General features: G+C 54.3%; 43 protein-coding genes (1 of these 43 only partly in view). 24 read left to right on the forward strand and 19 right to left on the reverse strand.

Translation table 11 applies throughout. The features are described 5' to 3' along the window. Positions 1–584: 584 nt before the first annotated feature. From ACTHPM_RS19980 to ACTHPM_RS20000, 5 genes are read right to left on the reverse strand one after another with little or no spacing between them, the layout of a single operon-like run. Positions 585–1,229: a beta-mannanase gene (locus tag ACTHPM_RS19980; protein WP_440397021.1), complete on the reverse strand. Its 645-nt coding sequence runs from the start codon at positions 1,227–1,229 to the stop codon at positions 585–587. A 19-nt stretch (positions 1,230–1,248) separates the two neighbouring features. After that, complete coding sequence (locus tag ACTHPM_RS19985; RefSeq protein WP_440397020.1) at positions 1,249–2,529, reverse strand: VWA domain-containing protein; 1,281 nt, start codon at positions 2,527–2,529, stop codon at positions 1,249–1,251. A gap of 39 nt (positions 2,530–2,568) precedes the next feature. Continuing rightward, positions 2,569–5,004: a transcription initiation factor TFIID gene (locus ACTHPM_RS19990; RefSeq protein ID WP_440397019.1), complete on the reverse strand. Its 2,436-nt coding sequence runs from the start codon at positions 5,002–5,004 to the stop codon at positions 2,569–2,571. 2 nt (positions 5,005–5,006) lie between these two features. Then, positions 5,007–8,396, reverse strand: coding sequence for a tubulin-like doman-containing protein (locus tag ACTHPM_RS19995; protein ID WP_440397018.1), 3,390 nt, complete (start codon positions 8,394–8,396; stop codon positions 5,007–5,009). Between the two features lie 51 nt (positions 8,397–8,447). Further along, positions 8,448–10,226 carry a vWA domain-containing protein gene (locus tag ACTHPM_RS20000; protein WP_440397017.1) on the reverse strand — a complete coding sequence of 593 codons (1,779 nt, stop codon included), beginning with the start codon at positions 10,224–10,226 and terminating at the stop codon, positions 8,448–8,450. A gap of 293 nt (positions 10,227–10,519) precedes the next feature. Here ACTHPM_RS20000 and ACTHPM_RS20005 point away from each other — a divergent pair, with 293 nt between their 5' ends. From ACTHPM_RS20005 to ACTHPM_RS20045, 9 genes are all read left to right on the forward strand, one after another. After that, complete coding sequence (locus tag ACTHPM_RS20005; protein ID WP_440397016.1) at positions 10,520–10,705, forward strand: hypothetical protein; 186 nt, start codon at positions 10,520–10,522, stop codon at positions 10,703–10,705. Beyond that, positions 10,698–11,633 carry a hypothetical protein gene (locus tag ACTHPM_RS20010; protein WP_440397015.1) on the forward strand — a complete coding sequence of 312 codons (936 nt, stop codon included), beginning with the start codon at positions 10,698–10,700 and terminating at the stop codon, positions 11,631–11,633. The genes ACTHPM_RS20005 and ACTHPM_RS20010 overlap by 8 nt, the downstream gene beginning before the upstream one ends. Before the next feature lie 38 nt (positions 11,634–11,671). Further along, entirely contained in the window at positions 11,672–13,432 is a 1,761-nt protein-coding gene (locus tag ACTHPM_RS20015; RefSeq protein WP_440397014.1) for a hypothetical protein, read from the forward strand. Between the two features lie 373 nt (positions 13,433–13,805). Beyond that, positions 13,806–14,507 carry a response regulator transcription factor gene (locus ACTHPM_RS20020; protein WP_440397013.1) on the forward strand — a complete coding sequence of 234 codons (702 nt, stop codon included), beginning with the start codon at positions 13,806–13,808 and terminating at the stop codon, positions 14,505–14,507. After that, positions 14,504–15,493, forward strand: coding sequence for a sensor histidine kinase (locus ACTHPM_RS20025; RefSeq protein ID WP_440397012.1), 990 nt, complete (start codon positions 14,504–14,506; stop codon positions 15,491–15,493). Before ACTHPM_RS20020 ends, ACTHPM_RS20025 begins: the two co-directional genes overlap by 4 nt. A gap of 91 nt (positions 15,494–15,584) precedes the next feature. Then, on the forward strand, positions 15,585–16,355 hold the full coding sequence (locus ACTHPM_RS20030) for an ABC transporter ATP-binding protein (RefSeq protein ID WP_440397011.1): 771 nt from the start codon (positions 15,585–15,587) through the stop codon (positions 16,353–16,355). Next, positions 16,330–18,279, forward strand: a complete 1,950-nt coding sequence (locus tag ACTHPM_RS20035) for an FtsX-like permease family protein (protein ID WP_440397010.1) — start codon at positions 16,330–16,332, stop codon at positions 18,277–18,279. The genes ACTHPM_RS20030 and ACTHPM_RS20035 overlap by 26 nt, the downstream gene beginning before the upstream one ends. Positions 18,280–18,317: 38 nt before the next feature. Beyond that, a complete protein-coding gene (locus ACTHPM_RS20040) occupies positions 18,318–18,938 on the forward strand; it encodes a DedA family protein (RefSeq protein WP_440397009.1) in 621 nt (206 codons plus the stop codon). A gap of 29 nt (positions 18,939–18,967) precedes the next feature. Then, positions 18,968–19,795, forward strand: coding sequence for an undecaprenyl-diphosphate phosphatase (locus ACTHPM_RS20045; RefSeq protein WP_440397292.1), 828 nt, complete (start codon positions 18,968–18,970; stop codon positions 19,793–19,795). Between the two features lie 86 nt (positions 19,796–19,881). Here ACTHPM_RS20045 and ACTHPM_RS20050 read toward each other — a convergent pair whose 3' ends face one another. Next, positions 19,882–22,272 carry an Ig-like domain-containing protein gene (locus tag ACTHPM_RS20050; RefSeq protein WP_440397008.1) on the reverse strand — a complete coding sequence of 797 codons (2,391 nt, stop codon included), beginning with the start codon at positions 22,270–22,272 and terminating at the stop codon, positions 19,882–19,884. A gap of 235 nt (positions 22,273–22,507) precedes the next feature. Here ACTHPM_RS20050 and ACTHPM_RS20055 point away from each other — a divergent pair, with 235 nt between their 5' ends. Further along, positions 22,508–23,569: a serine hydrolase domain-containing protein gene (locus ACTHPM_RS20055; protein WP_440397007.1), complete on the forward strand. Its 1,062-nt coding sequence runs from the start codon at positions 22,508–22,510 to the stop codon at positions 23,567–23,569. Positions 23,570–23,676: 107 nt separating this feature from the next. Here the strand turns inward: ACTHPM_RS20055 and ACTHPM_RS20060 are convergent, their stop codons facing one another. The 3 genes from ACTHPM_RS20060 to ACTHPM_RS20070 form a co-directional block, all read right to left on the reverse strand. Beyond that, positions 23,677–24,390, reverse strand: coding sequence for a DsbA family oxidoreductase (locus tag ACTHPM_RS20060; protein ID WP_440397006.1), 714 nt, complete (start codon positions 24,388–24,390; stop codon positions 23,677–23,679). Between the two features lie 222 nt (positions 24,391–24,612). Next, positions 24,613–25,509 (reverse strand): SDR family oxidoreductase, encoded by an 897-nt coding sequence (locus ACTHPM_RS20065; protein ID WP_440397005.1) that lies wholly within the window; start codon positions 25,507–25,509, stop codon positions 24,613–24,615. 187 nt (positions 25,510–25,696) lie between these two features. After that, positions 25,697–27,109, reverse strand: a complete 1,413-nt coding sequence (locus tag ACTHPM_RS20070; RefSeq protein WP_440397004.1) for an MATE family efflux transporter — start codon at positions 27,107–27,109, stop codon at positions 25,697–25,699. A 440-nt stretch (positions 27,110–27,549) separates the two neighbouring features. Between ACTHPM_RS20070 and ACTHPM_RS20075 the strand changes: the two genes are divergently transcribed. From ACTHPM_RS20075 to ACTHPM_RS20100, 6 genes are all read left to right on the forward strand, one after another. Continuing rightward, the gene (locus ACTHPM_RS20075; RefSeq protein WP_440397291.1) at positions 27,550–28,407 is read left to right on the forward strand and encodes a carbohydrate ABC transporter permease; all 858 of its coding nucleotides are present in this window, start codon (positions 27,550–27,552) and stop codon (positions 28,405–28,407) included. Beyond that, positions 28,404–29,288 (forward strand): carbohydrate ABC transporter permease, encoded by an 885-nt coding sequence (locus tag ACTHPM_RS20080; protein ID WP_440397003.1) that lies wholly within the window; start codon positions 28,404–28,406, stop codon positions 29,286–29,288. Before ACTHPM_RS20075 ends, ACTHPM_RS20080 begins: the two co-directional genes overlap by 4 nt. A 53-nt stretch (positions 29,289–29,341) precedes the next feature. Continuing rightward, positions 29,342–30,733 carry an ABC transporter substrate-binding protein gene (locus tag ACTHPM_RS20085; RefSeq protein WP_440397002.1) on the forward strand — a complete coding sequence of 464 codons (1,392 nt, stop codon included), beginning with the start codon at positions 29,342–29,344 and terminating at the stop codon, positions 30,731–30,733. A gap of 133 nt (positions 30,734–30,866) precedes the next feature. Beyond that, positions 30,867–31,871 (forward strand): LacI family DNA-binding transcriptional regulator, encoded by a 1,005-nt coding sequence (locus ACTHPM_RS20090; protein ID WP_440397001.1) that lies wholly within the window; start codon positions 30,867–30,869, stop codon positions 31,869–31,871. A gap of 54 nt (positions 31,872–31,925) precedes the next feature. Further along, entirely contained in the window at positions 31,926–32,918 is a 993-nt protein-coding gene (locus ACTHPM_RS20095) for an N-acetylglucosamine kinase (protein WP_440397000.1), read from the forward strand. A gap of 41 nt (positions 32,919–32,959) precedes the next feature. After that, entirely contained in the window at positions 32,960–34,285 is a 1,326-nt protein-coding gene (locus ACTHPM_RS20100; RefSeq protein ID WP_440396999.1) for a 6-phospho-beta-glucosidase, read from the forward strand. 154 nt (positions 34,286–34,439) lie between these two features. Here ACTHPM_RS20100 and ACTHPM_RS20105 read toward each other — a convergent pair whose 3' ends face one another. The 4 genes from ACTHPM_RS20105 to ACTHPM_RS20120 all read right to left on the reverse strand — a co-directional run bounded on the left by ACTHPM_RS20105 (position 34,440) and on the right by ACTHPM_RS20120 (position 40,409). After that, positions 34,440–35,645: a multidrug effflux MFS transporter gene (locus ACTHPM_RS20105; protein WP_440397290.1), complete on the reverse strand. Its 1,206-nt coding sequence runs from the start codon at positions 35,643–35,645 to the stop codon at positions 34,440–34,442. Positions 35,646–35,751: 106 nt separating this feature from the next. Beyond that, positions 35,752–36,222, reverse strand: a complete 471-nt coding sequence (locus tag ACTHPM_RS20110) for a pyridoxamine 5'-phosphate oxidase family protein (protein ID WP_440396998.1) — start codon at positions 36,220–36,222, stop codon at positions 35,752–35,754. A gap of 266 nt (positions 36,223–36,488) precedes the next feature. Then, on the reverse strand, positions 36,489–36,902 hold the full coding sequence (locus ACTHPM_RS20115) for a YugN family protein (protein ID WP_440396997.1): 414 nt from the start codon (positions 36,900–36,902) through the stop codon (positions 36,489–36,491). Between the two features lie 129 nt (positions 36,903–37,031). Then, a complete protein-coding gene (locus tag ACTHPM_RS20120; protein ID WP_440396996.1) occupies positions 37,032–40,409 on the reverse strand; it encodes a copper amine oxidase N-terminal domain-containing protein in 3,378 nt (1,125 codons plus the stop codon). Positions 40,410–40,620: 211 nt separating this feature from the next. Between ACTHPM_RS20120 and ACTHPM_RS20125 the strand changes: the two genes are divergently transcribed. Beyond that, complete coding sequence (locus tag ACTHPM_RS20125; RefSeq protein ID WP_440396995.1) at positions 40,621–41,604, forward strand: quinone oxidoreductase family protein; 984 nt, start codon at positions 40,621–40,623, stop codon at positions 41,602–41,604. Positions 41,605–41,798: 194 nt separating this feature from the next. Here ACTHPM_RS20125 and ACTHPM_RS20130 read toward each other — a convergent pair whose 3' ends face one another. The 4 genes from ACTHPM_RS20130 to ACTHPM_RS20145 form a co-directional block, all read right to left on the reverse strand. Next, positions 41,799–42,023, reverse strand: coding sequence for a hypothetical protein (locus ACTHPM_RS20130; RefSeq protein WP_440396994.1), 225 nt, complete (start codon positions 42,021–42,023; stop codon positions 41,799–41,801). Positions 42,024–42,226: 203 nt separating this feature from the next. Then, positions 42,227–43,081 carry a glycosyltransferase family 2 protein gene (locus ACTHPM_RS20135; protein WP_440396993.1) on the reverse strand — a complete coding sequence of 285 codons (855 nt, stop codon included), beginning with the start codon at positions 43,079–43,081 and terminating at the stop codon, positions 42,227–42,229. A 42-nt stretch (positions 43,082–43,123) separates the two neighbouring features. After that, a complete protein-coding gene (locus ACTHPM_RS20140; protein WP_440396992.1) occupies positions 43,124–43,822 on the reverse strand; it encodes a class I SAM-dependent methyltransferase in 699 nt (232 codons plus the stop codon). Between the two features lie 193 nt (positions 43,823–44,015). Further along, the gene (locus ACTHPM_RS20145) at positions 44,016–47,009 is read right to left on the reverse strand and encodes an exosporium glycoprotein BclB-related protein (RefSeq protein ID WP_440396991.1); all 2,994 of its coding nucleotides are present in this window, start codon (positions 47,007–47,009) and stop codon (positions 44,016–44,018) included. Positions 47,010–47,286: 277 nt separating this feature from the next. On the opposite strand from ACTHPM_RS20145, the gene ACTHPM_RS20150 reads away from it, so the two are divergent. Further along, positions 47,287–48,396, forward strand: a complete 1,110-nt coding sequence (locus ACTHPM_RS20150; RefSeq protein WP_440396990.1) for a glycosyltransferase — start codon at positions 47,287–47,289, stop codon at positions 48,394–48,396. 128 nt (positions 48,397–48,524) lie between these two features. Here the strand turns inward: ACTHPM_RS20150 and ACTHPM_RS20155 are convergent, their stop codons facing one another. Then, the gene (locus ACTHPM_RS20155) at positions 48,525–49,979 is read right to left on the reverse strand and encodes a catalase (protein WP_440396989.1); all 1,455 of its coding nucleotides are present in this window, start codon (positions 49,977–49,979) and stop codon (positions 48,525–48,527) included. Between the two features lie 218 nt (positions 49,980–50,197). Between ACTHPM_RS20155 and ACTHPM_RS20160 the strand changes: the two genes are divergently transcribed. The 4 genes from ACTHPM_RS20160 (at position 50,198) to ACTHPM_RS20175 (ending at position 54,696) form a co-directional block, all read left to right on the forward strand. After that, the gene (locus tag ACTHPM_RS20160) at positions 50,198–50,902 is read left to right on the forward strand and encodes a response regulator transcription factor (RefSeq protein ID WP_440396988.1); all 705 of its coding nucleotides are present in this window, start codon (positions 50,198–50,200) and stop codon (positions 50,900–50,902) included. Further along, complete coding sequence (locus ACTHPM_RS20165; protein ID WP_440396987.1) at positions 50,899–51,882, forward strand: sensor histidine kinase; 984 nt, start codon at positions 50,899–50,901, stop codon at positions 51,880–51,882. Before ACTHPM_RS20160 ends, ACTHPM_RS20165 begins: the two co-directional genes overlap by 4 nt. A 125-nt stretch (positions 51,883–52,007) precedes the next feature. Next, a complete protein-coding gene (locus ACTHPM_RS20170) occupies positions 52,008–52,778 on the forward strand; it encodes an ABC transporter ATP-binding protein (RefSeq protein WP_440396986.1) in 771 nt (256 codons plus the stop codon). Then, on the forward strand, positions 52,753–54,696 hold the full coding sequence (locus tag ACTHPM_RS20175; protein WP_440396985.1) for an ABC transporter permease: 1,944 nt from the start codon (positions 52,753–52,755) through the stop codon (positions 54,694–54,696). The genes ACTHPM_RS20170 and ACTHPM_RS20175 overlap by 26 nt, the downstream gene beginning before the upstream one ends. Positions 54,697–54,759: 63 nt before the next feature. On the opposite strand, the gene ACTHPM_RS20180 is transcribed toward ACTHPM_RS20175, so the two are convergent. Further along, positions 54,760–55,815, reverse strand: a complete 1,056-nt coding sequence (locus tag ACTHPM_RS20180; protein ID WP_440396984.1) for a CotH kinase family protein — start codon at positions 55,813–55,815, stop codon at positions 54,760–54,762. 298 nt (positions 55,816–56,113) lie between these two features. Between ACTHPM_RS20180 and ACTHPM_RS20185 the strand changes: the two genes are divergently transcribed. Together ACTHPM_RS20185 and ACTHPM_RS20190 are read left to right on the forward strand one after the other, a co-directional pair. Continuing rightward, positions 56,114–56,881, forward strand: a complete 768-nt coding sequence (locus ACTHPM_RS20185; RefSeq protein WP_440396983.1) for a DUF6897 domain-containing protein — start codon at positions 56,114–56,116, stop codon at positions 56,879–56,881. Between the two features lie 270 nt (positions 56,882–57,151). Next, on the forward strand, positions 57,152–57,671 hold the 5' portion of the coding sequence (locus ACTHPM_RS20190) for a DUF2642 domain-containing protein (RefSeq protein WP_440396982.1). The gene runs 149 nt beyond the window's last position; the window shows 520 of its 669 coding nt (coding positions 1–520); its start codon is at positions 57,152–57,154; its stop codon lies beyond the right edge, outside the window.

Genomic DNA, 57,671 nt, shown 5'->3' on the forward strand with positions numbered 1-57,671 from the left:
TGCATTTGGTTGTGGTATCTTTGAAACGAGTCTCAGAACCGACTCGTTATAAAATAAATAATTGAACTTTCATGGATGTATTTCTTAAAAGAATAGAACTTCAGGTATGGATTTGCTATGGACCCATTTTGACCTCATAAACAAACTCTATCATTCATCTTCATAACTATCTATTTATACTTCTGAAAAAGATAAATCTCTCGCTAAATTTCGAAATCTATCCAAGCGAACGCTGCCAGATTGGCATTAAGTAACCAGAGGCTTCCCGATTCCGCCCACAAGCATGGCGTATTCAATCTATTTCATCCCATTAACTAACGCTGATTCAATTTTAGAATCAGCCATCTCTAAATACAAATACCCTTAGGAATAGCGGGACTTCCTTTGAAGTCGCGCTATTACCAAATGGGCTCCAGCGGAGGAGGCGGAATCATTCTGGAGAAACGGAGTGTTCGCCTTTGTCACTGGATTCCTACCTATGAGTTAAGATAATTGGAATCCAGGGGCAACAGCGATCGGAAGAATGATCCGCATCCGGAGCGCTGCACCGAAATCGAATAACGCGATTTCAACAGAAGCCAGCGTTACTCCGGCACCAATTCATATACCTGCCCATACCGCTTCCCATCGGTAAAAAACAAGCGCACATAATCGTTTTTTCCCACCTCGATGACGGGGAGCACGTTGCGTCCGGCCTCGAAGTCCATCACGAAAGGATACATCGTGCCGTCTTCTTTGTTCGCCGGATAGCTTCCTTCCTTCTTCACGTAGCATAGCGCCTCTTTGGGAATCGGAATCTCCGTCGTTACCTTGATCTGCACCGACTTGTATTTCTGGAACAAACCGCTCTTCTGCCGGATGGAGAACCACACCTTGGCTTTGCCGGTGCTGAACTCCTTCCGGTTCTGCCCGTCATGCTGGCGGATCAGCGCCGGGCCGTCCTCCGTCTCGGTGGAGGCATATATCGTATACACAACTTTGCCGACGCCATCGATCCGGTCGTGAAAGCCGCTCGCGGCTTTGTACTCATTCCGGGTGTAGAGCCGCAGCCGGCTCATGTCCGGCCTTTGCGTCATCGGCATCGGCTCTTCGCCTGCCATGCTGCGCTCGATGTAGACCGCCGCAATATCCTCCGGCCAGCGCCAGCGGAGCGTACAGCGGTCTCCATCCAGCTGATGGGTTACGCCGCGAATGAGCATGGAGCTGATATCCGCATCGATGAATCTCATCCTTCATTCGCCTCCCGTATCAAAATCCTCTGCTGCTGTTGTTTTTCGGACGCCCCGCCATGCCGGCCTGCGAGCGCCCAGCCGAACCGGGACGCTGCAGTCCGCCGTCAAGCTTGCCGTTCTCCTTCACCGGAATGACCGCAGTGAAGAGGGCCAGCACGCCTGCAAGCACAAGGCAGGACAAGAAGCGAATCACCGGATCGCTTACGCTGCCGCCGGATAATCCGAACTCCAGCACGCAGCCCGCGAGCAGGCCGGACACCGCGCCCCCGACCCCAAAGCTGCGGGCCAGGTAGCGGTTATCGAAGATAAGTCCTAGCGCGAGGCCGATAGCCGCGCCGATGACGACCAGCGAAGCCACGCGCAGAATCAGATACACCATGCTGTTTTGCTGCGGTCCTGTCCGCTCGGTGACGAGGGTGCGCTCGCCTGCATCCTTATAAATTTTCTGAAACACCAGCGACAAATCGCCGGCATTCTGCACATCGTAGTATTGTCCGCCCGTTTCCTGGGCGATGGACTTCAGCAGGCTTGAACCGTCCGCCTGTACCAGGCTCAGTCCGATTGTGTTCACCTGCACGTTCTTTTGCTTGTACAGCGCCAGCGCCGAATTGAGGTCCACGTCGCTGACACCGTCGGAGAGCAGCACAACCATGGTACCGCGTCCCGCATCGCCTTCGTCCTGGATGTGCTGCATCGCATCCGACAACGCCAGGCTGATATTGGTGCCACCATCTGTGGCTTCGAGCGCATCGATCTCGCCGATCACTTGATCCTTGGCCGCCTGGTTCTTCACCCTCATAAATGGCTGCAGCAAATTCGTCTGATCGTTGAACACCATCACGGCCACCCGGTTGTCGCTATCCATCCGGTTGATCATATCCTTCGCGGCAGCGTACCGCCCGTCATCCGGGTCGGTCTGCTGCATGCTGCCCGAGTTATCGATGACGAGCGCGATATCCTTCACCGGCTTGGCTCCGCCCGCGTTGATTTCATATACGAACTCGAGACCCAGGCCGACCACGAACAGCATGACCAGCGTCGCCGGTACGAGCAGCTTCCATGACGTGCCCGTGTAGCGCTGTCTCCAGGATGGGCCGCTCAGCCGCGGCGACACGATCTCCGCGACCAGGCATCCAAGCCCGATAAACAAGGCCAGCAGGCCAAAGTACAAGCCGATCACGATGATCCAAGGCCAATCGCCGCCCCACTTATCCAGAATGATCTCCCCGACGGCAAAGCCGACGGCGCCCCCGATCAGACTGAAGAGCAGCAGGAGCAGATTTAATTTTCGCTGCATATGACATGCTTCCTTTCCTAAATGGGATCGAAGCTACTACTACCGGAGCTCCGGCAGCCGGTCGGCCTCAATGCCGTGGAATTCGTAGCCGTTCTGGACGTACGTTTCGTAGTAGACCCTTCCGTTACGGTAGTACATCAGGTCTTCCAGATGGAACCCGCCCATGATGTTCAGCTTCTCGACGCCGCTGCTGCGCTTCTCATGCACGACGCCCAGCTTGTAAATGCGCGAGGTTTCATCCGCCGACGCTGCATACCGGATAAATTCGCTTTCCGCATCGCCGAAGAAATAACGCTCCTCGTAGCGGTGCTCCTGCGTGTATTCCAGCAGCCGCACATTGATGACCGCGTTCTCTTCGAGCGTCCGGTACAGCTTCTTGAACAGCTCCTCTTTCGACAAGACCTGCCTGTTGCCGTATTCTGTCGTGACATTGGCACGATTGAGCAGCTCCTCTTCAAAGGTCTGGTCGAAGGCCTCCGATTCCAGAAGCTCCTTCCGGCATACCTCGATGAGGCGAGCAATAATCTTCCCGCGCCCTTCGTCCAGCAGCTCCGTGATGCTTCCCATATACCGTTCTTCAAAAAGGGCCTGCGGGCCGCGCCGGGATTCCAGATCGCTCATCAGCTCGGCCGTGACCACGCCGTAATACTCCATGATGTTCTGTCCGATATAATCGTCAGCTGTGCGAATGCTTGCCCTTGCCGCATCCAGCAGCACGCCTTGAAGATCTGTAAGCTCCAGCGCCTTGCGCTTGTACTCCGAATGAATCCGCCCAAGCTCCGCCTCGTAGCGGCGGTACAGCTTCAGCTCGGTTTCAAGGCGGAGAAGCTCCAGCTTCCGCTGGTAGACCGTATCGAAGAAGAACCGGATAAAGCTGCGGACGTTATGCTTTTCCATCAGCGGCCGCTTCGGAAAGGGCTGCTCTTCGACCCGGGATTCATAATCGCCTTCCAGCTGCGCCCGTTCGGAATCCAGATGCCCGGCCAGGTCGCGGATGCGCCCCTGCACCGCTTCGAGCACGCTGCCCGCGCCGCTTCGCTCATCGGTCCATTCGGCAATGCCGAAAATACCGATTCCGGATGAATCGCGAAGACGGTGACGAATGAGCGTACGCAGCTCCTCGCCTGCCTGCAGGCGTCCCAGGTTCTGCATCGCTTCCTGTGCATAATTGCTCTGGAAGTACGCTTCGCAGCCGCCGCCGAACAAGGCTTCCTCCGCTTCGCGCAGCGTCATGCGCTTTAAGCTTCCATAGCTTACCGGATGTGTCATCATGCCCGTCATCTCGGCGATTTTACCGCTGTCCGGAACCAGTCTCGCCGCCTTCTCCGATACGGAGGCAGGATCCAGGCCAAAGAAGGACATCTTCTCCTTGAGTCCCCATTCCGGCAAATGCTGCATGCGCTGCAGCAGGCCGCTGTAAAAGTGATACAGCACCGCGAGCGCAATCGACTCGTTCGGGCGCTTGACGCGCGAGAATCCGGCCGATACATAGCCCTGGCGTCCGGATTCGGCCATGATGTTATTTTTGAAGGACGTGTTGTTGTAGCCCCCGGTGTTCATGTCATAATGGCTTTCCTTTTGCTTCCGGTTCTTGAGCAGGCTGAGATGGCAGATGATCTCGTAGTTGTCGCGCATACCGCCGGAAGCGGAAATCCCCCGCTCGTTCTTATCGGAAAGCACATACGCCAGATCAAACAACGGAGCAGACGAATGCGTCACCGGGATGGACAAGCCGTCCTCCGTGACGTGAAGCTTTGCGGAGAAGCTGTAATCCGGGCTTTGCATCAGCTCCAGTTCTCTTAGGAAAGCGACGCCCGCTGAACTCCCGTATCCGAAAGCCTCCATCTGGTCCCGCTCGCTGATCAGCACATACAGATCCATCTGCACCGATTTAAAAGACTGGGCGAAGATCGACTGCGCCAAGAGCGAAATTTCGGGTATGAACACATTAAGCGGGTCGTCGACCCGCGTAATGACAGAGAGGTGAATACGGTCGAATGACGAATACAGCCGCCCGTAGTCTGCTATGTTGTAGCTCAGCTGGCGCAGCGCCCGGTTAAGCCCGTAAAGCTGGTCATCATCCCGGTAAAAGGATTGGTACAGCTCTTTGCGCAGCGTTTTGGCGTCATGGCCGGACGGCGTCGACGTCATCACAAAGCGGTTGAGGCGCAGCTCTCCAGCCAGCGTTTCCTGCCCGGAGATCGCACCCATTCGCGGTGATCCCGCAGAGACACCGGATCCGGCGGCATTCCCGTTCGCCGCTCCGGTTCCGACATGAAAATACATGACGCCTGCACTGTTATCCCACTTTTTATGGTTGATTCTCATCACAGGTTCGATCGCACCCGCCGTTTTATCCCCGATGAAGAGAAACACGGCCGGGTAATGAATGCTGCTCTGGTCATCTCCCTTACCCGACAGCTTATCCTGATCGGCGGCATAATCCGCGGCGAACCGTTCCAATAATTGATCCATCGCTATTTCAACCTTCTGCGAATGTCGTTTAATTTGGAAGAAACCTGCTTATAGAACTGATGGCGTTCTTCCCCGTCAGCCAGCTCCACCTTCTCGTATTCCAGACGGTCCCGCGCATCCAGGAAACTCTCGGCCAGCTCTTCCAGCTTGGCAAGCAGCGGCGAAATATCCTCAGAGGCGGTCAGCTCGTTATCGCGGCGGGAAGCTTTGCGCAGCAGCGTGCTCCGGCTTCGCTCATCCAGTCCGCGGAAATGCTTGTAAACCTCATACTCTACGTAGTTGACGCTCTTCATCAAATTGGCGAACGGCTCCCAGGATTCCTCTTCCAGATCACGGTCGTACACGTACAGCGCGCCCTTCTTCGTGATCGTGCCCGTATACATCGCTTCGATGAAATGATCCAGCCATTTCTCTTCGTCCTGGTTCTGGCTGATCACCTGTTCCAGCTCCTGCAGTTTGGCCGCAATCGCTTGGTATTTCGCCAGCTCGGCGCGGACGCGCGTAATTTGCTCCGGCGAACGGATCAGGTTTTCCTTGGCCAGCTCCTCATTGATGCTGCCGAAAATATCCTTCGTGCTCTCCTGGTCCAAACCGCCGTCTAACAGACGCTTCAGCTCGGTAACGGCGCGCTTCACCTCGCCAAGATTCGGTTTGGCTGCGGTAAGCTGCATATCGTAAGCACGCAGCACATCGTTCAGATCAAACGGCTTCGTATGAATGACCGCGTAGCGGTTGCTCGTATTCTGGTCGAGATCCTTTTGCACGATGACCTTGTAGCCAAGCGCCTGCTCGAATTCCGTACGCACACGGGCATTATAGCTCTGAACCCGCGGATTCACGTAAGTTTCGCCCCATGATTTTTCCGGAATCGGTGATGGCAGATACGTCCAGTTGGCGCGGTCGGTCTGCACCAAGTGGCGCCCGATGCCTTCCTTGTCCAGAATTGTGCGTTCATAGCTTTCTTCGAACACCTTCAGCGGCGTATACACGAAGAGCGGCACCCCATTTTTCGTGTTGAGCCAGAAAATCCGGTTCTTCACTTCGCTTTCCTTCACCGTAAAATGCGATTTGCCGACGGAATTATTCTGGTAATTGCGAATCCCCTTGAGGATGCTCGGCGCCTGCACGGGCACGGACACAAAACCCCAGGACGGGAAGTACAGATTGCCTGCGCTGTTGCTCAAATGGAATACCGGCACGGCTTCTTCGTCCAGCTTGCTGGCGATGCTCCGCTCCACGAATTTCTCGATCGATTCCTCCTGGCCGAACTTCATCACCAGGAAATCCTCCATCGACTTCGTAATCAGGTCGCCGAACTTTTCGGTGAGGAAGTCGGATATCGAGCTCACAATGTCGATCTCCTGCTCCTTGATCCACTGGTTGGAGTGCTGTAGCAGCTCCTGGGCAAAGTCGCGGATGAGATCCTCCACGTCCTTTTGCTCCATCATCTTATTGATGACCTTGGAGATGTCAGGTACGCTCACGATGTTCCAGTAATACGTCTTATTGCCTTTATGATCCTGCTGCTCTTCGCCGCTCAGGAGGATGTCCCCGTTTTTGGCAAAAATGGCGTTGAGCGCGTTCAGAATTTCGGTATATACATTATAAATGCGGTTGTTTTCCTGGTTGAGCAGGTCGTACAGATCCTCATAGAACTCGATCATCTGCTCCGTGCGTTCCACGTCCGCCATCAGCCAGTATTCATTGATCTTGGCCTCGATGTAGACATTCTTTTTCTTGTCCTTCGATACAAAAGCGCTCTTCGCGTCGCCCAGGCGATCATTCGCCTGCTCCCTCGCGGACTCGATGTCGCGCGGAATGCGCGTCAGATTCTCACGCAGCGCTTCGATGTAGGACAGCAGCATTTTCAGAAGGCAGAAGCCCTTCTCCGTATACAAGAGACGCGATACGTAGAACGGCCCTTGCTCCGGATGCAGGAAGATGCGGCGGACCTGATCGCTGAACTGCTCGACGATTTCGCCCGGCAGCTGCTTCTTCGCCTTGATGTATTCCTCGCGGGCACGGGCCAGGAAGTTCTGCTCCAGCTCCGTATCCATGTTGATGACCTGGTTCTTGACCACGTTGGTGTAGCTGAGGCGTTCGCTGTTCTGGTAACCCGGCAGCGGCTCAGGCACGCGGGATTCAAACGTCTTCATCATCGTGTCGAGGTCAATGCCCAGCTTGCGGGCGAACTTCTCCACGTCCTCCTGGCTCGGCGCCTTCTCGAACATCGTTTCCATTTTGCCGAACAGGCGATATGCCAGGTAAGTCGTCATTTCTTCGATCGGCAATACCGCGGAGGAGGCACCGATAATGTTGTAATCATAGTTGGCCGGATAGGCCTTGTTCATCTGCGCGATATTCGTGCGGATGTTGCTGATATAGTCATGAATGGCGAATTCCTCGCCCGACTGCTTTTCCTCGCTGGCCATGAAGTTCGTAATGTTCTCCGCAGTGACGTTCATGCAGTAGTCATACGCGTTTTCCAGCAGCTTACCCTCCGTATTCGTAGCCGAAATCAGATGGCAAAGGTTAAACGGAGGCAGCGGCGAATTGACCGTCAATATGTTGCCGTACTGCTGCTTGAAGCGCTCGCCGCGGGCATCGACGTTCATCCAGTAGTCGAGCTCCTTGAGGGCAGCGTAGCCGTTTTTCTTAATGTATTCGCGCGTATGCTCGCTCAGACTCTTGTTGGACAGATTCACGTCCGGGGTGAACAAGTAGCCGAGCGTGTTGACGCGGTCGATGCCCGCGGACCCGTGGTCGCGTTCGATAATGCCGCGCACGATGTACGCAATGTCCAGGAAGCAGCCGCTGCCCGTGCCGCCGGAAAGGCCGGTCAACAGGAACACCATCAGCTTTTTGTTGGTGCCCACGGACAGGGTCTTGATCTTCTTATCGATCGCCTGCACGACCTGATTGATCTTCGTGAACAGCAGCAATCGTCCCGCCTGGCGCACGCCGGCAGCGCCGTTCATGCCATCGGTAATGCTAAGCTCGGGCGACAGCCAGTCCGTGATGTACGGCTCCAAAATGCTGCGGTTCTGCAGCAGGCCGCCGATTTCGGCGTTGGAGAGAAGGACGAACTCGTTGATGGAGTCCAGCCCGACGCCCTTGTAGCGTTTGTTCTTATCCTGCTCGTTCGTTTCGAAAGCCAAAAATTCCACGTTGGACGGCTTCTCCATCTTCTTCTTGGAGAGCGGGTCCTCCGGCAGCTTGAAGCGGCGGTTGATCTGGTATTTCAGGCGCAAAAGCGCATCGATCCCCGTACCTCCAAGGCCAATAATCAAAATCGGATTGTCGATCGTGTCGACCCGGATTTTCTCGCTGACGATCCCTCCGCCAAGCGATACGTCGAGCTGTTGTATATGTTCTCTTACTACCGGTTTCATCGTTTCCCCTCCTGAGTGCTTCCCTAGGTAAAATACAATGTGCGTGACCCTTTACACCAAATACTCAATCAATATCGTCTTATCCACCTGCGGCAGCGACACGCTGAGACGGTCACCGCTCTTCAGCTCGGCTCCGCGGGCAGCGTCCACGGCCCGGCCCGATTTTTCGATCGTGCAGGCCGATCCGTTCTTCAGCATCAGGCGGTCGTTTTTGCCTGGCGTAAATATGACTTTATCCGTTTCTTTAAGCTCCGGCGCCAGTTGAAGCAGCTGATGCAGGTTGAACTTGCCTTTGAAGGCCGTCAGCTTTTTGTACTGCGGGTATGTCTTCTCCCCGGTATTCTCATCGCGGATTTCGACGACCATTTGGCCGACGAAGCCCTTGTTCGCCTTCCGGACCGCCCCCAGAATAAAGTAGGCAGCCGCGGCCAATGCGGCCAGGGCAACAACACCAATCACTACGGGCCATATTGGAAAAGGTTTCTTATCTTCCTTCCCGGCTTCCGGCGTCTGAGCGCTGCCTGCCCCTGCCCCCTTTGCACTGATGGTTACCGGCTTCGTTTCCCGGTAAAAGCTTTTCTCCTCGGCACGGGCCTTCAGCTCGTACTGGTGCTTCGCTTCCACGGTATAGGAGCCTTCGAAATGGTCCCCTTTATTGGTAAGCTTCACTTCTTTGGTGTCGCCTGAATCGAGATCCTTGACGATCAACGTCGCGTTCATGTTATTGTAAAGCCCGCTGCTCTGCAGCTTCTGGCCGTTGCTGACGAGATAGGCGTTGATGTCGACGGTATCACCCTTCTTGACGGTCGTCGACTTGAGCGGAGCCATGTCCAGCTCGAGGTCGTAGTTAAAAATCAGGTTGATATCGATTTTATCCTTCGGAACGCCCTTAACCTGCAGCTTCCAGTCACCTTGCTCCGGCTTCAGCAGCTTGATCAGCGAGTAGGTTTTCGACTTGGAGCGCAGCACGTTCGCTGACGGAATCGGCTGGCTTTGGCCTGAAGGGTCGATTAATTTTACGTCCACAGGCTTGCCCGACATCAACGAGATGTTGGCCTCCAGCACGTTCGCGTTCGGTACGTTAACGGTCACTTCCTGATAGCTGCCGTTTGCCGTAATGGCCGTCACCGGCACGATTTTCAGCTTCTGATGGCTGGCGAAGATTTCGCTCAGAATTTGCGGCAGATCATCGGCCGAGCTCGTCGAAAAGGACTTGCCGGCGGTCTGGTCCGACAATTGCGCCAGCGCGTTCTTATTCAGCTTGCCGTCATAATTCAGGCCGATTGTGTAAATCGGAATGCCGGCGGCTTTGGCCTCCTGAACCGACTGGCTGAGCTCCTGATCAGACTCGGACTGCGTACGGCCCGACTTCGGATCCAGCGCGTTGTTGCCGTCCGCAAGCACGACGATCATGGGCTCATGCCCTTGTTCGGCGCCCTGCTTCAGCACCTTCACCGCTTCCTTTACGCCGACGGATATGTCCGTATACGCGCCTCGGTCAAGCTGGTCAATAAACTGCTTCAGGTCAGTTTTGTCCGCATCGGACTGGATTTCCAGCAGCGCCTTCTCACGCTGGATTTTGTCCGTGTAAGAAACGATGCCAACCTTGTCTCCTTGCGTCGACAGCATGTCGATGAACATTTTCATCGCTTCGCCGCTGATTTGATTCGGATCGCTGGCTTTCATGGAGTTGCTTGCGTCCATGACCAGCACGGCATCGATATGGGAGGACTGCTGCGCCGCCGCAGCCGAAGCTCCCAGGCCGCCAAAAGGCCAAACGAGAAGGACGACGAGCAAAAGACAGAGTGCTATTTTATTTTTATGAAGCATAAGCTTTCGAAACTCCCTCTCTATTGAATTGAACTGATTTTTCATTAGCTTTCATAACAGTCTAGGAAAAAAGTCTTAAGAAAATCTTAAGAAACGATAAAATCCATCTATAAAAATTAAACTAAATAAAGGGAAACCGCCATTCTCCATATTTCAGATGTCCGCAACACGCTTGCAGGCCGACTAAAAACTCCCAATACTTTTATATTATGATATAATTAAAGCCAGCAAAGTTCAATGTTGACGGCCCTTCCTGACCTCATAGGAAATAAGGCCCAAATTCAGTTTCATTCATGAACAACCTCAGGAAAGGAATTACGGATATGATTGCATACGGATGCCTCGGCATTTTGTTTCTATTTATAGTCATCAACATTGCCCTCTACTTTCATCGGCAAAAGAATGCCCCGACGTCCTATGACCTCGACGATACCCTCCTGACCATTTCCAACCCGCGGGGGGATCACGCCCATGAATAAGAAAAAGCCGGTGCGTCTGCGCCCCTATTATAAGACAAGATATGCCTATGAAAAGTTAAGAGTTTGCAAACATTGCCGCTCTTTTACCGTTCTATGGGAGGATAAATGCGCAAACTGTGGCAAACATGCGCTCATCCCCGTCATGGATCAGGCTCGCATCAACGCCAAACGCTCCATGCAGAACGAGCGCCTCACCGCTCTGCTGATAACCTTGGCAGCCGTTCTGTTCAGCCAAACCTTTCTGCAAATTGTGCTCTGCCTGTTGGGCGGGATCGCACTGACCGTCCTGCTCTGGTGGATTCAGCGCAAGATGCTGGACACCCAGACGAGAAGGCATCTCGACAAGCTGCTCCGAAACAGCGAGCGCCGCATCATCGAAGGCATTTACCTGAATCTCACCACGGCATCCGCTGCGATCAAGGACGATGAACAGCTCGGATACGAAATTTTGCGGGAAATCGCCACGATCGTGCATAATGACCGCATCCGCCTGCAGCAGATCATGCTGCTTCAGACGTTCGTGCTGCGCAAGGACATGGAGCTTGAGCTCGAGCCGTTAATGCTCGAAGACTTCGAGCCTGCCCTGGCGGAATATATCGGTGAACTGGCCAAAATCAAACGCGAGCTGATCAAAGGCAGCGCTATCCGATACGTGCTAAGGTATGAGCGGGAAATTCTCCGCATGAAGGACGGCGCCGGCATCATGGCATCGGTGGCCGGGGCCGCCGTACGGATGAAGAAATACGTGGATGCCTATCCCGAATTCCTTCTCCGCTATGCGAGGCAGATGCCAAGGGAACGTTACCTGCGGTTATACCAGCTGGTGCGGCGCCATCCGAACCAGACCTGGAACGGGCTGCGCGATGAAGTCTCAGCCATATACAACGAAAAGTTTCGTTGGGATCCCGAGTTTCAGAAATGGGATTAAGCCATGTGTCCAAATTCTATTAAAGAGGCCATAAATATATGACGATAAAACGTACGCTAACCCTGCGTAATCTTCTGATTTTATTGTGTATCGCCATTCTGGTCCTGATCGTTCTCAAGGGAGTCGACATCAACCGCAAGATGGCCTGGGTCGACGAGGCCGGACGTTACTACGATCAAAAGGATCTCCTCCGAGCGGAGGAATGGTACCAAAAGGCGGCGGGCAATACGTCCATTCATTATAAGGAGAAACAGATTGCGGAACGCCTGCGCGAGCTCGCGCCGATCACCATGATGAAGCAGACGCTGGGCCAGTTGGACCAGCGCGCGGAGCGCACGGGCTCCGGGCAGGACTTTACCGGCTTCCTTCAGGTATATGGCGAGCTGCAGAGCACGAAGAACCAATACATGGGCACGGGGGACCGGTTCGCCGTTTACTACCCGGAAATCTCGGCAAGCTTCGGGCTATCCGACGATATCACGCGCTACTTTCAGCAGTTCAAGGCCCAGTTCTACAATCAGCTGGAGGACCGGTTAGCCCAGGCACAAACCGACGAAGCCGCGCCCAAGTGGAATCTGCTGGCTATTCCGGACGCATTTTACGGCGGTACAGACGAGAAAACCAAACAATTGAACGCGAAGTTCAAGGACTTCGACGAGAAGCTGCTGGCCAAGCTGGCCGGAGGGGGCAAGTTCACCGATATGCTCAGCTTGTCAGAATCGCTCCTGGGTCAGTACGATGGCCGCAAGCTGAAGGCTCCATGGGTGAAGAACAAGACGGAAGAACTGGCAGATATCATTCTGAAAAAGGATGTGGACGGGGACCAGCCCGCCAACTATGCTCTTCATGCCAAAGCCTATGCAGCATACGCGAAGAGCGCAGGAGTCAAATCCGCCCTGCTGAGCGGGATCGACCGTCAGATCCGCAAATGGATCGCCTCGGCGCAGCGAAAAGTAAAAAACAACGACTATGAAGGAGCCATCGCCATCTATGAGGCGCTCGCCGCTTACCAGGACACCACTGAAGAAGTGAAAAAGGCCAAGCTGGCCTGGACGGTGCATGATCCGCTGAGACTTTTGCAGCAAACCGACCTCACAAAAAATTACAGCCACGTCAGCGGCGGCGGCAACCGTTTCGGCGGCAGCGCTTATGCCATCGGCTCGGATGAAGGCAACGCGGTTTATTTTGCAAGAATGAACGAGGATGAATCGGTGCAGCTGCTGAGCACGCATGATTTCCCGGCGAACGTGAACATCCGGCAGATTTCCATCGAGAAATCGCTCAGCACGAGCACGGCACCAGTCATTCTCGTGGAAGGGGAATCAGCCGAAAGACAAGCGCTTTATGCAGCTTATGAGGTCCATGAGAGCGATATGACCCAGCTGTTCCTATTCGAAGCGGACGGCTATGAAGTTCAGGCCGACAAATCTCTGTTCGTTGCGAATCCAAGTGGCGCAGAGGGCGACAGCACCCAAAAAGCCATATATATGCGCCAGGGCGACAGCTACCAGTTCACGGGATATCAAAAGGACTATATCGACATTGACGTCACCGACCTGCTCGGACACTCGAACGAAAAGGTCCGCTTTACCTGCTATGTCATTTATGGCGGCGAAGGCGATGCTCTGGCACAAATGGGCGACTCTTACGTCAAGCTGCACGGAAGCTATACGTTCTACGACGGCATGAGCGTGACCGTGACCGGCCTGTTCAGCCAGTTTGAGGACGTGTATCCGAACGGGGATCAATTGGGCGAGCTGGTCAGCTTGCCGGTGTTCGATGTGGAGAATATGGAGTGAGCCCCCTTTCGAGCATGAAAGCCCGCTTCGGTGACGGATCGTTCTTACGATCGCTGCCCGCCCCCAAATTTCTTGATTCTATCCTTTCATAAAGGTATAAATTCGGAGACAAAGGCGTTAACTTCCGAAGCAATTTTCCTCCGGAAAGTTTTAGGCGACCACTACGCTTTTTCAGATCGATTTCGCCCACCGCTACTGTGCTATGTTAAATCAATACTCCCCGAAAAAGAGGTGCCCCTCAGTCATCTATAATGACTTTTGGGGCACCTTTTTTATGGAATTCCAGCCTTGAATTCGGCCCGGAAAGCCGTACATGATACAATACCAAATAATTGAGAAGATACCTTACCTTTTCCAAAGGAGATTTTACGCCATGTTTAAAATTTTCATTGTCGAAGATGACAAGAAGCTTGTCAGCCTGCTGGAGGAGCATTTGCATAAATTCGAATATGACACGCGTTCTGTGACGGATTTCGCATCGGTTCTGAGCGACTTCAGGAGCTACGATCCTCACCTGGTGCTGCTCGACATCAATTTGCCGAAATACGACGGATACTATTGGTGTCGGCAAATTCGCGGCCTGTCGACATGCCCGATTATTTTCATATCGGCCCGGGAGGGCAAGATGGACCAGGTCATGGCGCTGGAAAACGGGGCGGACGATTATTTGACCAAGCCGTTCGATTATGAAATCGCCGTGGCCAAAATCAGCAGCCAGCTTCGGCGGGCGTACGGTTCGTATGCCGCATCCCAGCAGACGCGGTCCGTCACCGTCTCAGGGCTTACGCTGGACGTGGACCGGCTCTCTCTGACCTTGAACGGGCAAAAGGTGGAGCTCAGCCCTACCGAAGCCAAAATATTGGAGGAACTGCTGACCCGCCCGGAGCAGGTCGTCAGCCGCGACCGGCTGCTGGACCGGATCTGGGACGACCAGTCGTTCGTGGATGACAACACTCTGAACGTCTACGTCACCCGCGTCCGCAAAAAACTGTCGGGGCTCGGCGTGCAGGATGCTGTCCAGACCGTCAGGGGCCAAGGTTACCGGCTGCTTCCAAACTGGGAGGGTGAAGCATGAAGCTGTATCTGAGAGACCAGGCCCCGCTTATCGCCCTTTATATTCTGCAATTATTTCTCATCACGCTGGTGTACCGGCTCGACGGGTACCGGAACGCCGAGGTCAGCCTATATGCGGCGCTGCTCAGCAGCTTCCTGCTCGCCGGGTACCTCTTGATCCGATACTGGCGCAACCGGACCTTCTATGTGCGGCTGTCCGCGCCGTCCCCGACGACGGAAGAGCTGCTGAACAACAAGCAACAGACCCCCTTGTCCCTGAGCCTGCACCGTCTGATCAAGGGGCAGTACCGCCGCTATCAAACCGAGCTGCAGCAGTATAAGCACAAACTCGATTCCCATATTGAATTCATCAACCAGTGGGTGCATCAGATGAAGACGCCTGTGTCAGTCATCCATCTGATCATCCAGCATCAGGACAAGCAAGAGTTCACCGCGATCGGTGATGAGCTCGACCGGCTCCGGAAGGGGCTGGACATGGTGCTGTACACCGCCCGGCTCGACACGTTCGAAAAAGACTTTTATGTCGAAGAGCTGGATCTGGAGCGGGTGGTGCGTTCGGTGACGTCCTCCCAGCGCCGGCTGTTTATACGGAGTCGCATTTTTCCTGTCATCGAGTTCGAACGGCCCCTTCGGATCGCTTCAGACGAGAAGTGGCTGTCCTTTGTCATGACCCAGCTGGTCACGAACGCAGTCCGGTATTCCGCAGGAGAGGAGCACCGGCAAATCCGGTTCCGCGGATACCCGAGCGGCAGCGAGGCGGTCCTGGACATCCAGGACGAGGGCATCGGCATTCCGCAGGGTGATCTGCCGCGCGTGTTCGACCCGTATTTTACCGGCGAGAACGGCCGGTTGTACCAGGAATCGACCGGGATGGGGCTGTACCTGGTCCAGCAGATTTGCAGTCGCATGGGACACGGCGTCGAGATCGAATCGGAAGAGGGACGGGGAACGACCGTCCGGATCAGGTTCAAGCTTACAAATGTGTAAGCTAGTGTAATGTTGCGCGATGGCAAGCTGAAGCAGACACTGCCTATAATAAACCTATGACAGGAAATCAAAGCGGAGGAGCCTGAAGCACGTGACGATTCTGGAAGTGAAGCATTTGTCGAAAATCTATGAAGGACGCGTACCGCTGCAGGCGCTCGACCATATCCAGTTGGCGGTGTCCGCCGGGGAATTCGTGGGCGTGATGGGCCCCTCGGGAAGTGGCAAGACCACGCTGCTTAACGTGATCGCGACCATCGACGAGCCGACGGCCGGTGAAGTCTGGATTAACGGGACCAACCCGCATCAGTTGAGCCGCAAACAGACCGCGCTGTTCCGCAGACGCGAGCTGGGCTTCGTGTTCCAGCACTTCAATTTGCTCGATATGTTGACCGTCGGGGAGAACATTGTGCTGTCCCTTTCGCTGGACGGGATGCCCGTACGGGAGATGGAGCGCAGGCTGGAGGAAGTGGCGGAGAAGCTCGGCATTCGCGGGATTCTGGACAAGCGCACCTACGAGATTTCGGGGGGACAGATGCAGCGGACGGCCATCGCACGGGCGCTGATCCACCGGCCTTCGCTGATTCTGGCGGATGAGCCGACGGGCAATCTCGACTCCAAGGCGTCCAAGGACGTCATGGAGACGCTGGATCAGATGAACCGGCAGGAGCAAGCGACGGTGCTGATGGTGACCCATGATCCGGTCGCGGCGAGCTTCTGCCACCGGGTCATTTTTATCAAGGATGGCAAATTCTATAACGAAATCTATCAGGGCAGCAGCCGGCAGGCGTTTTTCCAGAAAATCATCGACATGCTGTCGCTGCTGGGGGGAGACAACCGTGTCCTTTCTACAGTTCGTTTATAGAAACGTCGCCCGCAGCAAACGGACCTATGCGGCTTATTTTCTCAGCAGCGCCTTCTCGGTCATGATCTTCTTCATCTGCGCCCTGTTCCTGTTCAGCCCCTATATCCGCGGGCAGCTGATTTACCCGATCGTGATGCAGACGATGATCACCGCCGAATGCATCATGTATCTGTTCTCCTTTTTCTTTGTGCTGTATTCGGTAGGCTCCTTTCTGACCTCACGCAAGCGCGAGATCGGGATTCTACTGATGCACGGCATGACCAAGGGACAGCTGAACCGGATGGTCCTGATGGAGAACATGCTGATCGGCCTCGGGGCCATCCTGACCGGTATGGCCGCCGGCCTCATCACAGGCAAGCTCTTTCTGATGATCGGCTCCCGTTCCTTCGGAATGGCGCCGATTCCGTTTTACCTGCCCTGGCAGGCGTTGGCGCTGACGGCGGGCGCATTCGTGCTGCTGTTTCTGCTGATTTCGGTCTGCACCTCCGTCATGCTCTGGAACCGGACGCTCATCGAGCTGTTTCAGTCCGGGCAAAGGCCGAAGACGCCGCCGCGGACGTCGGGCATCCAGTCGCTGCTGGCGGCCGTGCTGCTGCTTGCATCCTATGCGCTGGCCGCGACGACCACGGTGAATACGATCTACATCCGCATGCTTCCGGTCGTCATTATGACCATCGCCGGCACGTATTTCCTGTACACCCAGCTTGGCGTATGGGTCGTCCGGCTGCTGCAGAAGCGGAGGCTCTTTTTCTGGAAAAAGACGAATATCGTGACGGTATCCAATCTGGCGTACCGGCTCAAAGACAACGCGAACATGCTGTTCATGGTGACGATCATTTCGACGGTTTCGTTCTGTGCTGTCGGGGTGTTTACTTCCATTAATACGCTCTCCGGCCAGTTCCGGGAGGACTACCCGGCGGCGGTCAGCTATCTGTCCAAGGGCGGAAATCCTCTGGAAGCGCAGCACGTGCGGCAGCTTGAGGACGAACTTCGTGCGAAGGGGCAAAGTCCGGCAATCGTCAGCTTTCCGGTCAAAAACATCCAGGTCGGCCTGCCAGCCGGCGAAGGGGACAGCGCGCTGCTTCCGGTCATCTCTTATTCCAGCTACAAGCAGGCGGTGGAAGCCGCCGGGGACAGCGACCTGGAGAAGCCGCTGGAAGGCATTGACTCCTTGGTGATGATCAGTTCCGAGCGCGACCGTACCTACACCCGGATCCGGGAGATGGAGGTCTATACGCTGGCGGAAGAGAGGCTGCAAATCCGGGAGATCGGGTACACGTCGCGGGTACCCGTGCCTGAGCATGTCCTGCGGGAAATGAAATGGAAGCGGGAGGGCGACTTCAGCGGCCTCGTGGTCAGCGACCGCCTGTTTGACCGTCTGACGTCTCCCGTGACAGTGGACCGGTATACCGGATTCTACGTGGACGATTTCGAGCGTACGCTGGGCCTCGGAGAGCGGCTCGCGCCGCGCGGCGAAGTCCGGTATGACGCCGGACAGCCGTACGCGATGACGGTGAGCGGCACGCTGTATGTGACGCAAATGACGTCTTACCGGGCGATGCTGTTTGCAGCGCTGCTGGTGGGGACGGTGTTTTTTATCGCGGCGGGCAGCTTCCTGTATTTCCGCCTCTATGCGGACCTGGACTACGACCGGCGCCAATACGACACGATGGCCAAGATGGGACTGACGGACCGGGAGTTGAACCGGATCGTGACAGGACAGCTTGCGATGCTCTTTTTCGTGCCGATATTACTAGCTGCTCTGCACAGTATTTTCGCTTTTATGGCGCTGCAAAGCTTCTATTATCTTTCCATCGCTTGGGAAATGGGGGCGGTGCTGGCGTGCTTCGTTACGGCCCAGGTGGCGTACTTTTTCTTTATCCGTTACAACTATTTGCGGAACGTAAGAAAGACCCTGATCTAACGCAGGGCTTCACTATAAACCGTATGGGAGGGAATTCCATGGAGCAGTGGATTACCAGCGTCGTGGAACAGTTCGGTTATGTCGGTATTGCGCTCATTATTGCCCTTGAAAATATATTTCCCCCGATTCCGTCGGAGCTGATCCTTACGTTCGGGGGCTTTATGACAACGAAATCGCATCTGACCATTCCGGGCGTCATCGTGGCGGCTACAGTCGGCTCCGTGATCGGAGCCGTCATTCTGTACGGCATCGGCCTGCTGCTGGATGTGAACCGCCTGGAGCGGATCGTGGCCAAATGGGGACGCATCCTGCGGGTCAAATCCTCCGATATCGCCAAGTCTGAGAAGTGGTTCAGCCGTTACGGCTACTTTACGGTGTTCTTCTGCCGGATGATTCCGCTCGTGCGGTCCCTGATCTCGATTCCGGCCGGGATGGCCCGGATGAAGTTCGGTCTGTTTCTGCTCTTTACCACCGTCGGGACGCTGATCTGGAACACGGTGCTCGTGTACTTGGGGGCTGCCCTGGGAGATTCCTGGGAGAGCATTCTGCACTATATGGACGTGTATTCGCATACCGCCTACGCCGTGATCGGCCTGGTTATTGTATGTGTGCTGTTCCTGTACCTCCGCCGCGCGCGGGGAATGCGGGTTGAAAGGTAAGCTGAAGGAGTTGTGAAACGTTGGATTGGATGGAAATGATTAAAGCGGTGATCCTCGGGATCGTCGAAGGATTGACGGAGTTCGCCCCGGTATCATCGACCGGGCATATGATTATCGTGGACGATATGTGGCTGAAGACTGGGGAGTTTCTGGCTTCTCCCGTAGCCAATACCTTTAAAGTCGTCATTCAGCTGGGCTCGATCCTGGCGGTGGTCGTCGTGTTCTGGAGCCGGTTTCTCGACCTGCTAGGCTTGCGGAGAAGGAAGCCGGAAGCCTCGGGTGGCCGGGCGCAGGGACGCCTGAAGCTGACCCAGGTCATCGTCGGCCTGATTCCGGCCGGCGTGCTCGGCCTGCTGTTTGATGATTATATTGACGAGCATCTGTTTTCAACGCGGACGGTGCTGATCGGGCTGGTCATCGGGGCGCTCCTGATGATCGCAGCCGACGTATGGCGGCCGAAGCGTCCGAAAGCCGAAACGGTGGACCAGATTACATACGGGCAGGCCTTTGGCGTCGGCCTGGTCCAGTGCCTGTCCCTGTGGCCGGGATTCTCCCGCTCCGGCTCCACCATCTCCGGCGGGGTTCTGATGGGCATGAGCTACCGGGCTGCTTCCGACTTTACGTTTATTATGGCCGTGCCGATCATGCTCGGTGCCAGCGGATTGTCGCTGCTGAAGAACTGGGAGTATTTTACGATGGATATGATGCCGTTTTTCTTGGCAGGCTTTATCAGCTCGTTTATCGTGGCGCTGATCGCCATCCGTTTCTTCCTGAAGCTCATCAACCGCATCAAGCTGATACCGTTCGCCGTGTACCGGATTGTGCTGGCCGCTATTATTTTTCTTATGATCTGGTAACCGTTCTGTTTCAAAAGGGTGCCCCCCGGTCATCTATGATGACTGGGGGGCACCCTCTTCTTATTCCTTCATGCTGTTCAAATGCTTTATTTCACCGTCACCATCACTCGGGTCGACTTGCCCCCGAACGTAACGGTGATCGTCGCTTTGCCTTTGCCTGTCGCCTTCACCACGCCGTCCTTCACGGTGGCGGTCAGAATGCGGGAAGACTTCCACAGCGCCGGCTTGGATACGTTCGACTCGCTTCCGTCATTGTACGTGGCGGTGGCTACGAGGTTGATCGTTTGCCCAACGCTCATGTTCAGGCTGACTTCATTGGTTTGCAGGTATTTCAGAATGTCGACTTCCACGGGAATGCGTACGGTTTTGTTGCCGTATTTTGCCGCCACCGTTGTTTTGCCGCTGGCTACGGCCGTAACCTTGCCTTTGTTCACGGATGCAACCTTGTAATTGGAGGTGCTCCATTCCGCTTTGTCGCTGACGTCCTTGGTCGAACCGTCGCTAAACGTTACGGTCACCGTCACTTCCGCAGTTTTTTCCTTGGCTTTGCCGGCCGTCTTCAGGGATACGAAATCCACGTCTGTCTCGATCTTCGAAATGACATCCACTTCAACCGCAACAGTTACTTTCTTGCCGCCGTACTCGGCAGTAATGTTCGCCTTGCCGCTCTTCATGCCGGTCACGACGCCCTCGCCGTTGACGCTTACTACCGAAGCATTACTGGACTTCCAGGTAGCTCTTTGGTTCAGTCCTTCCGCGGCTTCAGGATCGTTCACCGCAGACAAGTCGATGGTCTTCTTGTCGCCGGTCGACATGATGATGAGGCTTTGCGGGGAAGTCAGTTCGCTGACCAGACCCACCTCTACCGTCATCGTATAGGATTTGCCGTCATACTTACCTGTAATCGTTGCCGTGCCCGAGCTCACGCCCGTGATCACGCCTTTTTCGTCAACCTTGGCAATGTCCTCTTTGTTCGAGCTCCATTCGGCTTTATCGGTTACCTTTTCCGATGCCTTGTCCGTGCCGTAATCCAGAATGATTCCCGCTTCGTACACGCCGCCCACTTTCAGGGACAGCTTCTTGGTGGAAAGCTCGGTTTTGAGGGGCATGTCCACCGCAACATGGGTTGTTACGGTTACGCCGCCATACGTGGCGCTGATATCAGCTTCGCCTTTTTTATAGGCTGTCAGCATGCCGTTCGCGACATACACGATATCTTCCTTGCTTGATTTCCATTCCGCCTTGCTTTGTACCTGCTCGGATTGACCGTTTGCGTAGGTTGCGGTCAGCTCAAGCTGCTTTGTTTTGGTGCCGGTCAGGCTGAGAGCTACCTTCTCCAGCATATCGAGGTTGCGCGGAATATCCACGTCCACATTAATCGTGACGCTCTTGTCGCCGTACTTGGCCGTAATGACCGCTGCGCCCGGCGCGTTCGCCGTGATCACGCCCTGCTTCACGAATGCAACCTTCTCGTTGCTGGAAGTCCAAACGGCTTCTTTGGTGATGTCCACCGGGTCTTTGTCCGGATACACCGCCTCCAGCTTCACGGGGTCCTTCAACGTATCGTTGCTGTGCATAAAAATATTTTGCTGGCTTGCCTGCAGTCGAATCGTCTTGTCCACGTCTACCTGAATAGTGGCCGTCTTGGTACCGTATTCCGCGGTAATCGTCGCCGATCCCGGGCCATAAGCGGTAATCTCGCCTTTGATGACATCGGCGACATTCGGATCGCTTGTGGACCATTTCGCTTGGGTTGCTACGTCCTTCTTGACCTCCCCGTCAGGGTAGGTTGCCTTCAGGGTGATTTGCACGGTTTTCTTTTCGCTTGCCAGCATGGACACCTGCGTCTCGCTCGGGTCCAGACGCTTCACCAGCTCCACGCTGACCGGAATGGATACCGTCTGTTTGCCGTAGGTCGCCGTAATGGTGGCCGTGCCGGAGCTGATCGGCTTCACCTGGCCATTCACGACTGAGACGACGCTGCTGTTGTCCACGGTCCAGTCCGCCTTGCTCGAAGCATCCGTGTCTGTCGTGTTATCCGCGTAGGTCGCGGTCAGATGGATGGTCGGACTGTCGCCGAGCTTTAGATCAAGCTTCTTCTCCGGGTCTGTCACCGTGAGCGCCTTGACCTTTTTGGTCACGTTTACCTGAACGGACTCGGTTTCACTTCCATAAACGACGGAAATGGTTGAATTCCCCTCGCTCACCGCAGTGATCGTACCGTTATAAACGGTCGCTACCGCATTGTTTTTGCTGCTCCAGCTCGCTTTTATGGTCAAATTTTCGGTTGAGTTGTCTTTGTACACGCCCGTCGCCGTCACAGATGCCGTATCGCCAATCTCCAGGGTGACCTGGGATTTCGAAAGAACCAGTTTGGTCAGCTCGGACGTCGTAGCCGCCCAAGTGACGCCGGAATATGCCATGCACAGCACCATAACCAGTGACATGACAAGCATCTTTTGAAGCTTCTTATGCAATGTAAATTCCCTCCAATTCCTGTTTTGATAAACACATCATACCTCACATATCGGTCAAGCGGGGGCAGAATGTTAGATTTTTTGTGTGTTTTTCGGGATATTTTCGGCAAAATGACTCATTTTGTCGATTGCTTCAAACAGGCGTCTGCTGGGTAATACATTGGTTGGTAAGTTCCACCTGAGAACAACTATCCTTTCGATTGCACGTCTATTATATATATGGAGGTGCCTACCCATGATCACAACCGACCATCCGATTACAAGCAGAGCCGAGGCATTAATGCGGGAGCGTTTTGACAAACAGTCTCCGATCAGCGTTACCATCGGCATTCTGGAAAACGGAAACCATTATTACTTAGGGCATGGCCAGCCGCAGGGGTTTGATTATTCATCAGCCATTTATGAAGCGGCTTCAATCACAAAGGTCTTTATGACGACGCTGCTGTGCATCCTGGAGCAGCAGGGCCAGCTGAAGCGGACAGACACCATCGGCAAATACATACCTGAATGCGTTAAAAACCGTAAAATCAGCGCGATTACTCTTGAACAGCTTGGCGCACACACATCGGGTCTTCCCCGCCTTCCCGCGGGACTGAAATCCGTCATGACGGACAAGCTCAATCCTTATGAAAATTATACGGAAGAGCATCTGCTGAAGGATGTGCTTAAATGCCGGCCCGCCTCTGCGGGACGCTTCGAGTATTCCAATTTTGGCGCAGGGCTGCTCGGGTATATTCTGGCGCGCTGTACCGGCCGTCCGCTGGAGGAACTGGTAAAAGACGAAATTTGCCGGCCTCTCTTTATGGAAGACACCGGATTTACGCTCAGCGCTGCTCAGCAGCCAAGGCTTCTGCCCGTCTACACCGCGAACGGCAAAGAAGTTCCTCACTGGAACGTCGGCGTGCTGGAAGGCGCGGGAGGGCTGCTCACCACCGCACGGGACCTGCTACAGTTCGCCCAAGCGAATGCGGGCGCCGGATCAAGATCCGCGTCCATCATGGCTGCTATGAAGGAGGCCCAAAGACCAAGACTCCGGCTCCGCCGCAATGAAGAGTCCAGCCTCGGGTGGATGATACGCTCCGGCGTCTACCATGACCGCATGCACTGGCATAACGGCGGCACGTACGGATCAAGCAGCTTCATCGGCTTTCACCGGGAGAAGAATTTGGCCGTCACCGTTCTTTCGAACAACGGCAGCTATGCGCTAAAATCCTTCTCTCTGCTCCGGGCGCAGAAAAGGCATGTCGACGAGATCGGTCTCGAGCTGCTCCGATCCATGACCAAAACCATCGATTAGCGCACATGGTAGATTAAATACCCTATTAGGGTAAAAAAAGAGACTGTCCACCCCCAGGCTAAAAAAGCAAACCTGGTGGTGCAGTCTCTTTTTGATAGGCGTTTCGATTAATCTTTATCCGCAGGCAGCGCGCAGGATCCGTCCTGGCAGGCCAGATCATCCGATCCGCCGACCATCGTCAGCGGATGATCTTCCTTCCAAATGTTCTCGAGCGCATCTACGAACACGTCCTCCGGCTGAGCGCCGGAAATGCCATACTTCTGGTTCACCACGAAGAACGGAACGCCTGAAATGCCCAGCTTGGACGCCTGGCTTTCATCCTCGCGGACATCCTCTGAATAAGCATTGCTCTCGAGCATGTCGGCTGCGGCCTTCGCATCGAGTCCGATTTCCCCGGCGAGGCGTGCCAGCACAGCACGGTCTCCAAGATGCTCGGAATCTGTAAAGTAAGCCTTGAACAGTCGCTCCGTCATGTCGTAGCGCTTGCCGGATTCACCAGCCCAATGCGTTAAGCGGTGGGCATCAAATGTATTCGTAGGCTTGATGGTATCCATGTGGTAAGTCAGCCCCACGGTCTTCGCCTGCACGGCCATGTTGTCGTTCGTCGCTTTGGCCTGCTCCAGGCTCATACCGTACTTGGCTGCCAAAATGGCGTGCATGCTTTGGTCGTTGTGGCGCGGCGCGTCCGGTGCCAGTTCGAAGCTGCGGAATACCACTTCCACTTCATTCTTGTGCTCGAAGCGCTCCAGAGCCGCTTCAAACCGGCGCTTACCGATATAGCAGAATGGGCATGCAAAGTCGGACCATACTTCAATTTTCATGTGAATATCCTCCTCTAGAGTCGGTTTGGCATATTAAAACTGATACTATTTCAAACACAGTATATCCAAAAAAGAAAAACAGGATTCCCCCTGCCCTTTAACTGTAACTTCTATATATACATTATATAACCGCATGCTTCCCGTTGCAACCCGAATAGACGACAAGAAGACTGATCTTCACCTTAACGTGAAGATCAGTCTTCTTCTAAGCGCCGTTAGCCATTAAGGCGTTGGCATGCCACCATTGGCATTGAGCGTTTCGCCGCTGACGTAGCTGGATTCCTGACTGGCCAGGAATACGAATGCCGGGGCCATTTCGGATGGTTGGCCGGGACGGCCCATCGGCGTCTGCGAGCCGAATTCTTTCAGCACTTCTGTCGGTTGTCCGCCGGCCACCTGCAAAGGCGTCCATACGGGTCCGGGCGCCACAGCGTTCACTCGGATGCCCTTGCTCGCAACTTGCTGTGCCAGGGATTTGCTGAAAGCGTTAATGGATGCTTTCGTCGTGGCATAATCCAGCAGAATCGGCGAAGGCTTGTACGCCTCAATGGACGTTGTATTGATGATGCTGCTTCCGGGCTGCATGTGGGGTATGGCTGCCTTGCACAGCCAGAACATCGCGTAAACGTTCGTCTTGAACGTCTCGTCGAACTGCTCGGTCGTCAATTCGGCGATCTCGTTCGCATATTGCTGCTTGCCGGCCACGTTGGCCAATATATCTAATCCGCCGAGCTGCTCCACAGCCGAAGTCACCAGCGCTTGGCAGTATTCTTCGTCCTTCAGATCGCCGGGCATGGCCACCGCCTTACGCCCTGCTTCCTCTACCAGCTTCACCACCTGGCGGGCATCGGCTTCTTCTTCCGGTTTATAGGACAGCAGAAGGTCTGCTCCCTCGCGGGCAAAGGCAATCGCGACGGCCCGGCCGATGCCGCTGTCCGCGCCGGTCACGATAGCCTTGCGCCCCGCGAGGCGTCCGGTACCGCGGTAAGTCGTCTCTCCGCAATCCGGTACGGGAGTCATCTCCTGCTGCAAACCTGGCTCGCTTTGCTTTTGCTGGTATTCAGGCCCCGCTTTCGGGTACTGCTTCGTAGGATCCTGCATTTGAAATTGGTCAGTCATAATAAATTCCTCCTTACTCCTTATGTCTGTGTAATGATTCCTTTGTAACGTCCTGACCCTTTGTATGTAACCTCATCGCAATGTAATAAAACAAAAACTTTCATTTTGTTACTTTCATTTTCACAAATTTAAAAATAGAAGATGCCGATCCGAAGACCGGCACCAGGCAATGCTTTTTCAATTGTCCCTAGGCCGATGGTGAGGGTAACGGCACGGGCTCCGAAACGGATTCCACCGGCCCTACGAGTGCATGACGCTCCCATGCGCGGCTTCTCCAGCGGAAATACATGATGACGGCGCGCGTCCATTCATCCGCGGCAATCGCGAGCCAGACCCCGGCCAGGCCGAGGTGAAGGCGAAAGATCAGAAAGTATCCGAGCGGCAGCGACATGCACACCATCGAGATCAGCCCCATATATACCGGGAACCGGGCATCGCCCGACGCGCGGAGCGAGTTGATGATAACGATGTTGACCGTCCGTCCCGTTTCCAGCAGGATGCTCAGCAGTATCACCTGCGCGCCCATGCGGACAATCGCCATATTATCGGTAAACAGGTTCATTAAAGGTACCCGGAACGCAATGATGATGAGGTCGATGACGACGGTAGCGGCCAGAGCCCATTTTACGCTTTGGAATACCCGGGTATACGCATCCTGATTGCGGCGAGAGCCGACATAGTGACCGACCATGATCGCCGTCCCCATCCCGATTGCCATGCTGAACAAATAAATGTACATCGAGATATTGCTCGCATACTGGCGCGTAGCCATCGCTTCCGACCCCAGATAGGTCACGTACAGCGTAAAGGTCAGCTGGCAGATCTGGTACACGATATTTTCAAAAGCCGAGGGGATGCCAATGCTCAAAATCTTGCGGACATATTCCTTGGACAGGCGGATGTAATAATTCCACTCCACCCGGACCTCCATCACGCGGTACATCAGCCAGAAGAACACGAGCAGACAGATCAGGCGGCTGAACACCGTCGAGATAGCTGCGCCCTCCACGCCCATCGCGGGAAAGCCCAGGTGACCGAAAATCAGCAAATAGTTGCCGGCCACATGCAGTATATTCATGAAAAGGGATACCAGCATCGTTTCTTTGGTAAACCCGTGCGTGCGTATCGTTGCAGCCAGCGCATTGATCAGAGCCTGCAGAAAAATGCCGCCCCCGACGATCCGCATATACGACTGCGCATAATCTAAAATTTCCCCCTGCACGTTCAGCAGCTGCAGCATATATCCGCCCAGCCCGAGGAAAATAATGCTGAGAATCAGGCCGACGGCCAGATTGAGCGTGAGCGCGTTACCGGTTACCTGCGCCGCCTCGAGCCGTTTCTTCGATCCCAGATACTGGGCAACGACGATCGCGGCCCCGCTGCCGATGACTTCAAGCAATAGAATGGCTATGGAAATAATCTGGTTGGCTGCGCCTACGCCGGACACGGCGTCATCCGACACCGAGCTGATCATGAACGTATCCACGCTGCCCATCAGCATGAACAGAAACAGTTCCAGAAAGATCGGCCAAGTCAAGCGAACCAGGCTGAGACGTCCCGCTTCTGACTGTTTGGACGACTCGTTGACATGTGCGGTCATAAGTCAGAAATCACCTTGCTTCCCTGTAAAATAAACTTAAAACAAGGGTATGTTAGCACACTTCAACTGAAAATACAGTCCTTTTACGAAAATTCATTGAAAGAAATTTCATTCTTTTTCATCGACTCCTCATAAACGGCTCAGCCCTTACAGAATAAGCCTTTGGCAAGCCTCCTCGACAAGCACCGATTCCTGCACATTAGACAGCGCTTACAGCAATACAAAAAAAACAGTTGATAATTGAGAAACCATCCTCTATGATAATGTCATCAGGCCGGATAATAAATTAAAGCACTTTAACTTTCATACATATTACATCTCATGAAACCTTTTATTATAGGGTAATTTCACTTTAAAAGTTAAAGCGTTATAATTTTATACCAAATAGAAAGGTTGGTGTTTCCGTGACCCATCGCGAAAGCCGGCGGCAGACATTTTACATGTATCTCTTCATTGCTCCATGGCTTATCGGGTTCCTGGTTTTTGCCTTGTACCCGATTCTGTCATCGCTCTATTACAGTTTCACGGATTATGACATTATCCATCCGCCCCAATATGTCGGACTCGCGAATTACACCGAAATGTTCCACAATGACCTGTTTTGGAAATCCGTAGTCGTCACGGTCCGGTATACGTTCATCAGCGTGCCGATCCAGCTGCTGCTGGCGCTCGGGTTCGCGCTCCTGCTCAATACGAAAATACCGTTCCGCGGGTTTTTCCGGACCGCCATGTATTTTCCGAGCATGGTCTCCGGCGTCGCGATGTCGCTCCTGTGGTACTGGATCTTTAATCCGTCGATCGGCCTGTTCAACTACGTGCTCTCCTGGTTCGGCATCAGCGGCCCATCCTGGCTCATGAGCCCGGATTATGCCCTGTACGCACTGATGATCATGTCCTTCTGGACGGCCGGCTCCGGCATGATCCTGTTCCTTGCCGGACTTCAGGGTGTACCTGCAAGCCTGGTGGAAGCCGCCAAGCTTGACGGTGCGGGACGCTTCCGGATTTTCCTGAATGTGACGCTCCCGATGATTTCGCCGGTGCTTTTGTTCCAGCTGATCATGGGTGTCATCGACTCCTTCCAGGTATTTACGCAGGCCTACGTCATGACCCAGGGCGGTCCGAACTACTCGACCTGGTTCTACGTTTACAACCTGTATACCAGCGCCTTCAAGGAATATCGGGCAGGCTACTCCTCTGCTCTCGCGTGGGTGCTGCTGATCGTCGTCATGCTGTTTACGGCGCTCATCATGAAATTCTCGAACCGTTATGTTCACTATGAAGGAGGCGGACGTAGATGAGTACGATTCCGGCTGCCGGCCCTTCGGCTTCGGCTTCAATGAAGAAACGCCGGCGCAAAATCGACGCCGTCAGCATCGCAAGCTTCATTGCCTTGCTGGTAACCACCTTTCTCATGCTCCTGCCGCTGTTCTTCATGGTCTCGACCTCTCTGAAATCGAAAAAGGAACTGCTCAAGTTTCCTCCGACCTTTTTGCCGGAGTCCTGGCAGTGGAGCAATTACAAGGAAATTTTCGAAACGCTGAACTTCGGCCAAATGTACATGAACAGCCTCATCATCGGCGTGTTGACCGTAGTCGGCACCCTGCTGTCGTCAGCGCTCGCGGGCTACGGTTTCGCGAGATACCGGGGCAAGGGCAGCAACCTGTGGTTCATGCTGATGCTCAGCACCATGATGCTGCCGTATCCGGCGATCATGATTCCGCAGTTCATTCTCTTTTCCAAGCTGAACTGGATCGACACATTTCTGCCGCTAATCGTTCCTGCTTTCTTCGGCTCGGCATACAACATCTTTTTGCTTCGCCAGTTCTTCTCGACGCTGCCGGATGAACTGTTTGACGCAGGACGCATCGACGGGTGCAGCGAGCTGCGGATGTGGCGCCAGATCGCATTGCCGCTGTCCGGGCCGGCCCTGGCGACCGTTGCCATCTTTGCTTTCATCTACAGCTGGAATGACCTTCTTACACCCGTGCTCTACTTAAGCTCATCGGATAAATTCACGCTTCCGGTCGGTATGTCTTCTTTCACCTCGTCGCGGTTCCGCATTCCGCCGTGGCATCTGCTCATGGTCGCCTCGGTGCTTGCCATGCTGCCGATCGTCACCCTGTTTGCGATAGCCCAGAAGCGCTTTGTGGAAGGAATTGTACTTACAGGCATCAAGTAAAGACACCGCCGCAGCGGCGGCAACCAAACTTGAATAATGGGGGAATGTAGTTCATGAAAAAGAGAAGGATCAAAAAGACTTTTGCGTTACTGCTCGCATCCAGCATGCTCGTCGTATTGGCCTTGTCCGGCTGCAGCGGCGGTAAATCGGCGGGAGACGTGGCTCCGGCAGGTGAAGGCGACAGCTCCAAAACCGCATCCTCGGGCGAGCAGGTCACCATTACGCATTACACCATGGATTCGGAAGACCGTACGTTTATTGAGAAGCTGGTTCCGGACTTTGAAGCCAAGCACCCGAACATCAAGGTCCGAATCGAAAAGGCTCCTTACGAGCAGTTCGACAGCAAGCTGCAGACGCTGATCGCCGGCGGCAAAACACCAGACGTAACGAGCCACTATGGCTACGGTGGTTTTGCAGAGTATTTCAACAAAGACATGCTGCTCGACATGAACGACCTTATTAAGGAAGACGGATTCAAAGCATCCGACTACAGCATCCCCGAGGACCTGATGAAAATCTACACCGTAAAGGACCATGTTTACGGTATTCCGGTCAATATGTATGTCACGCTGATGCTGTACAACAAGGACATGTTCGATGCTGAGGGCGTTGCATACCCTCCAAGCGATTACGAAGACAAGAGCTGGACGTTCGACAAAATGGTCGAAGACGCGAAGAAATTGACGCATGTCTCCGACGACATCGCCAAAACGCAGTACGGCGTCGACTTCACCTGGTCCGAACGCGATATGCGCCCGCTGTATTTCGGGGTCGAGCCGTATTCCCAAGATACTTGGACCAACGGCGGCGTGCCTTCCGAGACGCATTTCGATTCGCCGGAAGTGATCGCGACGTACAACAAGCTGTTCAATCTGATTCTGAAGGATAAGGTTTCCCCGACGACGGAATGGAGCAAAAGCGTAGCCGGCCAAAACGGCGACGCGTTCGTTACCGGCAAGCTCGGCATGACCGTCAGCGGCTCCTGGAGCCTCGCAGGCTCCAACGACTTCCCGTTCAAGGTCGGCGTAGCTGCAGTTCCAGCCGGCGGCAATGATAAGATCCGCAGCGTGCTGTTCGTCGACCCGCTGCTCATTCTGAAGGGCTCCAAGCATCCGAAGGAAGCTTTTGAATGGATCAAGTACCTGGTCAGCGAAGAGGTTCAGGAGAAATCCATCGAACTGAGCGGCGGCAACCCGCCTGTCAATACGAAAGCGGCCGAAGCTTATTACAAGCATTTTGACGGCATCGATCCGGAGGATGTGAAAAAGGTATACGAGGGCGCGGTTAAATACGGCTTCGAGTCTTATAATCACCTGATCACGAACTATTCGCAAATCAACGACATGTTCATCAACGAGATGCAGCCGATCGATACGGGGCACAAAACCGTCGAGGAAGTCATGCCGACGATCCAGAAAAAAGTCATGGAGATCATCAAACGTTAAGCGTTAGTTTTGTACCGTCCCGAAAGGGGCGGTGCATCTGTTAAATTAGCTTCGCGGCCGGGCCTCCGTACATGTATACTAATGTTAAGTGGATGTAAATTGTACGGAAAATCTGCCGCAAGGAGAATATACAATGAAGGTTAGCATATTTGATGTAGCAAAAAAATCAGGATTATCCGTCGTGACGGTCTCGAGAGTGCTTAATGGCGCCGAAACCGTCCGCGAAAAAAATAGACAAAAAGTACTCGACGCCATCAAAGAGCTTGACTACCGTCCGAATGCGGCGGCCCGCAGCTTGGCCCGCGGCAAGACAGGCATCGTCGGCCTCATCGTGACCACCCTCCAGGACTCTTTCTTCGATGCTGTCGTGAAGGAACTGAATGAGGTGCTGGCGCTCCACGGTTATTTCCTTGCGGTGTCGGTATCGACCGGCATCGGCTCGGACGAAGCCCATTACCTGATCCAGGAGGACCGTGTGGACGGACTGATTCTGCTCTCGCCGATGGAAGAAGACAACTATATCGTGGAACTGAAACGCCGCAACATCCCTTATGTTCTGATCGATAACCAGAAGCCGGAGAACGATGCCTTTTCCGTCACGATAGACAACTACAAGGGCGGCTATGCCGCCACCAAGCATCTGCTTGATCTCGGCCATACCTCGATCGCGCACCTGAGCGGGCATGATATGTTCCGCAGTACGCGGGAGCGCCGCAGCGGCTTCCTGCAGGCACTGAAGGAAAGAAGCCTGGACCCGTTCGAGATGGTTACAGGTGATTTTGAAATCGATTTTGGTTATGACATCTGCCGGAAATGGCTGCGCGAAGGACGTCTTCCTTCTGCCGTCTTCGCAGGCGACGACAATATCGCGCTCGGCGTGGTCAACGCCCTGATGGAAGAAGGAATCCGCGTTCCGGATCAGGTGGCGATCGTCGGTTATGACGACCAGCACATTTCATCCAAGCTCCACCCGTACCTGACGACAGTTCGCCAGCCCGCCGACCGGATTGGTCTGGCCGCGGCGGATATGCTGCTGAAACGCATGGATAATACGATGAAACGCGGAGGCAACGTGCGGATCGACCCTGAGCTCATCGTGAGAGAATCAACCGTTAAGACACTAGAAGGTACGTCCTGAACAACTAAATCGTATACGAGACACATACATCCTTATATATAGGAGTGACGACCATTGACTTACTACTTGGGTATCGATGGGGGAGGAACAAAAACATACGCCCTGCTGACCGATGACCTCGGCAACGTGCTTGGCAAAGGCATCGGCGGCAACGGGAATCACCAGATTGAAAAGGCCTTGGCCGCGCAAAGCATCCGTGCAGCCGCGGAAGGCGCCCTGCACGAAGCGGGCCTGCGGATTGACGAAGTGTCGCACACCTACTTCGGCCTCGCCGGCGCGGACCGGGAAGCGGATTACCGGATCCTGCATCCGCTCGTGCAGGAGATCGGTTTTACCCGGAATTATTCCATCAATTGCGATACGATGATCGGCCTGCGCGCCGGCACCAACAAGCCATACGGCGTAGCCCTCATTTGCGGCACAGGCACCAACTCCGCCGGAAGAAATCCGGCGGGCGAGCATGTGCAGGTCGGCGGATTCGACTATATGTACGGCGATTTCGGCGGCGGCGGTTCCCTCAACATCGAGGTGTTCCGCTCCGTCATCCGCTCCTGGGACGGCCGCGAGCAACCGACGCTGCTGACGCCACTCTTGCTGAACTACCTCGGTTATGACAACGTCGGCGACATGTTCGATGATTTCCAGGATCACGGCAAGCATGTGCCCGTGCATGCAGCGAAGCTGCTCTTTGAAGCCGCTGCCGAGAATGACGCCGTCGCGCTCGAGATTCTAAGCCGCCAAGGCATTGAGCTGGGCAAATCGGCTGTCGCGGTCATCCATAAGCTCGGCATGGAAGAGCAAGCGTTCGACGTCGTGCTCGCAGGAAGTCTGCTAACACGGGGAGACCGCGGCTGGATCCGCGGCAAAGTGGAGCAGGCGGTCGCTTCCGCCGCTCCCCATGCGACCGTCGTGACGCTGGCGACAGAGCCCGTCGTCGGTGCCGTATGGTCGGCCATGGAAGCGGATGGCCGTACGATCAGCCAGGACGTGTACGACAAAATGCGGACCTTCCGCGATTTTGAACATATCAAGCAAACGACCCGATAAATCATAATCATTCAAATCCATTCAGACTGGAGCGTGCAAAAATGAACAATGAAAAAGGACTCAAAATAGCAGTCATCGGCGGCGGATCTTCCTATACCCCGGAGCTTGTCGAAGGATTCATCCTTCACCATGCCGAGCTTCCGGTGCGCGAACTGTGGCTCGTGGACATTGAGCCGGGACAGCGCAAGCTGAACATCGTCGGCAACCTGGCGAAGCGCATGGTCGAGAAATCCGGACTTCCGATCGAAGTCCATCTGACGCTGGACCGCCGCGAAGCGATTCAAGGCGCAGACTTCGTCAGCACTCAGATGCGCGTAGGCATGCTGGATGCGCGCGGACGCGACGAATCCATTCCTTTGAAATACGGGGTCATCGGCCAGGAAACGACGGGTCCCGGAGGCATGATGAAAGCCCTGCGTACGATCCCTGTACTGCTGGATATCTGCCGCGATATCGAAGAGCTGGCCCCGAACGCCTGGCTGCTGAACTTCACGAATCCTGCAGGCATGGTCACGGAAGCCATCCTGAAATACTCCAACGTCCGCAGCATCGGCCTGTGCAATGCGCCGATCGGCCTCATCAAACAGACCTCGGCCAAGTACGGCGTCGAAGCGGACCGAATTTATGCCGAGTTCGTCGGTCTGAACCATTTGCACTGGATTACCCGCATTGACGTGAACGGCGAGGACAAATTGGACGAAATGCTGGCGGATACCGCCGGTTACAGCGCGAAGAACGTGCCTGCGCGGGAGTGGAATCCGGAATTCCTACAATCCCTGCACGCTTTGCCTTCCTACTATCTGAAGTATTTTTACATGACCGATGCCATGCTGGAAGAGCAGCAGGAATCCTTCCAGAAGGGCGGCAACCGTGCGGAAGTCGTCAAACGCGTCGAGGAAGAGCTGTTCGAGCTGTACAGCGACCCGGATCTGAAGGATAAGCCGAAGCAGCTGGAACAGCGCGGCGGTGCCTTCTATTCCGAAGCGGCAGTGAACCTGATGCGATCGCTCTACAACGGAACGAACGATATCCAGACGCTGAACGTCGCCAACCACGGCATCATCGACTTCCTTCCGGATGACGCCAGCATCGAAGTGAACTGCGTGGTCACCAAGAACGGCCCGCTGCCCCTGCCGCTGACCAAGGTTCCCCCTATGGCCGTCGGATTGATTCACGCCGTGAAGACTTACGAGCGTCTTGCCATCGACGCTGCCGTAACCGGCGACCGCGGTCTTGCGATCCAGGCGCTGGCCCATCATCCGCTCGTGCCTTCCGTCGAGGTGGCCATCAAAATGCTCGACGAAATGCTTGAGGCGAACAAGGAATATTTGCCGCAATTCTTTAAAGAAACGACGGCGAACGCATAAGCGGCGCTTATCATGCATAGCTTCTCATCAAAACAGCCCTGCTCCAGGATTGCCTGGACAGGGCTGTTTATTTTCATGCAGTATTACATTTCGCGTTCTGTATCAGACTCCGCTGTATCGCCATTCGATATTTTCGCTTGAATACTGCGTTTCCTTAGATGCTCTCATGATGAACATTCGAGGCCTCCGCCGTCGGCACCCTTCCACGTGCACCGCGCACCAGCAGCAAATAGCACAGCACGGAGCATATGTCCGCACCCGCAATCACGATCCCCATCGGGAGAGCAGATGTGCTGCCGCCGATGCCAACCAGCGGGCTGACGATGCCTCCGAAGATATAAGACAACAGTCCAAGCAGCGCCGAGGCGCTGCCTGCCGCATGCCCGTAATCCTGAAGCGCCAGCGAGGAACTCGCAGTGCCTACGATGCCGACGCAGGAGACCACGATAAAGAGCGGCGGAAGAACAGCGCCGAGAGGCGCCTTAAAGGCAAGCAGAAACAGCAGCGACATGCCCCCGATCGTGGCCAGGGTGATGCCTGTCACGAGAAGCCTCCTTTCACTCACTTTGCCGGCCAATCGTCCTGTGATCTGTCCGGCAATGATAATCCCTACACCGTTCATGGCGAAAATCAGGCTGAAAACCTGAGGGCTCACTCCGTAAATATTTTGCAGCACGAACGGTGATCCCGAAATATAGGAGAACATGGCCGCCGAGATAAATCCCGAGCTGAGCGCCAGACCCATGAATTTGCGGTCGGACAGCAGTACGCCGAACGTTCGGAACGTATTCGCGGTGCCGCCGCTGGAGCGTTTCCCGGGTGCCAGCGTCTCCGGCAGGCCGAATAGAACGGATAACAGCATGATGATGCCAATTGCCGCCAGCACGATAAAGACGCCGCGCCAGGAGGTTACCTGCAGCAGCTGCCCGCCCACGATCGGGGACAGAATCGGCGCAGCGCCGTTCACGAGCATCAGCATCGAGAAGAACTTGGTCAGCTCCGAGCCGGAATACATATCCCGGACGATCGCGCGTGAAATGACGATTCCGGCCGAACCCGCAATCCCCTGGATAAAGCGTAAAGCGATCAGCATCTCGATCGAAGTGCTGAATGCACACAATAAAGACGAAATGCCGTATACCACCATGCCGATCAAAAGCGGAATGCGCCGTCCGCGTACATCGCTGAGCGGACCCGCCAGCAGTTGGCCCACCGAAAGCCCGATCAGGCACGAGGTCAGGCTGAGCTGCGTCAGCGAGGTGGTTGTATGCATCGTATTCGCCAGGCTCGGCAGCGCAGGCAAGTACATATCCAGCGAAAATGGACCGAAGGCCGATAGCGCCCCCAGTACGATGATCATCCAAAGCCGGCTCGTGCTCGGGCGTGCGGGACGTTCATCCGGCAAGCCTTCCGGACTTTGGACCGCTTGTGTGTGTTTATTCATTGGTTGTTCTCGTTCCCCTTCCTTACAGCAAGAGCTCTGCCAGCGTTTCCTGCCAGCGCCGGAGGACGGATTCCCCATCCTTCAGCTCGATCTGGATGCCTGTCTCGATATCGGCATATCGTGCAGAGTCCGACCGGACCCCAACGATGGTGGCTTCGAAACGCTCGCGCGGATGCTTGGCCGCAGGCAGGACGGGCAGACGGGTCAGCGCCAGCTTGATATAATGCATCTGTCCGGCGAAAGCAAAAGAAAGCGTAGCCTTCTCCGTGCGTATCATATTGCGTGTCGTTGTCGTTCCGGACCACATCGCCAGTCGCACCCGCTTCGTATCCAGCGCGATCACCTCGCCCACGCTGATCATCGCCGTATGCGGCCAGCCCTCTTCCGTCACGGTCATCAGCATCATCGCCTCATGCTGCTTGGTCTCCAGCTCCTTGCCGTTCAGAAGCTCGTACAGCTCTGCCGAAAGCTCCGAATGTTGTGTTGGTGGCATCATAGGAACCCCTCCTCCTCTTGTACGTTCCTTCTATTGTAGCGTATTTGCCCCCGGTAAAAGAACCCTAAATGTTTACAGTTGGCGTTGCCGGCATCCAAGGAAAAACGTCTATCGACGTCCTTTCAAAGGGGACAGACCCTATTCAAATGTTGTTTCCCTTGCTACATCAGGATGATCTTGCTTCCTTCGAATGTTATGCCTTCTGATATCGAAAAAACCCGGACCGGAACATATCCGGGCCGGGCTGGTTTGCAAAATCGATTTTAGTGCAAATAACCTTTTTCCACTTCATTCAGCACCTTTCGGGCGTGCTCCACCCAGAACGGGTCCAAAGGCGCGTCATCATCAAGCGGAGGCTGGAACTGGTCGAACAAAGCCCCCATCAAATGCGGCGTAGCATGCTTATCTGTCCCGGTATTGTAAATATATTTGAATACGAATGGACGGCCCAGCTTAACAGTCGCATGGCATCCGCCGCATTCCCCGTCCAGATTCCCTTTGGTCACGTGAAAAGGAATCCGCAACCACACCATGCGCTCCTGATCGAGCCGCTTGTCCAGATAGCCGTGCTTGTAATCCCAGTTGCCTGCTAACGTAAAATCATGCGTGCATAGGTAGTTGTCGATATTGACGAAGCGGTCCTCAATATTTTCGAGTCTTGATTCCAGATTGATCATGGGTTCGCCCACCTTGCTGTTTTTAGTTTAAGGATGGACGCGATTGGTTTTCTTTATACGGAATATGCTGGGTATGCAGAAAAAAAGCACCGAGACCTCCAGAGGCCAGGGTGCTTTCTTTTCAACCAATCATTTCTTGGCTGCGGCTTTCAGCTCCACCGAGGCGGAAATCGCCTTGTTTTTGCCGTCAGACGTGAGTACATAAACGTAGTAGGTTTTCGTCGGTTCGATCTTTTTACCGTTCACGTCGGTTTCCACGGTGTTCACGGATTCCGGCGTTTCACTCTCCGAAACAGCTGTCACCGACTCGGTTTTTTTGAAGGCGTCATTTAAGGCGATTTTCTCGGTGGTGACGAGGACAGCATAGGATTGGCCTTTGGCTCGGGTAAAGGAAACTTCAATGGCGCCATCCTTATTCCTTGCGGCTTTCATGTCCGTCGGCGCGCCCTCACTCGTATTTTTCAGGGTAATCTTCGCGGGACCCGTCAGGCTGTCTTCACCTGTATGGGCTACGGACATGACGAAGACGCTGTATTCGACATTCCCGGCTAACGCGGCCCCGCTCGTGTCTACCCCGTCGGAAAGAACTTGATCGAAATCTTTGCCGACTGGCGCTTCCTTAAAGTTTTCTGCGGTTTGCGCCGTTTGAACGTCGAACTTGCCGGCGGCGCTGCCTTTCACCACGAAAATCTTATACTTTTGTACATTGCTCTCATCCTTCGCTTTGACAAAGGATACCCGCAGATCCCTGCCGTCATGCTGATTATCCACATCGCTGACGTTCAATTCGCTCACCTGAGGCGCAACGATGACGGTATTCAGCGTAATTTCACGCGACGCATCGGAGAGAGCATACGTGTCATGCTTGCTGACGGAAAGAACGAACACTTTATACGGCGTATCATTGGAAATGGCTCTGCCCTCGGTATCCCTTGCGCCAGCAGCCAGCGCACCGACATAGCTGTTGCTGTTATTTTTGCCGACCACCGTGTAGTTCGCGCCCTTGACGTTGATGGCGGCATTAAGATTAAAGCTGCCTGCATTGGCCGATTTGACGACCAGTACCCGGTAATGGTCCATGTCGGAGTCATCCGCTGTCCCGGTAAACGTCACCTGCAAATCGCTGCCGTCACCGCGGTCCCCAATGTCTTTGGCGCTCACGTTCTTGGCTTCGCCGATGGCATAGCTTTGCGTCAACGTGATGGAGCCTGTCGGAGAGGACAGCGCATTCGTGAAGTTGTACCCGCTTGCGCCCACCGAGAGCACAAGCACCCGGTATTTAACGTTGTTCTTGATCGGCTCGCCGTACACATCCCTCGCTCCTTCAGATAGCGTGCGGGTGATGGTGGTCTTGCTGCCTGCGTCCGTAATCTTGGTGTATCTACCGCTTGGCACGGAATTGGCTGCCGTGAGATCAAAATAAGGATAGTCGGATTCTTTGACCACAAGAATCCGGTATTCCCCGATGTTGTATTCTTCTTTGGCACGGGTAAACGTGACCTCAAGATCGCTGCCGTTGTTGTTATCCGCTATATCTCTGGCTGTCACGCCTGTAGCCGGATACACATTCGTGTTTCCGCTCAGCGTAATGGCCGGGGAATACGAGGACAGCGCGTTCGAGCTGGATGCTCCTACCGCAAGAACAAACACCCGGTAGCTGACGCCGCTGCGGATGACCTGGCCATCCACGTCTCTTGCTCCAGCCGCGAGATTCTTCGTAATGTTGTATCCGGTCTTGCCGACCGAGGTATAGTTCGAGCTGGATACGTAATTGGCCTGGGCCAGATCGAAATAGTACGCATCTGAAGCTTTCACGACCATGATCCGGTAGCCGGACAGATTGCTTTCATCCGCCGCGCGCGTGAAGGATACCCGCAAATCCCGCCCGTCTCCATAGTCGGACACATCCGCCACGCTCACATTCGTAGGTGCATACACATCCGTATTTCCGTATAGCACGATCGCGGAGGAAGAAGACGAGAGCGCATAGCTGCCCGAGTAGCTTCCAGTGCCTACGGCCATGACGAAGACGCGGTAGGCGACACCCGGACCGATCAAGGATCCGTCCACATCCCTTGCCCCATAGGACAAGGCTTGGTTCAAATTGTATCCTGTTTTGCCGACCACCGTGTAGTAAGAGCTGGACACGTTTTTGGCGGCGGCCAAATTGAAGCTGCTTGCTTTGCTGTCTTTCACGACGAAAATCCGGTAAGATCCGATTCGCGACTCATCGGACGATTTGTTGAAGCGCACCATCAGATCGCGGCCGTCGCCGTAATTGCTGACATCCTCTACCTTCGTAATAGCCGGTGCGGCAATCGCGCTGGCTGTCAGCGTCAAGGCCGAGGAACCGGAAGAAAGCTGGGATATCGCATTCGTGCCGTTCGCAACCGACAGGACAAAGACGGTATAAGAGACGCCGTTTTTGATATATTCGCCGGATGTATCTCTGGTCGTGGAATTTAAAGTGGAAGACAAAGTGGAGCTGCTTGTTTTGCTGACCGTGGTGTAATTGGAGCTCGCAACCACGTTCGCTGAGCTCAGCCCGAAGCCGCCCGCATCCTTCGTTTTCACAACCATAACGCGGTAGTTCAGGATGTTGCCCGTATTTTGCGGCTGATTAAAGCTAACCGAAATATCCCGGCCGTCGCCGTAATCGTTCACATCGCTCGCCTTCACGGCAGAAACCGCGCTTACCGGCGAAGCCGTCGTGAGCGTCACGGATGGGGAAACCCCGGAAAGTGCGCTTGAGCCTTTTTTGCCTACGGTAAGCACGAACACGCTGTAGGCCTGGTTGGACCGCAACACGTCGCCGTTAACGTCCTTCGACGAAGCCGACAAGCTTACGATGGGATCATATCCTGAAGGCCGCACGGATGTATACGATCCGGTGGAGAGCGCCTGCGACAACGTAAAGTTATAAGCATTAGAGGATTTGACGACCAGCACGCGGTACTCGCTGATATCCGATTCCCGCTGCACTTTCGGGAAGCTGACCTCCAGATCGCGCCCGTCGCCGTTTCTGCCTACGACCTGTGCAGAGACATACGAAACGGAGCCTACCGTCGTATCCAGGGTTGTGATGCTGACGGTTTGCGCGGCTTGATTCCACGCCACGTCTGCTCCAAGCGTTTCGCTCACGAAACGAACCGGAACCATGGTGGTTCCCTTCAGGTTCTGTGCCGGTACGTCAAGCACGACCCGCTGATTGTTGACGGTCGCCGTCTGCGATCCGATTTTGAGCACGATCGTGATGTCATCGCGGACAGCCGTTACCGTACTGGTCTTCTGGTTCCATGACACCTTCGCGTCAAACGCCTCGAATATGGCCCGCATCGGCAGCATCGTCCTGCCTTTGACCATGGTGGGCGCCTGCAGCGGATTCAGTTTAACTCCATCCACATACACGCTGATTTTTGGGGCGGCAGCTCCCTGCACCTGTGAAGGCTGCAGTGAAAAGGATACAAGCATCAGCACCGCCACAAGCATAACCCAAAGCTTTTTCACGGTTCTCCTCCTCTATAGTTCAATTTATATGGCTATACCTAATTGACGAGGAAACCCCCAGAAATGTTTTCCATTTTTTAAAAAATATATCGGTTCTACGTCAAAAGCGGTTTCCTAACTTTAGAAAGACTGCTTCTTGGTCTTCCACATTTCATGTATAATCTAAATATATGAAACGAAGTTTTATACAATGAAACAAAGGGTGATTGATATGAAAGCAATAGTTGTGGAACAGTTTGGCTCAACCGAAAATATGAAATATGTAGACATTGAGAAACCTTCCATAGGTTCAAAACAAGTCTTGATTCGCGTCATGGTGACCAGTGTTAATTTTGCAGATGTTAAAGCGAGATATGGAAACAAGGGACAAGGGAAGCTTCCGTTTATTCCTGGACTTGAGGCATCAGGCATTATTGAGCAAGTTGGAGATGAGGTAACATCCTTTTTTGCAGGTCAAAGAGTCATGGCGTTCCCTCATAACGGTTCATATGCAGAGTATATTGTTGCTGATGAGAATCTAACCTTTGCGATTCCTGATCATATGAGCTTTGACGTTGCAGGTTCCTGTGGTATTGTGTCATTTTTGTCCTATAAACTGCTTGCTGACGTAGCGAATTTACAAGCTGGAGATACGGTTCTCATTCATTCTGCCTCTGGAGGAGTAGGAACAACAGCGATTCAAGTCGCCAGAGCTTTAGGTGCAAGAACCGTTATTGGAACTGTAGGGAATGAAACCAAGATTCCTGTGGCATTCGAAGCTGGGGCAGATCACGTGTTATGCCACACAAATGAAAACTTTGCACAGAGAGTTAATGAATTAACGGATGGTCAAGGAGTCAATATTATACTGGACTCTATTGGCGGAGAGATCACGGGGCAAAGCATGAATTGTCTATCTAGATATGGACGCCTGGTTGTATTCGGAAATTCAAGCGGGTCCTACGGGCAGCTTCAAACCAATGAACTCCATTCAAGTTGTCGCTCTGTTCTTGGGTTTAGCCTGGGGACAACAAGAAAAGAACAGCCAGAAGCATTGAAGGATACTTCATTACAAGTATTCCGCATGATAGAACGTGGGCAAATCACGATTAAAATAAGTGAAAAATTACCCTTGAAGGATGCTCCGGCAGCACATCAACTCATTGAAAGCAGAAAGAGCACCGGAAAAGTTATATTGTATATTGAGAACCATTGATTTCAGACACGGAGAGTCGTCGAGCGTCCAGCGAACGGAGTAATGGAGCCGTTACGATCAAAAGCAACCACGAACAGATGAAACGTTACCACTCTGTATCTAACAAGAAAACCCGCCATTCCCCCAAAAAAATGCTGCCCATATATCAACGGAACTCAACAAGTTCCATTCTATATAGGCAGCGCTTTTTACGTTCAGGATTTGTTCTTCCGCAGCTTGAGCAGCTCGTTGAATGCAAGGATGATCGACCAGATGACGAGCACAAATCCGATAAATTGCAGCAGGTAAATCAGGTAGGTCTCGACCTTGGTCACGGATCCAAAAAAGGACTTAAAGAGGGATAAAGGTTCCTCCGATGACAGCTGCATTAACATAAATCCGATCACGAAGGTGATTAAAAGCGTTATTTTTTTCTCCAATGAATGATGCCTCCCTGCCATGCGCAGCACGTGATATGTTCCAATATAACTTACATGGTATATATTGTCTATTGCCTCATATAAACCAAAAATATCCCCTTAACCGACATCATCCGACGGAAAAAGAACCGAAAAAGACCGGCAAATCCCCTCTATTCATGAGGAAACTTGCCGGCCTGGATTGCATGGGAGCATTCAAGCATTTATGGATGGCTGCCCAAAGGCACCGCCACTTTTCTCAGAGGAACAAAGTGCCTTTCCGGTATGAAAAAAGGCTCCCGGTTCACGATATCCGAAGGATTATAGCCTCTCAGGTCCATTTCGCAGGCCGACAGGCCGGTACTCCATTTGTCCCTGAATTTCTCCGCGCTGGCGAGGGAAGACCGTTTATAGTTCATGCGGTTGGACGTGAATGTCCCTTGCCCTTCATGGTGGATAAAAATATCCTGCGCTACCCACAGCCTTTTGCCGCTGATCCGGGCGCGGATGGAAAAGTCGTCGTCCTCGTAGTTTCCTGGAAAAAAGCGCTCGTCAAAGCCGCCGATCCGCTCCAGCAGACTGCGATGAAAAAGCATGCAAAAGCCGATCAGCTTATGGGCGTAAAATCCGGCTCCAGTCCTATCCTGCTGCCGCTGAAGCGCATAGACATCCAGGTTCTCCGGTGCAGGCCACTCATCCACGGGGACCCTTTGTATGGGTGCAACGTTATTCGAAACCGGTCCGGCGATGCCGATGTCCGGGTCCCGGAGCAGCGCGGCGTACAAGCCGGAAAGCCAGTTCGGCGTGACGATCGTGTCATTGTTGAGCAGCAGGATATAATCGCCTGTCGCTTCCGCCATGCCCTGGTTCGTGCCAGCCGCGAATCCTTTGTTCTCTTCGTTGACAATCAGCCTCACATGCGCCATGGATTTCCAAAACTCCAGCGTGCCGTCCGTGGACCCGTTATCGACAACGATCCACTCCAGCGGCTCCGCCGTATGACGCAGCACGCTTTCCACGCACCGCCGCGTCATGTCCAGCCCGTTGCGGGTCAGCATAACCACCGAGGTTAATGGCATATGTACATCTCCTTTTTCATCGGGTTAGCTTCAGAAGGCCGGTTACAGACCCGACGTGCTCAAAATATACGGCAGCACCCGGGCAGCCGGAAGCTCCGCGGGCATAATAATGCCAAGGCCGTTGCTCGAATGCAGCTCATGCCAGGTTAAATCAAACGTCGTTTCCTTCAGAAAATCCTCCACGGCGGTCAGAACGCCATTGCGCTCCCCATGTTCGAGCACGGCGTTACTGACAACATCATTGAACCCCCCGCTCGGCACCAGCCCGCCATTTCCAGGCTCGATCCCCATTCTTGCGTTAGGCTGACGGTAGCCCTGCGGGATGCTCTCCGGATAATAGTACATATCCCGGCGCCCGTAAGGCCATCCGGTATCATGCATCAGAACGACCGGAAATGCCCCGGCCGCTTGAGCCATAAGCTCCACCTGCCGTAATTCATGATACACCGTGTACCAGTTATGGTCTCCGTCAATCAGAATCATGTCATAAGGCTCTAACTCCGGCAGCGCCTGAAGGCTGAGTTCCCTGCGCATTTGAAAAGCATCCCCGTAATAATCCTGCAGCAGCTCCACGTCAAACTGCGGAGCGGGATCGATCACGGTGCAGCGGGCTCCGGTTTGCTGACAGTAATCCAGAAGCTTGAACGTATTCAAACCGGTTAAAGAGCCGATTTCGACGATGCTTTGCGGCTGTACCGCTATCATAACGGGTTTAATGACTTTTTCCCAAAATCGGTGCATAACCACTCTCCTGATCTTGAAAAGACATGTTATTATATCCCAATGTATGAACGAACCGGATCAATCATACGTCTCGTGAAAGGCCCCTTCCTGTAAGAAGCATTTCGTTAAATCCAAACAAAGGCACCTCTCCATAGTCGGTTTACGCATTCGCTGGAGAGGTGCCTTGGATGGTTATATTATCATGATAAATCTAGGCTAAGGTTAAGCCTGCGCTGCCATATCCCGCCACCGTATTAACCAGTGATATTCCGGCTGCCGTCGCCTGAAATACCAGCAAGAGGCGGGTTGATGGGGTCACCGCGATACTGAGACCCGTCGTTGTTCCCGTTGCAGTTGCTCCCAGTGCAAGGACGCCGGTTAAGGCTGGTGCCAGCGTTACTGTTGCTCCCGTAACAGGCGTAAACGTATTGTTCGGCGTCGGAGAGCTATAAAGCTGCGCCGTAATGGTAATCGTGCTTCCCACAAGATTGAGGGCAGCCGTGGTACTGAAGAAGGCTGACATGGAAGTAATCGTTCCGGCACGCGGCATGGAGAAGGCAAAGTTCAAGAGCGTTCCGGCTGCACCGGTCAAATCAATCGTATTGCCTAATGCCAATGCCGTGCTTCCGGAGTTGCCAAAGCCTATAAGGCCCACGGTTCCTACCAATCCGCCCGCAATCGTCGTTAGAGCTACCGGCAATCCCGAAGCAAACGGAATGACGGCTCCCGACCCTGTCGCTCCAGTGGCGCCTGTTGCACCTGTTGCTCCCGTGGCTCCTGTTGCTCCCGTGGCTCCTGTGGCTCCTGTGGCTCCGGTGGTGCCTGTTGCCCCAGTTTCTCCCGTCGCACCTGTTGCTCCGGTGACTCCCGTTGCCCCCGTTTCACCTGTTGCGCCTGTTGCTCCCGTTGCACCGGTTGCACCTGTCGTTCCGGTTGCTCCTGTTGACCCGGTTTCTCCCGTGGCTCCAGTTACTCCTGTAGCCCCTGTTGCACCGGTGGCTCCGGTGGCTCCCGTTTCACCGGTTGTTCCGGTTGCGCCTGTTTCACCTGTGGTGCCCGTGGCTCCCGTTGCGCCTGTTTCACCGGTTGCACCTGTCGTTCCGGTTGCTCCGGTGACCCCAGTTACTCCCGTTGCGCCTGTTGCACCCGTGACTCCCGTTGCCCCTGTTTCACCCGTTGCGCCCGTAGCTCCGGAGACTCCCGTTGCCCCCGTTTCACCGGTTGCGCCTGTTGCGCCCGTGGCTCCCGTGACGCCCGTTTCACCGGTTGCTCCTGTTACTCCCGTTGCACCTGTGACGCCGGTTCCTCCCGTGGCTCCCGTAGCTCCGGTGGCCCCCGTTGCCCCCGTTTCACCGGTAGCGCCTGTTGCGCCCGTGGCTCCCGTGACGCCCGTTTCACCGGTTGTTCCGGTTGCGCCGGTGGCGCCCGTTGCTCCTGTTTCACCTGTGGTGCCCGTGGCTCCCGTTGCGCCTGTTTCACCGGTTGCACCTGTCGTTCCGGTTGCTCCGGTGACCCCAGTTACTCCCGTTGCGCCTGTTGCACCTGTTGCTCCCGTGGCCCCTGTTGCTCCCGTTGCCCCTGTTTCACCAGTTGCTCCTGTTGCTCCGGTTGCTCCTGTATCCCCTGTGGCGCCCGTTGCACCGGTTGCTCCTGTTTCACCGGTAGCCCCCGTTACGCCTGTGGTTCCTGTAACACCGGTGGCTCCCGTTGCTCCCGTTGCTCCTGTTACTCCGGTTTCTCCCGTGGCGCCTGTTGCGCCGGTGGCTCCTGTTTCACCGGTTGCTCCAGTTGCTCCTGTAGCACCAGTTTCACCGGTAGCTCCGGTAGCCCCCGTTACGCCTGTTGCTCCAGTCGCTCCCGTAGCTCCGGTGACGCCTGTTGCTCCCGTTTCACCGGTAGCTCCGGTAGCCCCCGTTACACCGGTTTCTCCCGTGGCTCCCGTGACGCCTGTGGTTCCTGTAACACCGGTGGCTCCCGTGGCGCCTGTTACTCCCGTTTCACCGGTTGCCCCCGTGGCACCCGTAGTTCCTGTCGCTCCGGTTTCGCCTGTAGTTCCCGTCGCTCCCGTAGCTCCGGTGGCGCCTGTGATTCCTGTAGCGCCGGTTGCCCCCGTTTCGCCCGTAGCTCCGGCTCCCGGCCCGGTCGCCCCCGTGTTACCTTGGGTACCTGTGGCTCCTGTTACTCCGGTGGCCCCGGTTGATCCGGTGGCGCCTGTCGCTCCCGTGGTGCCTGCAGCAGCCAGCAGCGTGTAGTCCGGCGAGCTTCCCGGCGTTCCGGTCGGACCTGCTACACTTGCGACATACGTGGCGCCGTTATAAGTTACGACCTGGCCCTCCGGATATCCCGGGCTCTGCGCCGCATTGAAGGGCACGACGCCGTTTAACCCAACGCCCGTCGCTCCTGCCGGTCCTGTCGCTCCCGTTGCCCCTGTTGCCCCCGTTTCTCCCAAAGCGCCAGCAGCAGCCAGCAGCGTGTAATCCGGTGAAGTTTCCGGAGTCCCCGTCGGGAAATTAACGTTAACCAAATAGGTACTTCCCTCATAAGTAACAACCTGGCCTGCGAGGTAACTTGGCCCTTGCGGAGCGTCATAAGGAATAACTCCCGTCAATCCAGCCCCTGTAGCTCCCGTCACCCCTGCTGGTCCGGCAGGTCCGGCCGCCCCTTGGGCTCCAGGAGGGCCTTGAATCCCCTGCGGGCCTGCTGTTCCAGGCGGACCAGGCGGCCCCGTCGGTCCTGGCGTCCCGGGAGTTCCGAGCGAAACCGACGGTAATATGTCCGATATCGTGCGCTGGATCTGCCGGATGAGCTCAACCATCGTATCTTTGATCACAGGCTTCACCCGAAGCAGCAGCACCGTGGACAGCAGGTCATCAAGGGTTTCCTGCAAATTGATGAGCAGCCCCACGCCCGAAGCCGGGATCGCCTCGCACATCGTTATGGCGAGCTCAAATGCTGACTGAAGAACGGCCTTGTCTCGCACAGGGAATTCCGATTCCGTGACAAGGGTCTGCAATCTCTTGAAGACATCCTTCAATGCGGAGATCGAGGCCTGATCCTGCCTGAGCAGGGCGGGTGGAACCGTCTGAAGCAAACGGGACAACAACCCGATGAACTGTTCGGTCTGCTGGGCACTAATCGGGATGATGCCCACTTCGTCACCGTCCGGACCAAGCCCTCTCCCGTCTTCGTTCTCATTAATGCTCATGCATCGTTCCTCCTTATCAATCTCATAGCTTGGTCCTCATATTCGGTGCTTTCAAGGACAGATGGGAATCATACGCCATGAAGCATACGTCCTCGCGGTCTGCATTGCCGTCCGGCATCATACATATGACTGAAGCCGCTCGAAAAGCTTATTCCGGAGCCCAATACCTAATGTATTCAAGGGTTTTGTACCACTTACTAAGATTTGGTTATTTTTCCGGGCAGGATGTTGCACAATCCTTGCTTTCATGATCTAACATGCCAAGGAGTGATAAAAAATGATAACCATCAGCTTGTGCATGATCGTCAAAAATGAGGAAAACACGCTGGAGCGCTGCCTTTCCTCCGTGCAGAAGGCTGCCGATCAGATTATCATCGTCGACACAGGTTCCACGGATGGCACCAAACGGATCGCCCGCAAGTTTACCCGCCATATTTTCGATTTCGAGTGGATTGACGATTTTGCGGCAGCGCGCAATTTTGCCTTCCAGCAGGCAGAGATGGATTATATATTTTGGCTGGATGCGGACGACGTTTTGCTGGAAGAAGACCTTTCCAGGCTCCTCGAACTGAAGAGCTCCTTGGAGCCGGACATCGACTCGGTGACGATGAAATACCATCTGGCTTTTGACGGCCACGGAAACGTGATTTCAAGCCTCCGGCGCAACCGTCTCGTGAAGAAAAGCAATCAATTTCGCTGGATTGGGGCCGTGCATGAGTATTTGGAGGTGGGAGGACGCATCTTGGACAGCGATATTGCCGTAACGCACCGGGGAGATGACCGCGACAGCGACCGGAATTTGAGGATATATATGAAGAGACAATCCGCGGGCGAAAGCTTCTCGCCAAGAGACGTCTACTATTTTGCGAATGAACTGAAGGATCACCGTTTTTTCGAAATGGCCGCCGTGTATTATGAGAAGTTTCTGAATGGCGGGAAAGGCTGGATCGAGGACAATATCGCAGCCTGCGGCAAATTGGCCGATTGCTATCACGAGCTCGGGGAGCCTGCGAAGGAGCTGGCCAGCATGCTAAAGTCACTGGCTTATGGTCCGCCGCGCCCCGATTTTTGCTGCCGCATGGGGTACCGCTTCTTGCAACAAACCGACTACCATACCGCCTTATACTGGTATAAGCAGGCCATCGAAACGCCTGTTCCCGAGAACTCCTGGGGCATGCAGAACCTAAGCTGCTCCACCTGGCTGCCCCATCTTCAGCTCTGCGTGTGCTATGACCGCATTGGCCTGCACGATCTGGCTTACCGGCATAACGAAGCGGCACGTCAGTATCAGCCGGATCACCCGTCTGTGATCAGCAACAGGGCGTATCTGGAGGAAAAGCTGGGTCTTGCCCGACAATCGGATACCGCTGCGGTTTCAAGCACGTAAGCCCGAAACGGCAGTATCTTTTCTATAAAAATAGAGCCGGGGATCAGGATCCTCGGCTCTTTCTATTTAAAGGGTGTGATATCGTGCACAGGCGCAGTGTTCGGAATCAAATGGTGCCAATCAAAACATTAAGACATGCGGGACAGGAACGGCGCCAGGTCCACCTGAAGGGCATCCGCGAGCCGTTGGCCCAGCTCCTCGTCCGCACGGTAAAAGTTGCAGATGGCAAGCAGCTTGGTCTGTTCGGCCACATCTGCCAAATCGTTCGCCAAATTACCGACCAGCTGCGCTTGCACTTCCGGCGTATAGTTGCGGAACACTTTGCCGGCTTGCCCGAAATCATTCGGCTTGTCGATTTTTTCCCGGCCAATGACGCCTTGTACGGGCTGCGATGCATCGCGGTATGCCGGGTCTTCCTTCGGCGTATCCTGATAGCGGTTCGGCTCGTAATTGATCCGTTCCGTCTGCTGTTTGAACGGCATGGCGCCGTCACGCTGATTGTTGTTCACCTGCGCGAACGGGCAGTTGATCGGAAGCTGCAGATAGTTCGGCCCGATGCGGTGGCGCTGGGTATCGGAGTAGGAGAACAACCGTCCCTGCAGCATTTTATCCTCCGAAGGCTCTATGCCTGGCACCAGCACGCCCGGATTGAACCCGACCGACTCCGTTTCCGCAAAGATATTCTCCGGATTGCGGTTCAGCGTCATTGTTCCGACCAGCTGGTAAGGAACATCCTCCTCGAACCAGTCCTTCGTTGAATCCAGCGGATTGAAATCGAAGCGATCCATATCCGCCGGGTCCAGAATCTGCACATACAAATCCCACTCCGGATAGTCTCCGCGCTCGATCGCTTCATACAGATCCCGGCTGGCATGGTTGAAGTCCTTCGCCTGGATGGCCGAAGCCTCGTCCCCGCTCAAATTTTTCACGCCCTGCTTCGGTACCCAGCGCAGCTTCACGTATACCGTATTGCCGAACGCATTGATCCACTTGTAAGCATGGACGCTCGAGCCGCGCATCTGGCGGTAATTCGCCGGAATGCCTTCATCCGTGAACAGGTGCACCATCATATTGGTCGATTCGGGCGTCAGCGACATGAAGTCCCAATAACGGTCCGCGTCCTGGAAGTTCGTGCGGGGGTCCGGCTTCAGCGAGTGAACCATGTCCGGGAATTTCATCGCGTCACGGATGAAGAACACCGGCAGGTTGTTGCCGACGAAGTCATAGTTGCCTTCCTCGGTATAGAACTTCACCGCGAAGCCCCGCGGATCGCGCAGCGTTTCCGGCGAATGCGTTCCGTGAATAACGGTGGAAAAGCGGGCGAATACCGCCGTTTCCTGTCCTTCATTTTGCAAAAACGCCGCCTTCGTATAGCGCTTCATGCTGTGCGTCAGCTTGAATACACCGTGTGCTCCCGCCCCGCGGGCATGAACGACGCGCTCCGGCACGCGTTCGCGGTCAAAATGCGCAAGCTTCTCCAGCAGCTGGTAGTCTTCCAGCAATGTCGGACCATTCTGTCCCGCCGTTCTTGAATTCTGATTGTCCCCGATCGGAACGCCTTGATTCGTCGTAAGTTTTGCCATATTCGCTTTTCCCCCTTATATTCCAAATTTCCTAAATTACAATTATTACAATTTATTTGGATTGTATGATCTGTCTTGCAGTGATATGCTCCTGAGTCTCGTCTATAACAAAAGACGCTGCAGGCTTCCTCCCTTTCTTTTCGTGAAGCTGCACGCACTGTGTATAATAATGGGTAATAACGGCTTCCCATCCATTAATCTTTGAAGGAGCTGTCCTGATGTATAAAATTCTTATCGTTGAAGATGATCCGAAGATTGCCGACCTGCTGAAGTCCCATATTGAAAAATACGGGGACACCGGCATCGTTATTCATGATTTCGAGCATGTGCTGGAGCAATTTGTGGCGCATGAGCCCCATATCGTTCTGCTGGATGTCAACCTGCCGAGCTTCGACGGGTATTACTGGTGCCGTCAGATCCGGCAGGTTTCCACCTGCCCGATTATTTTCATATCCGCCCGCAGCGGGGCGATGGATCAGGTGATGGCGCTCGAGAACGGCGCAGACGATTTTATTACCAAACCGTTCTATTACGAAATCGTCATGGCCAAAATCCGCAGCCATCTCCGCCGCGTCTATGGAGAGTTTGCCAACAGGAACGAGGAACGTACGGTCGAAAAGGATGGCCTGGTGCTGTATGCGGAACGCATGGAGCTGAAGCTGGGCGCACAAACGGTTGCCTTGAGCAAAAAGGAGACCATTCTGATGGAAACCCTGCTGGAGCGCAGCCCGCGGGTGGTCAGCCGGGAGGTTATTCTGGAAAAGCTGTGGGATGACGCTTTCGTCGACGACAACACGCTCAGCGTGAACATTACGAGAGTACGAAAACGCCTGGCTGAGCTTGGCATCGGAGATGCCCTCGAGACCGTACGTGGACTCGGTTACCGGCTGAATGCGACGTGGAAGGATCTGTCGCAGTCATGAAACTATTCCTGAGGGAACATCTTCCCCTATTCATTTTTACGCTGCTCGAGCTGCTCGGCGTGTTGACGGTTTTCTGGTTCGATGGGTACGATCATCCCCTGACCGCCCTATATGCCCTGTTTATCGGACTGTTCCTGTTCGCTGGATATCTGGCTTTTCGTTATGTCACCCATCGCGGCTTCTACCGCACTCTTGCCCGTCCGCTGGACTCCTTGGACGAATCCGTGCAAAACCATGAGCCGGCGCCCCTGCCGGCGGCTCTCGGCGAGCTTCTGGAAACCCAGTACAGACAGTACCAGAACAAGCTGCAAAGCTGGGAACGGAAGAACGCGGACTACCTGACCTTCATGAACCAGTGGGTTCATCAAATGAAAACACCGCTGTCGGTTATCGAGATGGTGACGCAGGAGGAAGAAGATGAACGGCTCGTCAGTATTTCAGAAGAAACCGACCGTCTGAGAAGAGGCCTGGAAATGGTGCTCTACGTCGCACGGCTGGATACGTTCGAACAGGACTTCGGCGTGGAACGGGTTGCGCTCGGCAAGCTCGTAACCGATGCGGTGCATGAGCTGAAACGATACTTTATCCGCAGCCATGTCTATCCCGAGGTGCTCATTGACGAAAGCCTGACGGTACAAACCGATGCCAAATGGATGATGTTTGTCCTCGGCCAGCTGCTGAGCAATGCCATCAAATACTCGGCGGGCAGCGGCCGCAAGGTCACCGTCTCGGCGAAACAAGAGGGCCGTGCCGTCATACTCAACATTCAGGACCGCGGCGCAGGCATTCCGAAGGCGGATCTTCCGCGGGTCTTCCGTCCCTTTTACACCGGTGAAAACGGACGCCGCTTCAAAGAATCCACCGGTATGGGGCTGTATCTCGTCAAGGAAATCATCGGCAAGCTGAATCACCGGATCGAGCTGGAATCGGCCGAGGGTCAAGGGACGCTCGTGCGAATTCATTTTCCTTATGCCAACTGACGCTTAACGTTTCGTTAGAGGCTACCTTACAACGTTGTAAGAGAGGTGAAAGCTGAGTCGATAGGAGATTCATTCCCGGGCAGGTACACTTGGAACAACGACTCATAAGGAGGCATTTACAGCCCATGGAAATTTTATCGGTCCGGAATCTCGGCAAAATATACAAAGGCATGGTCTCGTACGAGGCCCTTTCCAACATTGATCTATCCATTAACCAAGGCGAATTCGTAGGGATCATGGGTCCCTCGGGTAGCGGCAAGACGACGCTGCTGAACATGATTTCCACCATCGACAAACCCACTTCGGGAGAAATACGCATTGGCGGCGAGGACCCTTACACGCTGTCGCACAACAAGCTGGCGATGTTCCGCCGGCGCGAGCTCGGCTTCGTATTCCAGTCCTTCAATCTGCTCAACACGTTAACCGTGAAGGAGAACATCCTGCTGCCGCTCACGCTGGACGGCGTGGGAATCAAGGAGATGAACGAGCGGGTCGGCTCGCTCGCCGATAAGCTGGGGATTACGTCCATTCTCGACAAGCGCACCTATGAAATCTCGGGCGGTCAGGCGCAGCGCACGGCGATCGCACGGGCCTTGATCCACGAGCCCAAGCTGCTGCTCGCGGATGAGCCGACAGGCAACCTGGATTCCAAGTCGGCGCGAGATGTTATGGACATTCTGGCGAAGCGCAATCAGGAGGATCAGTCGACCATGCTGCTGGTGACGCATGATCCGGTCGCCGCAAGCTACTGCAGCCGCGTCATTTTCATTAAGGACGGTCAGCTGTACAACGAAATCTATTATGGGGACAACCGCGCTGCCTTCTATCAAAAAATCATCAATGTCTTGTCGCTGCTGGGAGGGAACGGGCATGAATTTCCGTCAGTTCGCATCTAACAACGTCTTCCGGAACAAGCGGACTTATGTCGCCCACTTTCTAAGCAGCGCCTTTTCCGTCATGATCTTCTTCACGTATTCCCTGCTCGCTTTCCATCCCGACCTTCGGGGATCGATTGTTTCGAACAGCACCATGTTAACCTTGCTGGGCACTATGGGCATGAATATATCGCAGATAATCGTGTTTGCATTTTCATTCCTGTTCCTGCTGTATTCAGTCAGTGCTTTCATCAAGCTTCGCAAAAAGGAGTTCGGCATCCTGCTGCTGCTCGGCATGTCCCGCAAACAGCTGAACCGCATGCTCTTCATTGAGAATATCGTGATTGGCGCAGCAGCCATTATTACCGGCATCCTGGTGGGCGTTGTATTCTCCAAACTGATTCTGCTGATCTGCGCGACCCTCCTGGCTGTCGAGCACGGCCTTCCGTTCTACCTACCCGGCAAGGCGATTCTGCTAACGGCTGCGGCCTATCTGACTTTGTTCATCATTGTCGCCGCCGTTACGTCCTTTTTCACCAAAAAGGGTACGCTGGCCGAGCTGATCAAGGCTGAGGATAAGCCGAAGCCAGAGCCAAAGGCCTCTGTTCTGCTCTCTATCCTGTCCGTCCTTCTGATCGCCCTTGGTTATGGATGCGTATTTTTTGTGGTACTGCTTCGCTATCTGTCGTTTGCAATTCTATTTGGCGGTGTGCTGCTGGTCATTATCGGCACGTACTTCCTTTTTAACCAGTTGAGCGTTTACGTGATGAGGTCTTTGAAGAGCAAACCTCACATTTTCTTCAAACGCACGAATCTGCTAACCATCGCTGAGCTGGTCTACCGGATGAAAGACAACGCGGTCATGTTCTTCATGGTATCGATCATTTCAGCTACCGCTTTTACGGGGATCGGCACTTCCCTGGCGATTGGCGACCCGGGGCTTGCCGCGATGAGGAATCCATATGCCTTTTCGTATATTTCCTATAATGAATCCAATCTTCAAAACAAATTCGAACAAAAGCATATCCGCCTCATCGAAGAGACACTGCAGCGGGAAGGGTTTGCTTATCAGATGGCCTCGTATTCCCCGACCTATACCCAGGAAGGATTCGCCCTGGTCAAGCTGAGCGAATACAACCGTCTGGCATTGGCACTGGGTTATGACCAGGAAACACTCCGCAGCGGAGAAACCTTGGTCACGCCGTCTTCCATATCCCAGAACACCAAATATAAGCTGGAGGGGGCAGGCGCTGATACGGTTCAGATGACACAAATGGATGGCAGCCGGAATAAGACCCTGCACGTCCAAAAAGCACTGCCCCATATCGTCATCCCGGAAGGCAATCAAATTTACATCGTGACGGACCGGGACTACGACATGTTTAACGCCGGCAATCTCATGAAAGTAAGCTACATGGAATTCGTCGTGCCGGAGTGGCATGATACACGTGCCGTCACGCGGGAATTGACCGCCGCCATATATGATGAGAATACAAAATCCATGGAGTATACACCTTTTCAATTCAGCGCGCTGGTCACCCAGTGGGTGGAATCCCGGCAGACGAACGGCATCCTGCTCATCGTCAGCGGGCTTGTCGGCATCGTGTTCTTCACTTTTGCCGCCAGCTTCATCTACTTCAGGCTTTACGCCGATCTGTCCCGGGACGAGGAGCAGTACCGGATGATATCCAAGGTCGGCCTCAGCCGCAAAGAACTGGCCCAGACCGTTACAAGGCAGCTTGTCCTCATGTTTTTCCTGCCGCTCCTGGTCGCTTTCATTCACAGCGGTGTGGCTTTCCTGGCACTGCAGCAGCTCGTTGAGTTTTCCGTCGCTTCTCACACCCTGGCGATTTTCGCTTCATTCCTGGCGATCCAGATCGTCTACTTCTTCATCACGCGCTGGCGCTACCTGAACCATTTATATCAAAAAGTGATGTGATTCAACGCTAAAAAGACATCTGCCCGTGGTACGATACGGCCGCCGATGTCTTTTTTTCTTTTTTCATAGATTTTGCAGCTCGCGCCGAATGTCCCTGCGCCGGTTCTCAATATAAGCCTGAATGACCTCCGGTTCCGAAAGGAACATGCCGAGCGGCCATTTATACTGGGGATCCCGATACACATCATCCTCGATTTGGCGAAACATTTTCCGGACGACCGGCATCAGCTGCTGCACGGTAAACGGGGATTCAAGGATATTTTCAAGCCGTTTCCGGTATTGCTGGCGGTAAGAGCTGTAAGCCATCACCTTTGCGGTCAGCCGGTTATATCCTTTGATCCGTACCAGATCGGAAGCAACCGCCTTTCCATAGCAATTCCGGCCCCAGGTTCCCTCGTAATCCCATGGAAGAAAGCCGTACGCCCTTCTCTTTTTGTATTCGAATATCGTGTAGTTTTGCCGGAATCCGTCATAATTGCCTGTAAGCACGGCCCCGCTCAGCCATTTTAAATAATTGTCCATGTATAAGCGTCCGCCCAGGTAAGTTTGCAGCGCCCTTCCACTTTTGGCATGGATCGTTTTGATGAAGCGGGTCAATCTGAGCCGGTCCTCCCCCGTTCCCTTGATCAGGCTGTATCCTGAGAACAGGGAGCTCTTGGGTTTATTCGTGTCCACGTCCTTCAGCTCAAAGGTGGCGTTGTCATTTACGGCATATATGATGCTCCTTACCGGAATTTTGCGTGCACGGAAAAAGGTCTGGTTGACGGCCTCAATCCGTAAATAGACGCCCTGGTTCACCCCATTCAATTGAAGGACGCAGTGCTGGGTGGCCGGTGCAGGGACGCCGATCGCATTAAAAAAATGAAACGAAAGCGCGTTTCGGAGCAGCGATGGATCATCATGCTCCGCATTAAAATGATATGTCATGCGTGAAGTACGGATCTCGTAGGACTTTTTGGGATATTCGCGGGTATGGCCCCCGCGATAACGAATTTGCACAGCCTCCGAACCGCTTCCCTCCGAGAATGTAGCAGGAACGAACTGATCGGACCAGATGTGGCTTTTCATCTGCTGCAAATCCTTTTCTTTGATCACGATCCGGTAAACGGGCAGACCCATGCAGCAACCGCCTTTCCAACAGGAAGAATGGCCCACAGCGGGCTTTTCACCATCCTATGCCGCCGCGGCGGATGCCGTCAGGGCGAACGTCTTGGTCGCCAACGATTTTGCATTTTTCTGGATGGCCGGAAATTCTAGCAAAGCGAAGACGTGATAGAAGCCGTTTTTTGCTAATCTAGTATATTCGGCTAGTCCGGGGCAGCTCGAGGACACATATAAATAGAGCATAGATAGACTTGAAGGACGAATGAACGCTCTTCTTCGTCTACCTAATGAATAAGAGGAAGGGGAATGTGAAATGTCTTTAGCGGGAAATGATTTAATGAGCTTGGTAGGCCAAACTGTGAAAATCAACCGCGGCGGGCCCGACTCGGTAGAAGGTGTACTGCTTGGCGTACAGAACAACTACCTTTCGGTATGGACCAAGGACAATAACGTGGTGTACGTCAGCACGACGCACATCAAAAGCATCACGGCCACCGGCAAATCCGGAGGTGTGCAGGGAGCCATGGCGAGTCCGATTCGCTCTTACAACTTCGCTTCGCTTCTGCAGGCGCTGCGTTACCGGTACGTGCAGATTAACCGCGGCGGACCCGAAAAGCTCGAAGGCATCGTTGCCGACGCCAATCAAAACTACCTGATGCTGGCCGTTAAGGGAGAGGAAGTCGTCCGGATTCCAATCTACCATGTTAAATCGGTTTCGGTGGTAAGCAACTCGAACTCCAACAACAACAGTGGAGACAACAACAACGGCAACAAAAATAACAGTAACGGCAACAAAAACAACAACCAATCCGGTGGCAACCAGTCCCGCGGAAATAACCGCAGCGGGGGCAACCGCAGCGGCAATCAAACTCGGGGCAACCAAACGGGAGGCAACCGCACCGAAGGCAACCAAACCCGTGGCAACCAGACCCGCGGCAACCAGACTCGCGGCAACCGGACATGGGGCGATCAATCCTGGGGCGGCCGGAGCGGCCACCGTTCGGCGAACCGCACAGGCAATCGCAGCAGCCATCGTTCAAGAAACCGCAGAAGCAGAGGCCGTGGCCGCAGCCGCGGATAGGGAATGTATCACCCTGCAGCCTTGCAGGCTGAATAAAAACCAATAAATCCAAAAAGGGACGTCCCTGCGAAGTGCCGGAATCGGTCTCCCCGCGTAGCAGCAACCGGATCCTTGCAGCCGCAGGGGTCGTCCCTATAACCTATGCTTCAACATAATCATTGCAAGGTTTGAAGCAGTATATGCTAGATCGGTCAATGTTGACACCACTTGGGCTTGTGACCCGGTTATCTTGTATAAAGCGTTTGATTGAAGTGTGAAAGGAGGTCGTTTATGGAGTCCATGCGTTCTCTCCTCGGTAAAAAAGTCGAGCTGAAAATATCCGGATGCAAAGTTCCTATTATGGGAGAGCTCGTAGATCTTGGCAGCGATATTATCGTCATCTTTTCCGAAACCCGTTATGTCTACGTGCCCATCCATCATTTACAGCATATGAAGCTCGCGCAGGACGGCGAAGGTGAAGATTCCTCACCGGGAGACAGTGAGCCCCTGGTAGATCATAACCATATTTCATACCGGAAAATGCTCATGAACTCGAGAGGGATTTTTACGGAAATCAGTCTGGGCGGTCCAAGTCCCCTTCACGGCTATGTGACAAGCATAATGAATGATTACTTCATCTTCTTCTCGCCGCTGTATCATTCGGTCTATATTCCGCTGAATCATGTGAAATCGATATGTCCTCTTCCGCCCACCATGACCCCGTACTATCTCAGCCAGCACCTGATTCAGGTACAGCAGCCGGCGGTTTCCCTCTCCCGTACCCTCGACCAGCAGCTGGAGAAATTTCAGA

This window comes from Paenibacillus sp. SAFN-054, assembly GCF_051966755.1.
Classification (GTDB): domain Bacteria; phylum Bacillota; class Bacilli; order Paenibacillales; family Paenibacillaceae; genus Paenibacillus_AQ.

Excerpts from the sequence above, each read along its gene's own strand:
- ACTHPM_RS19980 (WP_440397021.1), bottom strand. The coding sequence starts at position 1,229 with ATGAGATTCATCGATGCGGATATCAGCTCCATGCTCATTCGCGGCGTA.
- ACTHPM_RS19985 (WP_440397020.1), bottom strand. The coding sequence starts at position 2,529 with ATGCAGCGAAAATTAAATCTGCTCCTGCTGCTCTTCAGTCTGATCGGG.
- ACTHPM_RS19990 (WP_440397019.1), bottom strand. The coding sequence starts at position 5,004 with ATGGATCAATTATTGGAACGGTTCGCCGCGGATTATGCCGCCGATCAG.
- ACTHPM_RS19995 (WP_440397018.1), bottom strand. The coding sequence starts at position 8,396 with ATGAAACCGGTAGTAAGAGAACATATACAACAGCTCGACGTATCGCTT.
- ACTHPM_RS20000 (WP_440397017.1), bottom strand. The coding sequence starts at position 10,226 with ATGCTTCATAAAAATAAAATAGCACTCTGTCTTTTGCTCGTCGTCCTT.
- ACTHPM_RS20005 (WP_440397016.1), top strand. The coding sequence starts at position 10,520 with ATGAACAACCTCAGGAAAGGAATTACGGATATGATTGCATACGGATGC.
- ACTHPM_RS20010 (WP_440397015.1), top strand. The coding sequence starts at position 10,698 with ATGAATAAGAAAAAGCCGGTGCGTCTGCGCCCCTATTATAAGACAAGA.
- ACTHPM_RS20015 (WP_440397014.1), top strand. The coding sequence starts at position 11,672 with ATGACGATAAAACGTACGCTAACCCTGCGTAATCTTCTGATTTTATTG.
- ACTHPM_RS20020 (WP_440397013.1), top strand. The coding sequence starts at position 13,806 with ATGTTTAAAATTTTCATTGTCGAAGATGACAAGAAGCTTGTCAGCCTG.
- ACTHPM_RS20025 (WP_440397012.1), top strand. The coding sequence starts at position 14,504 with ATGAAGCTGTATCTGAGAGACCAGGCCCCGCTTATCGCCCTTTATATT.
- ACTHPM_RS20040 (WP_440397009.1), top strand. The coding sequence starts at position 18,318 with ATGGAGCAGTGGATTACCAGCGTCGTGGAACAGTTCGGTTATGTCGGT.
- ACTHPM_RS20045 (WP_440397292.1), top strand. The coding sequence starts at position 18,968 with ATGGAAATGATTAAAGCGGTGATCCTCGGGATCGTCGAAGGATTGACG.
- ACTHPM_RS20055 (WP_440397007.1), top strand. The coding sequence starts at position 22,508 with ATGATCACAACCGACCATCCGATTACAAGCAGAGCCGAGGCATTAATG.
- ACTHPM_RS20060 (WP_440397006.1), bottom strand. The coding sequence starts at position 24,390 with ATGAAAATTGAAGTATGGTCCGACTTTGCATGCCCATTCTGCTATATC.
- ACTHPM_RS20065 (WP_440397005.1), bottom strand. The coding sequence starts at position 25,509 with ATGACTGACCAATTTCAAATGCAGGATCCTACGAAGCAGTACCCGAAA.
- ACTHPM_RS20070 (WP_440397004.1), bottom strand. The coding sequence starts at position 27,109 with ATGACCGCACATGTCAACGAGTCGTCCAAACAGTCAGAAGCGGGACGT.
- ACTHPM_RS20075 (WP_440397291.1), top strand. The coding sequence starts at position 27,550 with ATGTATCTCTTCATTGCTCCATGGCTTATCGGGTTCCTGGTTTTTGCC.
- ACTHPM_RS20080 (WP_440397003.1), top strand. The coding sequence starts at position 28,404 with ATGAGTACGATTCCGGCTGCCGGCCCTTCGGCTTCGGCTTCAATGAAG.
- ACTHPM_RS20085 (WP_440397002.1), top strand. The coding sequence starts at position 29,342 with ATGAAAAAGAGAAGGATCAAAAAGACTTTTGCGTTACTGCTCGCATCC.
- ACTHPM_RS20090 (WP_440397001.1), top strand. The coding sequence starts at position 30,867 with ATGAAGGTTAGCATATTTGATGTAGCAAAAAAATCAGGATTATCCGTC.
- ACTHPM_RS20100 (WP_440396999.1), top strand. The coding sequence starts at position 32,960 with ATGAACAATGAAAAAGGACTCAAAATAGCAGTCATCGGCGGCGGATCT.
- ACTHPM_RS20105 (WP_440397290.1), bottom strand. The coding sequence starts at position 35,645 with ATGATCATCGTACTGGGGGCGCTATCGGCCTTCGGTCCATTTTCGCTG.
- ACTHPM_RS20110 (WP_440396998.1), bottom strand. The coding sequence starts at position 36,222 with ATGCCACCAACACAACATTCGGAGCTTTCGGCAGAGCTGTACGAGCTT.
- ACTHPM_RS20115 (WP_440396997.1), bottom strand. The coding sequence starts at position 36,902 with ATGATCAATCTGGAATCAAGACTCGAAAATATTGAGGACCGCTTCGTC.
- ACTHPM_RS20125 (WP_440396995.1), top strand. The coding sequence starts at position 40,621 with ATGAAAGCAATAGTTGTGGAACAGTTTGGCTCAACCGAAAATATGAAA.
- ACTHPM_RS20135 (WP_440396993.1), bottom strand. The coding sequence starts at position 43,081 with ATGCCATTAACCTCGGTGGTTATGCTGACCCGCAACGGGCTGGACATG.
- ACTHPM_RS20140 (WP_440396992.1), bottom strand. The coding sequence starts at position 43,822 with ATGCACCGATTTTGGGAAAAAGTCATTAAACCCGTTATGATAGCGGTA.
- ACTHPM_RS20145 (WP_440396991.1), bottom strand. The coding sequence starts at position 47,009 with ATGAGCATTAATGAGAACGAAGACGGGAGAGGGCTTGGTCCGGACGGT.
- ACTHPM_RS20150 (WP_440396990.1), top strand. The coding sequence starts at position 47,287 with ATGATAACCATCAGCTTGTGCATGATCGTCAAAAATGAGGAAAACACG.
- ACTHPM_RS20155 (WP_440396989.1), bottom strand. The coding sequence starts at position 49,979 with ATGGCAAAACTTACGACGAATCAAGGCGTTCCGATCGGGGACAATCAG.
- ACTHPM_RS20160 (WP_440396988.1), top strand. The coding sequence starts at position 50,198 with ATGTATAAAATTCTTATCGTTGAAGATGATCCGAAGATTGCCGACCTG.
- ACTHPM_RS20165 (WP_440396987.1), top strand. The coding sequence starts at position 50,899 with ATGAAACTATTCCTGAGGGAACATCTTCCCCTATTCATTTTTACGCTG.
- ACTHPM_RS20170 (WP_440396986.1), top strand. The coding sequence starts at position 52,008 with ATGGAAATTTTATCGGTCCGGAATCTCGGCAAAATATACAAAGGCATG.
- ACTHPM_RS20175 (WP_440396985.1), top strand. The coding sequence starts at position 52,753 with ATGAATTTCCGTCAGTTCGCATCTAACAACGTCTTCCGGAACAAGCGG.
- ACTHPM_RS20180 (WP_440396984.1), bottom strand. The coding sequence starts at position 55,815 with ATGGGTCTGCCCGTTTACCGGATCGTGATCAAAGAAAAGGATTTGCAG.
- ACTHPM_RS20185 (WP_440396983.1), top strand. The coding sequence starts at position 56,114 with ATGTCTTTAGCGGGAAATGATTTAATGAGCTTGGTAGGCCAAACTGTG.